The organism is Frigoribacterium sp. UYMn621 (assembly GCF_040549525.1).
GTDB lineage: Bacteria > Actinomycetota > Actinomycetes > Actinomycetales > Microbacteriaceae > Lacisediminihabitans.
In genome coordinates this window covers 56,565-112,752 of sequence record NZ_JBEPTM010000006.1, presented here as the reverse complement: position 1 = coordinate 112,752, position 56,188 = coordinate 56,565, and the positions used below count along the sequence as shown (strand labels likewise).

The 56,188-nt window shown below is 66.6% G+C and carries 56 protein-coding genes, 1 tRNA gene and 1 pseudogene (2 of these 58 only partly in view); 17 read left to right on the top strand and 41 right to left on the bottom strand.

Features of this window, described 5'->3' with window-relative positions; all coding sequences use genetic code 11:
* The 3 genes in view from ABIB54_RS11740 to ABIB54_RS11730 are tightly spaced (at most 46 nt apart) and all read left to right on the top strand, a layout consistent with a single transcriptional unit that may run on beyond the window.
* A protein-coding gene (locus tag ABIB54_RS11740; RefSeq protein ID WP_354575703.1) for a DUF4245 domain-containing protein crosses the window boundary here: on the top strand, positions 1 to 362 show its 3' portion. The gene continues 286 nt to the left of window position 1, outside the view; only the last 362 of its 648 coding nucleotides appear in the window; its start codon lies off the left edge, out of view; it ends in the stop codon at positions 360 to 362.
* Positions 359 to 1,000, top strand: a complete 642-nt coding sequence (locus ABIB54_RS11735) for a carbonic anhydrase (protein WP_354575702.1) — start codon at positions 359 to 361, stop codon at positions 998 to 1,000. The genes ABIB54_RS11740 and ABIB54_RS11735 overlap by 4 nt, the downstream gene beginning before the upstream one ends.
* 46 nt (positions 1,001 to 1,046) lie before the next feature.
* Positions 1,047 to 2,450 carry a class II fumarate hydratase gene (locus ABIB54_RS11730; protein WP_354575701.1) on the top strand — a complete coding sequence of 468 codons (1,404 nt, stop codon included), beginning with the start codon at positions 1,047 to 1,049 and terminating at the stop codon, positions 2,448 to 2,450.
* A gap of 24 nt (positions 2,451 to 2,474) precedes the next feature.
* Here ABIB54_RS11730 and ABIB54_RS11725 read toward each other — a convergent pair whose 3' ends face one another.
* The 4 genes from ABIB54_RS11725 to ABIB54_RS11710 all read right to left on the bottom strand — a co-directional run bounded on the left by ABIB54_RS11725 (position 2,475) and on the right by ABIB54_RS11710 (position 6,804).
* Positions 2,475 to 3,251, bottom strand: coding sequence for a hypothetical protein (locus ABIB54_RS11725; protein ID WP_354575700.1), 777 nt, complete (start codon positions 3,249 to 3,251; stop codon positions 2,475 to 2,477).
* Between the two features lie 63 nt (positions 3,252 to 3,314).
* On the bottom strand, positions 3,315 to 4,679 hold the full coding sequence (gene phoH2, locus ABIB54_RS11720; protein ID WP_354575699.1) for an RNA 5'-3' helicase PhoH2: 1,365 nt from the start codon (positions 4,677 to 4,679) through the stop codon (positions 3,315 to 3,317).
* 208 nt (positions 4,680 to 4,887) lie between these two features.
* Positions 4,888 to 6,009, bottom strand: coding sequence for an aminotransferase class V-fold PLP-dependent enzyme (locus tag ABIB54_RS11715; RefSeq protein WP_354575698.1), 1,122 nt, complete (start codon positions 6,007 to 6,009; stop codon positions 4,888 to 4,890).
* A gap of 9 nt (positions 6,010 to 6,018) precedes the next feature.
* Entirely contained in the window at positions 6,019 to 6,804 is a 786-nt protein-coding gene (locus ABIB54_RS11710) for an isoprenyl transferase (RefSeq protein WP_354575697.1), read from the bottom strand.
* Between the two features lie 73 nt (positions 6,805 to 6,877).
* Here ABIB54_RS11710 and trhA point away from each other — a divergent pair, with 73 nt between their 5' ends.
* Positions 6,878 to 7,636 (top strand): PAQR family membrane homeostasis protein TrhA, encoded by a 759-nt coding sequence (gene trhA / locus ABIB54_RS11705; protein ID WP_354575696.1) that lies wholly within the window; start codon positions 6,878 to 6,880, stop codon positions 7,634 to 7,636.
* Between the two features lie 32 nt (positions 7,637 to 7,668).
* Here trhA and ABIB54_RS11700 read toward each other — a convergent pair whose 3' ends face one another.
* Both ABIB54_RS11700 and mca read right to left on the bottom strand, forming a co-directional pair.
* On the bottom strand, positions 7,669 to 7,920 hold the full coding sequence (locus tag ABIB54_RS11700; protein ID WP_354575695.1) for a hypothetical protein: 252 nt from the start codon (positions 7,918 to 7,920) through the stop codon (positions 7,669 to 7,671).
* The gene (gene mca / locus ABIB54_RS11695; protein ID WP_354575694.1) at positions 7,917 to 8,792 is read right to left on the bottom strand and encodes a mycothiol conjugate amidase Mca; all 876 of its coding nucleotides are present in this window, start codon (positions 8,790 to 8,792) and stop codon (positions 7,917 to 7,919) included. The genes ABIB54_RS11700 and mca overlap by 4 nt, the downstream gene beginning before the upstream one ends.
* A gap of 95 nt (positions 8,793 to 8,887) precedes the next feature.
* On the opposite strand from mca, the gene ABIB54_RS11690 reads away from it, so the two are divergent.
* On the top strand, positions 8,888 to 9,334 hold the full coding sequence (locus tag ABIB54_RS11690) for a DUF4307 domain-containing protein (protein WP_354575693.1): 447 nt from the start codon (positions 8,888 to 8,890) through the stop codon (positions 9,332 to 9,334).
* Between the two features lie 67 nt (positions 9,335 to 9,401).
* The gene (gene greA, locus ABIB54_RS11685; protein WP_354575692.1) at positions 9,402 to 9,884 is read left to right on the top strand and encodes a transcription elongation factor GreA; all 483 of its coding nucleotides are present in this window, start codon (positions 9,402 to 9,404) and stop codon (positions 9,882 to 9,884) included.
* 58 nt (positions 9,885 to 9,942) lie between these two features.
* Here greA and ilvA read toward each other — a convergent pair whose 3' ends face one another.
* The 6 genes from ilvA to ABIB54_RS11655 are packed head-to-tail and all read right to left on the bottom strand — an operon-like array spanning position 9,943 to position 16,343.
* Complete coding sequence (ilvA, locus tag ABIB54_RS11680) at positions 9,943 to 11,181, bottom strand: threonine ammonia-lyase (protein WP_354575691.1); 1,239 nt, start codon at positions 11,179 to 11,181, stop codon at positions 9,943 to 9,945.
* Positions 11,174 to 12,349 (bottom strand): AI-2E family transporter, encoded by a 1,176-nt coding sequence (locus ABIB54_RS11675; RefSeq protein WP_354575690.1) that lies wholly within the window; start codon positions 12,347 to 12,349, stop codon positions 11,174 to 11,176. Before ABIB54_RS11675 ends, ilvA begins: the two co-directional genes overlap by 8 nt.
* Positions 12,350 to 12,393: 44 nt before the next feature.
* A complete protein-coding gene (locus tag ABIB54_RS11670; protein ID WP_354575689.1) occupies positions 12,394 to 13,467 on the bottom strand; it encodes an ABC transporter ATP-binding protein in 1,074 nt (357 codons plus the stop codon).
* The gene (locus ABIB54_RS11665; RefSeq protein ID WP_354575688.1) at positions 13,464 to 14,285 is read right to left on the bottom strand and encodes an ABC transporter permease; all 822 of its coding nucleotides are present in this window, start codon (positions 14,283 to 14,285) and stop codon (positions 13,464 to 13,466) included. The genes ABIB54_RS11670 and ABIB54_RS11665 overlap by 4 nt, the downstream gene beginning before the upstream one ends.
* The gene (locus tag ABIB54_RS11660) at positions 14,282 to 15,280 is read right to left on the bottom strand and encodes an ABC transporter permease (protein WP_502917121.1); all 999 of its coding nucleotides are present in this window, start codon (positions 15,278 to 15,280) and stop codon (positions 14,282 to 14,284) included. Before ABIB54_RS11660 ends, ABIB54_RS11665 begins: the two co-directional genes overlap by 4 nt.
* Positions 15,216 to 16,343, bottom strand: a complete 1,128-nt coding sequence (locus ABIB54_RS11655) for an ABC transporter substrate-binding protein (protein ID WP_354575686.1) — start codon at positions 16,341 to 16,343, stop codon at positions 15,216 to 15,218. Before ABIB54_RS11655 ends, ABIB54_RS11660 begins: the two co-directional genes overlap by 65 nt.
* 207 nt (positions 16,344 to 16,550) lie before the next feature.
* Between ABIB54_RS11655 and ABIB54_RS11650 the strand changes: the two genes are divergently transcribed.
* Entirely contained in the window at positions 16,551 to 17,762 is a 1,212-nt protein-coding gene (locus tag ABIB54_RS11650) for a winged helix-turn-helix domain-containing protein (protein WP_354575685.1), read from the top strand.
* 137 nt (positions 17,763 to 17,899) lie between these two features.
* Here the strand turns inward: ABIB54_RS11650 and ABIB54_RS11645 are convergent, their stop codons facing one another.
* Both ABIB54_RS11645 and ABIB54_RS11640 read right to left on the bottom strand, forming a co-directional pair.
* A complete protein-coding gene (locus tag ABIB54_RS11645) occupies positions 17,900 to 18,796 on the bottom strand; it encodes a M48 family metallopeptidase (protein WP_354575684.1) in 897 nt (298 codons plus the stop codon).
* Positions 18,797 to 18,890: 94 nt separating this feature from the next.
* A complete protein-coding gene (locus ABIB54_RS11640) occupies positions 18,891 to 19,457 on the bottom strand; it encodes a LemA family protein (protein ID WP_354575683.1) in 567 nt (188 codons plus the stop codon).
* A 167-nt stretch (positions 19,458 to 19,624) separates the two neighbouring features.
* On the opposite strand from ABIB54_RS11640, the gene ABIB54_RS11635 reads away from it, so the two are divergent.
* Positions 19,625 to 20,152, top strand: coding sequence for an adenine phosphoribosyltransferase (locus tag ABIB54_RS11635; protein ID WP_354575682.1), 528 nt, complete (start codon positions 19,625 to 19,627; stop codon positions 20,150 to 20,152).
* A gap of 241 nt (positions 20,153 to 20,393) precedes the next feature.
* On the opposite strand, the gene ABIB54_RS11630 is transcribed toward ABIB54_RS11635, so the two are convergent.
* From ABIB54_RS11630 to ABIB54_RS11610, 5 genes are all read right to left on the bottom strand, one after another.
* The gene (locus ABIB54_RS11630; RefSeq protein WP_354575681.1) at positions 20,394 to 21,734 is read right to left on the bottom strand and encodes a D-arabinono-1,4-lactone oxidase; all 1,341 of its coding nucleotides are present in this window, start codon (positions 21,732 to 21,734) and stop codon (positions 20,394 to 20,396) included.
* 43 nt (positions 21,735 to 21,777) lie between these two features.
* Positions 21,778 to 23,025, bottom strand: coding sequence for an amino acid deaminase/aldolase (locus ABIB54_RS11625; protein WP_354575680.1), 1,248 nt, complete (start codon positions 23,023 to 23,025; stop codon positions 21,778 to 21,780).
* Complete coding sequence (locus tag ABIB54_RS11620) at positions 23,025 to 24,308, bottom strand: MFS transporter (protein ID WP_354575679.1); 1,284 nt, start codon at positions 24,306 to 24,308, stop codon at positions 23,025 to 23,027. The genes ABIB54_RS11625 and ABIB54_RS11620 overlap by 1 nt, the downstream gene beginning before the upstream one ends.
* On the bottom strand, positions 24,305 to 24,949 hold the full coding sequence (locus ABIB54_RS11615; protein WP_354575678.1) for a TetR/AcrR family transcriptional regulator: 645 nt from the start codon (positions 24,947 to 24,949) through the stop codon (positions 24,305 to 24,307). Before ABIB54_RS11615 ends, ABIB54_RS11620 begins: the two co-directional genes overlap by 4 nt.
* Positions 24,950 to 25,238: 289 nt before the next feature.
* Complete coding sequence (locus ABIB54_RS11610; RefSeq protein ID WP_354575677.1) at positions 25,239 to 25,562, bottom strand: hypothetical protein; 324 nt, start codon at positions 25,560 to 25,562, stop codon at positions 25,239 to 25,241.
* Here ABIB54_RS11610 and ABIB54_RS11605 point away from each other — a divergent pair.
* A complete protein-coding gene (locus ABIB54_RS11605; RefSeq protein ID WP_354575676.1) occupies positions 25,519 to 27,366 on the top strand; it encodes a hypothetical protein in 1,848 nt (615 codons plus the stop codon). The genes ABIB54_RS11610 and ABIB54_RS11605 overlap by 44 nt on opposite strands.
* On the opposite strand, the gene ABIB54_RS11600 is transcribed toward ABIB54_RS11605, so the two are convergent.
* The 3 genes from ABIB54_RS11600 to ABIB54_RS11590 are packed head-to-tail and all read right to left on the bottom strand — an operon-like array spanning position 27,363 to position 29,742.
* The gene (locus ABIB54_RS11600) at positions 27,363 to 28,322 is read right to left on the bottom strand and encodes a carbohydrate kinase family protein (protein ID WP_354575675.1); all 960 of its coding nucleotides are present in this window, start codon (positions 28,320 to 28,322) and stop codon (positions 27,363 to 27,365) included. The two genes, ABIB54_RS11605 and ABIB54_RS11600, sit on opposite strands and share 4 nt — an antisense overlap.
* A gap of 5 nt (positions 28,323 to 28,327) precedes the next feature.
* Positions 28,328 to 28,648, bottom strand: a complete 321-nt coding sequence (locus ABIB54_RS11595; protein ID WP_354575674.1) for a putative quinol monooxygenase — start codon at positions 28,646 to 28,648, stop codon at positions 28,328 to 28,330.
* A complete protein-coding gene (locus tag ABIB54_RS11590) occupies positions 28,645 to 29,742 on the bottom strand; it encodes a LacI family DNA-binding transcriptional regulator (protein ID WP_354575673.1) in 1,098 nt (365 codons plus the stop codon). The genes ABIB54_RS11595 and ABIB54_RS11590 overlap by 4 nt, the downstream gene beginning before the upstream one ends.
* Positions 29,743 to 29,957: 215 nt before the next feature.
* Between ABIB54_RS11590 and ABIB54_RS11585 the strand changes: the two genes are divergently transcribed.
* The 3 genes from ABIB54_RS11585 (at position 29,958) to ABIB54_RS11575 (ending at position 32,883) form a co-directional block, all read left to right on the top strand.
* A complete protein-coding gene (locus ABIB54_RS11585) occupies positions 29,958 to 30,965 on the top strand; it encodes a substrate-binding domain-containing protein (RefSeq protein ID WP_354575672.1) in 1,008 nt (335 codons plus the stop codon).
* A gap of 140 nt (positions 30,966 to 31,105) precedes the next feature.
* A complete protein-coding gene (locus tag ABIB54_RS11580) occupies positions 31,106 to 32,110 on the top strand; it encodes an ABC transporter permease (protein ID WP_354575671.1) in 1,005 nt (334 codons plus the stop codon).
* Positions 32,107 to 32,883, top strand: a complete 777-nt coding sequence (locus tag ABIB54_RS11575; RefSeq protein WP_354575670.1) for an ATP-binding cassette domain-containing protein — start codon at positions 32,107 to 32,109, stop codon at positions 32,881 to 32,883. The genes ABIB54_RS11580 and ABIB54_RS11575 overlap by 4 nt, the downstream gene beginning before the upstream one ends.
* Before the next feature lie 38 nt (positions 32,884 to 32,921).
* On the opposite strand, the gene ABIB54_RS11570 is transcribed toward ABIB54_RS11575, so the two are convergent.
* The 6 genes and pseudogenes from ABIB54_RS11570 to ABIB54_RS11540 all read right to left on the bottom strand — a co-directional run bounded on the left by ABIB54_RS11570 (position 32,922) and on the right by ABIB54_RS11540 (position 40,235).
* Complete coding sequence (locus ABIB54_RS11570; RefSeq protein WP_354575669.1) at positions 32,922 to 34,181, bottom strand: D-arabinono-1,4-lactone oxidase; 1,260 nt, start codon at positions 34,179 to 34,181, stop codon at positions 32,922 to 32,924.
* Between the two features lie 3 nt (positions 34,182 to 34,184).
* Positions 34,185 to 35,957 carry an aspartate--tRNA ligase gene (aspS, locus tag ABIB54_RS11565; RefSeq protein WP_354575668.1) on the bottom strand — a complete coding sequence of 591 codons (1,773 nt, stop codon included), beginning with the start codon at positions 35,955 to 35,957 and terminating at the stop codon, positions 34,185 to 34,187.
* A 55-nt stretch (positions 35,958 to 36,012) separates the two neighbouring features.
* A complete protein-coding gene (locus ABIB54_RS11560; RefSeq protein ID WP_354575667.1) occupies positions 36,013 to 36,624 on the bottom strand; it encodes a DedA family protein in 612 nt (203 codons plus the stop codon).
* Complete coding sequence (locus ABIB54_RS11555; RefSeq protein ID WP_354575666.1) at positions 36,617 to 37,474, bottom strand: SGNH/GDSL hydrolase family protein; 858 nt, start codon at positions 37,472 to 37,474, stop codon at positions 36,617 to 36,619. Before ABIB54_RS11555 ends, ABIB54_RS11560 begins: the two co-directional genes overlap by 8 nt.
* Positions 37,471 to 38,604, bottom strand: a pseudogene (locus ABIB54_RS17885) (glycosyltransferase family 4 protein). Before ABIB54_RS17885 ends, ABIB54_RS11555 begins: the two are co-directional and overlap by 4 nt.
* Positions 38,605 to 38,708: 104 nt before the next feature.
* Entirely contained in the window at positions 38,709 to 40,235 is a 1,527-nt protein-coding gene (locus tag ABIB54_RS11540; RefSeq protein WP_354575665.1) for a SulP family inorganic anion transporter, read from the bottom strand.
* Between the two features lie 183 nt (positions 40,236 to 40,418).
* On the opposite strand from ABIB54_RS11540, the gene ABIB54_RS11535 reads away from it, so the two are divergent.
* Entirely contained in the window at positions 40,419 to 40,820 is a 402-nt protein-coding gene (locus tag ABIB54_RS11535; RefSeq protein ID WP_354575664.1) for a MerR family transcriptional regulator, read from the top strand.
* Positions 40,821 to 41,048: 228 nt separating this feature from the next.
* Here the strand turns inward: ABIB54_RS11535 and ABIB54_RS11530 are convergent, their stop codons facing one another.
* From ABIB54_RS11530 to mazG, 12 genes are all read right to left on the bottom strand, one after another.
* Positions 41,049 to 41,474 (bottom strand): hypothetical protein, encoded by a 426-nt coding sequence (locus ABIB54_RS11530; protein WP_354575663.1) that lies wholly within the window; start codon positions 41,472 to 41,474, stop codon positions 41,049 to 41,051.
* A gap of 232 nt (positions 41,475 to 41,706) precedes the next feature.
* Positions 41,707 to 42,255 (bottom strand): GNAT family N-acetyltransferase, encoded by a 549-nt coding sequence (locus tag ABIB54_RS11525; RefSeq protein WP_354575662.1) that lies wholly within the window; start codon positions 42,253 to 42,255, stop codon positions 41,707 to 41,709.
* A 156-nt stretch (positions 42,256 to 42,411) separates the two neighbouring features.
* The gene (locus ABIB54_RS11520) at positions 42,412 to 43,272 is read right to left on the bottom strand and encodes a phosphotransferase (protein WP_354575661.1); all 861 of its coding nucleotides are present in this window, start codon (positions 43,270 to 43,272) and stop codon (positions 42,412 to 42,414) included.
* Between the two features lie 341 nt (positions 43,273 to 43,613).
* Positions 43,614 to 43,687 (bottom strand) — tRNA-Leu (locus ABIB54_RS11515).
* A gap of 57 nt (positions 43,688 to 43,744) precedes the next feature.
* The gene (locus ABIB54_RS11510) at positions 43,745 to 45,064 is read right to left on the bottom strand and encodes an NAD(P)/FAD-dependent oxidoreductase (RefSeq protein ID WP_354575660.1); all 1,320 of its coding nucleotides are present in this window, start codon (positions 45,062 to 45,064) and stop codon (positions 43,745 to 43,747) included.
* A 10-nt stretch (positions 45,065 to 45,074) separates the two neighbouring features.
* Positions 45,075 to 46,364, bottom strand: a complete 1,290-nt coding sequence (locus ABIB54_RS11505; protein WP_354575659.1) for a S8 family peptidase — start codon at positions 46,362 to 46,364, stop codon at positions 45,075 to 45,077.
* A gap of 7 nt (positions 46,365 to 46,371) precedes the next feature.
* Positions 46,372 to 46,869 (bottom strand): DUF501 domain-containing protein, encoded by a 498-nt coding sequence (locus ABIB54_RS11500; RefSeq protein ID WP_354575658.1) that lies wholly within the window; start codon positions 46,867 to 46,869, stop codon positions 46,372 to 46,374.
* An 18-nt stretch (positions 46,870 to 46,887) separates the two neighbouring features.
* Complete coding sequence (locus tag ABIB54_RS11495) at positions 46,888 to 47,433, bottom strand: FtsB family cell division protein (RefSeq protein WP_354575657.1); 546 nt, start codon at positions 47,431 to 47,433, stop codon at positions 46,888 to 46,890.
* A 73-nt stretch (positions 47,434 to 47,506) separates the two neighbouring features.
* On the bottom strand, positions 47,507 to 48,787 hold the full coding sequence (eno, locus tag ABIB54_RS11490) for a phosphopyruvate hydratase (protein ID WP_354575656.1): 1,281 nt from the start codon (positions 48,785 to 48,787) through the stop codon (positions 47,507 to 47,509).
* Positions 48,788 to 48,865: 78 nt separating this feature from the next.
* Positions 48,866 to 50,179, bottom strand: coding sequence for a histidine--tRNA ligase (hisS, locus tag ABIB54_RS11485; RefSeq protein WP_354575655.1), 1,314 nt, complete (start codon positions 50,177 to 50,179; stop codon positions 48,866 to 48,868).
* Positions 50,172 to 50,783, bottom strand: a complete 612-nt coding sequence (locus ABIB54_RS11480) for a TetR family transcriptional regulator (protein WP_354575654.1) — start codon at positions 50,781 to 50,783, stop codon at positions 50,172 to 50,174. The genes hisS and ABIB54_RS11480 overlap by 8 nt, the downstream gene beginning before the upstream one ends.
* Positions 50,784 to 51,084: 301 nt before the next feature.
* Complete coding sequence (mazG, locus tag ABIB54_RS11475; RefSeq protein ID WP_354575653.1) at positions 51,085 to 51,789, bottom strand: nucleoside triphosphate pyrophosphohydrolase; 705 nt, start codon at positions 51,787 to 51,789, stop codon at positions 51,085 to 51,087.
* 54 nt (positions 51,790 to 51,843) lie between these two features.
* Here mazG and ABIB54_RS11470 point away from each other — a divergent pair, with 54 nt between their 5' ends.
* The gene (locus ABIB54_RS11470) at positions 51,844 to 52,614 is read left to right on the top strand and encodes a CPBP family intramembrane glutamic endopeptidase (protein WP_354575652.1); all 771 of its coding nucleotides are present in this window, start codon (positions 51,844 to 51,846) and stop codon (positions 52,612 to 52,614) included.
* Here ABIB54_RS11470 and ABIB54_RS11465 read toward each other — a convergent pair.
* A complete protein-coding gene (locus tag ABIB54_RS11465) occupies positions 52,611 to 54,065 on the bottom strand; it encodes an MDR family MFS transporter (protein WP_354575651.1) in 1,455 nt (484 codons plus the stop codon). The two genes, ABIB54_RS11470 and ABIB54_RS11465, sit on opposite strands and share 4 nt — an antisense overlap.
* 56 nt (positions 54,066 to 54,121) lie before the next feature.
* Here ABIB54_RS11465 and ABIB54_RS11460 point away from each other — a divergent pair, with 56 nt between their 5' ends.
* The 3 genes from ABIB54_RS11460 to ABIB54_RS11450 all read left to right on the top strand — a co-directional run.
* Complete coding sequence (locus ABIB54_RS11460; protein WP_354575650.1) at positions 54,122 to 54,955, top strand: DUF1206 domain-containing protein; 834 nt, start codon at positions 54,122 to 54,124, stop codon at positions 54,953 to 54,955.
* A gap of 183 nt (positions 54,956 to 55,138) precedes the next feature.
* Complete coding sequence (locus ABIB54_RS11455) at positions 55,139 to 55,894, top strand: SDR family NAD(P)-dependent oxidoreductase (protein ID WP_354575649.1); 756 nt, start codon at positions 55,139 to 55,141, stop codon at positions 55,892 to 55,894.
* Positions 55,895 to 55,956: 62 nt separating this feature from the next.
* Positions 55,957 to 56,188, top strand: partial view of a hypothetical protein gene (locus ABIB54_RS11450; protein WP_354575648.1) — the 5' portion only. It continues 2 nt past the right edge of the window; the window shows 232 of its 234 coding nt (coding positions 1-232); its start codon is at positions 55,957 to 55,959; its stop codon straddles the right edge of the window (only 1 of its three bases is visible, at position 56,188).

Sequence of the window (56,188 nt, the reverse complement as noted above, 5' to 3'; positions counted from 1 at the left end):
CCGCCGGGTGGAGCGCGAACGACGACGGGCTCACGACCGGCTCCGATTCGGTGCTCGCCTGGAGGGTCGGATTCATCACCCCGTCCAACCAGTACATCGGCCTCGTGCAGGGCATCGACGCCAATCCCACCTGGGTGGCGAACGAACTCGCCAATGTGCGGTCAACGGGCTCGACCTCCCTCGGTGGGCACGACTGGACGGTCTACGACCGGCGCACCGACCAGGACACGGGAAACTACGCGTACTCGCTCAGCACGGTGATCGGGTCGAGCAGCGTCGTGCTGCACGGCACCGCACCCACCACGGAATTCACCACCCTCGCCACGGCGGTCGCCGCCCAACTCGACGAAGGAAGCCGATGAACAGCGCCGATCAGCCCCGCACCCCCACCCAGGCCTGGGCCGAGATGACGCGCGGCAACAAGCGTTTCGTCGAAGGCGAGCCGAGTCATCCGCGTCAGGACGTGGAGCGTCGCGAGCAACTACTCGGCGCGCAGACCCCACATGCCGCCCTCTTCGGCTGCAGTGACTCTCGGCTCGCCGCAGAGATCATCTTCGACAAGGGCCTCGGTGACCTCTTCGTGGTGCGGAACGCCGGCCAGATCATCTCCGATTCGGTGGTGGGCTCCCTCGAATACGCGGTGGCCGTGCTGCATGTCCCCCTGATCGTGGTGCTCGGGCACGACGAGTGCGGCGCAGTGCGGGCCGCAATCGACTCGCAGGTGCCGGATGCCGCGCCCCTGCCCCCGCACATCCACCACCTGGTCGAGAAGATCTTCCCCGCCGTCAAGCGGGTCGCGGCCGGCAGCGAGGATCCTTCCGCCGCCCCCGATCCGACCGAGGTGGGGCGAGAGCACCTGCGCGACACCGTCGCCGAGCTCGTGCAGACCTCGGAGTTGATCAGCGACGCGATCGCCGCCGGTACGCTGGCTATCGTCGGCGCGAACTACCGACTGCTCAAAGGCATGGCCGTACCCGACATCATCGTCGGCGCCGTCTAGGGCCCCACCGACCACCCGCACACCGAAACAAGGGACGCACAACGCCGTGACTGAATCCGAGTACCGCATCGAGCACGACACGATGGGCGAAGTCCGCGTGCCGGTATCTGCCCTCTACGGAGCCCAGACGCAGCGCGCGGTCGAGAACTTCCCCATCTCCGGAAGCGGACTCGAGCCGGCACAGATCGTGGCACTCGCACGAATCAAGCGTGCCGCCGCGATCGTCAACCTGGAGCTCGGCATCCTCGCGGAACCGGTCTCGCAGGCCGTGGTGCTCGCCGCGGACGAGCTGATCGCCGGCCGTCACCACGACCAGTTTCCAGTCGACACCTACCAGACCGGCAGCGGCACCTCGTCGAACATGAACATCAACGAGGTGCTCGCCACTCTCGCCACGAAGTTCGCGGGAGCCCCGGTACACCCCAACGACCACGTGAACGCCTCGCAGTCCTCCAACGATGTCTTCCCCACCTCCGTGCACGTCGCCGTGACTGGCGCTCTCCTCGGCGACCTCGTGCCAGCCCTCGATCACCTCGCCACCGCGCTCGAGGCCAAGGCGGAGCTGTGGAAGACCGTGGTCAAGTCCGGTCGCACCCACCTGATGGATGCCACCCCGGTGACGCTCGGCCAGGAGTTCGCCGGCTACGCCGCGCAGGTGCGCTACGGAATCGAGCGCGTGCAATCGACGATCATTCGCGTGGCCGAGGTGCCCCTCGGCGGTACCGCTGTCGGCACGGGCATCAACACGCCGGCGGGCTTCTCGCAGAAGGTCATCGCCCTGCTCGCTTCCGACTCCGGCCTTCCGCTCACCGAGGCGCGCGACCACTTCGAGGCGCAGGGTGCCCGGGATGGCCTCGTCGAGGCATCCGGAGCTCTTCGGGTGATCGCCGTGAGCCTCACCAAGATCTGCAACGACCTGCGCTGGATGGGCTCCGGCCCGAACACCGGACTCGGCGAGCTCAACATCCCCGACCTCCAGCCCGGATCATCGATCATGCCGGGCAAGGTGAACCCGGTGATTCCGGAGGCCGTGCTGATGGTGGCCGCCCGGGTCATCGGCAACGATGGGACGATCGCCTGGGCCGGCGCATCGGGATCCTTCGAACTCAATGTCGCCATCCCGGTGATGGGCACAGCGCTGCTCGAGTCGATCCGCCTGCTCGCCAACTCCAGTGTCGCCCTCGCCGACAAGACCGTCGCCGGTCTCGTCGCCAACGTGGAACACGCCAGGGCACTCGCAGAGTCCTCTCCGTCCATCGTCACCCCCCTCAACCGGGTTATCGGCTACGAGGCCGCCGCCAAGGTCGCGAAGAACGCGGTAGCCAAGTCGATCACGGTGCGAGAATCGGTGATCGACCTCGGCTTCGTCGAGCGTGGCGAGGTCTCGGTGGAGCTTCTCGACAGCGCCCTCGACGTGCTCTCGATGACGCGCCCACCCGCGCGGTCCTGAGCGTTCTCGCGATCCTTCAGACAGCTACGGGGTGTCGGCCTTCGAGATCGACGTGCCCTCGAGGTTCAGCACCGCGCGCTTTCCGACGGGGGCACCGAGATCGATCGGAATGAGCACCGAAGACGACTTGTCCCTCGCCGCTGTGAGATCGCAGGGTGTGGCCAGAGCCTTGGAGTCGAGCGATTCGCCTACCGGGCGACCGTAGTAGACCGCAAGAACGATGGAGGTGCCCGATTCCACAACGAGCACCTGCTGCGGAGTGCAACGACTGTCGGCCCGCACCTGCACCACGATGTCCGCCGTGTCGAGGGCGGTGAGCCCGACTGCCGGGTAGGCACCGATGTATCCATCGGTGCCACTCGGGTGCGGCCGCGCATACGTGTCGAGCCCGAAGAGATAAGAAGGGCTCCGGTTCTTGGCGTTCACGGCCTGGTAGCGCAGCGCGGGAACCCGGGTCAGCCCGGTCGGAGCGGTGTTCACCGGCACGAACACCCGGTTGACCACGGTCGGGTCCGGAGTGCCCCAGAGCACACGCACGGGATCCGTGATGGTGCGCACGTTCACCTGCGTGCTCGGGTCGAAGAGCCCGACCGCTAGTGACGCTCCCCCGAGGGCGAGAGCCGCGAGAGCGACGCCCGCAGCGAGACGATGGATACCGATGATCACCGGCCCGGGCTCGCCCCCGGTCAGTTCCCGGTGGCTCCAACCGGTGAGGGCACGCCATTGGGAGCGCGGGGCCACGAATCCCCAGAGCGTGAGAATCGTGAGCCCGCCGAGCACGACGACGAGAGGCAGGTTCACCCTTAGAGCCTAAGCTGTCTACCCCGCGTCATCGTGCCCGCCGCTGTGGATCGCGGCCCCTGATCAGGCCAATTCATTCGATTCGAGCATCTCGGTGACGAGGGCTGCGATCGCGGATCGCTCCGACCTCGTCAGGGTGATGTGCCCGAACAGTGAGTGTCCCTTGAGCGTCTCGATCACCGAGGCGACGCCGTCGTGGCGGCCCACCCGGAGGTTGTCCCGCTGGGCGACATCGTGGGTGAGCACGACTCTCGAGTTCTGGCCGATGCGGCTGAGGACGGTGAGGAGCACGTTGCGTTCGAGGGACTGCGCCTCGTCCACGATCACGAACGCATCATGCAGGGAGCGACCCCGGATGTGGGTGAGCGGCAGCACCTCCAGCATGCCCCGCTCCACCACCTCGTCGAGAACATTCTGGGAGACGACGGAGCCCAGCGTGTCGAAGACGGCCTGGGCCCACGGGTTCATCTTCTCCGAGGCATCGCCGGGCAGGAAGCCGAGCTCCTGGCCGCCGACCGCGTACAGCGGCCGGAACACCATGATCTTCTTGTGCTGCTGCTTCTCGAGCACCGCCTCGAGCCCGGCGCAGAGCGCGAGAGCCGATTTGCCGGTACCGGCCCGCCCGCCGAGGGAGACGATCCCGATCTCCGGGTCGAGGAGCATGTCGATGGCAAGGCGCTGTTCGGCCGACCGGCCGTGCAGGCCGAAGATGTCGCGATCCCCCCGCACGAGCCGCATCTCCCCTCGCGCGGTGACGCGACCGAGCGCCGATCCGCGATCGGAGTGGATGACGAGGCCCGTGTTGATCGGAGTGTCCCCGATCTGCCGAGTGGTGAGCTTCTCGGTGTCGTAGAGCTTCGCCATCTGGTCGGATCCCAGGGTGACGTCTTCCATGCCGGTCCAGCCCGAGTCGACGGCCAGTTCCGCGCGGTACTCCTCCGCGGCAAGCCCGATCGACGCTGCCTTGACGCGCAGCGGAAGATCCTTCGAGACGACAGTGACATCGAGTCCGTCGTTCGAGAGGTTGAGCGCGACGGCGAGGATGCGCGAGTCGTTGTCGTTGAGCTGCAGGCCGGACGGGAGCACCGACATGTTCGAGTGATTGAGCTCCACGCGAAGCGAACCGCCGTCGCCGACCGCGATGGGAAAGTCGAGGCGTTCGTGCTGCACGCGCAGCTCATCGAGATTGCGCAGGGCCTGGCGCGCGAAGTACCCGATCTCCGGGTCGTTGCGCTTTCCTTCGAGCTCCGAGATCACGACCACCGGAAGCACCACCGCGTGTTCAGAGAAGCGGAAGATGGCCTTCGGATCAGACAGCAAGACCGAAGTGTCGAGCACATAGGTGCGCTCGGCTTGCTTGGCGCTGGTGCCGGTGGCTCCATCACTCTGAGAACGGCGTGCGGGGCTGGTCTTGTCGAAAGTGGCCACGTGAGCTCCATCCCCGGATGCGTATCAGCATCCGGAACTAGTCCTCGTGACGGCCACCACACGTTTCGAGACGAACTTGCGTGGCCGTCTCGATCAGGCGCCATACCTGATAGCTCGTACGCTACGGGCGCCGCCTTCGGCTTTCCCGAGCGACACGCCCGGCGACGTGTTACGCGAAGATTAACGTTTGACGAACCGCCGGACCCCGTCAGACGGTGATGGCCGAGGCATAGCTGGTGAAGGCCCCGCGCAGCGCGTCGAAGCTGTCTTCATCGGTCGACACGTGGGGGCTCAGGCGCACCGTGCCGCCCCGCACGGTCACCGTGATTCCATGGTTGAAGAGGGATGCCGTGAGCATGGTGAGTTGGTCTGCGGCCGGTTCGAGGACGACGATCCCCGCCCGCTCGTTCTCGGCCCGGGAGGAGGCCACCGGCACCGCGTACTCGTCGGCCAGGTCGATGACGCGGGACACCTTCTCCGCCAACAGTGCACTGATCGCCGATACTCCGACCGACCCGATCTCCTCCAGCGCCGCGGCGAAGCGAGCCTGGTCGATCGGACTCGGGTTGCTGATGCTGTAGGCACCCGCTCCCTCTGCGGGCGGGAGGACACCGTCGAGGGGGAGGTCCGGTGAATCCGTGGCGCTGAAGCCACTGAATACCGGGGTGAGCCGGTCAAGGGCACGATCGCTCAGCGCGAGGAAGCCGGTGCCCCATCCGGCCCGTGCCCATTTCTGACCGCCGCTGGCGATCACATCCGCCACCCCGTAGGGGGCGTCGACCACGCCGAATCCCTGCATCGCGTCCACGATGAGCAGGCGATCACCGATCACCTGGCGAATCCCCTCGATGTCCGCGAGATAGCCGGTGCGAAAGTCGACGAGGCTCACGGCGACAGCGACGATGCTCGGGGTGAGCCGGTCACGGATCACACCGGGCGTCACCGGACCGCCGGCGGTGTCGAGCCAGTGCGGCGCGAGCACCGAGAGCGAGTCCGCCGCGCGCACCGCGGCGAAGGGGAGGGACGGGAATTCCGCCCCCGAAAGCAGCACTCCCCCGGTGATGCCGAACATCGCGTGCATCAGACCTGAGCTGGTGTTGGGCTGGAAGACGACCTGGTCGGAGGCAAAACCGATCAGCTGCCCGACCGCAGCGCGCACGCGTCGGTCCTGCTCCTCGAGGCTCGCCAGGCTGCCGAAACGTGAGCGGCGCAGCAGCTCGACCTGCGCCTGCTCTTCTTCGATTGCGGCGCGACCCAGGGGCCCGACCGAGGCGAAATTGAAGTAGCCGGGCTCTTCGGTGAATCCGGAAATGAAGTCATCGATGGTCATCGGGTATCACTAACTGCCGAAGCGGCGCTGGCGTCGGGCGTAATCGCGGAGGGCTCGCAGGAAGTCGACCTCGCGCAGGTCCGGGCCGAGCGCCTCGACGAAATAGAACTCGCTGTGGGCGCTCTGCCAGAGCATGAAGTCGCTGAGGCGCTGTTCCCCCGAGGTGCGGATGACGAGGTCCGGATCGGGCTGGCCACCGGTATAGAGGTGGTCACCGATGAGCTCCGGCGTGAGGATCTCGGCGAGGGCATCGAGGGTGCCGCCCTCCTCTTCGTGCTGGGTCACGATGCTGCGCATGGCATCGGCGATCTCCCGTCGACCGCCATAGCCGACCGCGAGATTGATATGCATCCCGGTGTTCGAGGCGGTGCGGGCCTCGGCATTCTTCAGTGCCTCGATGAGGTGCTGCGGCAAGCCGTCGACGGATCCCACGTGCTGCACCCTCCAGTCGCGGAAGTGTGAGAGGTCTTCGGCGAGGTCCGCGATGATCTGGAGCAGCTCATCCAGTTCGGCGGTAGTCCGTCCGGTGAGATTGTCGGTCGACAGCAGGTAGAGGGTCGCGGTCGCGATTCCGAGGTCGTCACACCACACCAGGAACTCACGGAACTTCGCGGCTCCGGCACGATGCCCGTGGGCGGCTGTCTCGAGCAATCGTTGGCGCGCCCACCGCCGGTTGCCGTCGAGGATCATGGCGATGTGCTTCGGCCGTTCCTGGGTGGCGAGGAAGCGACGGATCCGGTTCTGGTAGAGACCGTAGAGGATGCCTCGTCCGAGGGGAACTTCCCGCTGTGCCACACCAATACGCTAGTGCACGAGCGTGCGAGTGCTCCCATCTCACCGGCAGAGGGCGTCACTAAACTGGGGCCTCATGGCAAAGGAATCGGATCAGGGACCACTCGACTCGGCGCTGGATGCCGAAGAGGACGGCCCCGACCTTCCGAACATCCCCCTCCTGGATGATGCGCTCGCGTCCCGTGCCGCGCTTCTCGAGCGCAAGCCCACCTGGCGCGGCTGGATCCACACGGCCACCTTCCCGCTCGCGATCGTGCTCGGTGTCGTGTTGATCGTGCTCGCCGATGGAGTGCCGGCCAGGGTGTCGAGCTCCGTCTTCGTGCTGTCGTCGCTGCTGCTCTTCGGAGTTTCCGCGCTCTATCACCGCGTCAATTGGAGCGATCGCACGAAACGACTGCTCAAGCGGATGGATCACGCCAACATCTTCCTGCTGATCGCCGGGTCGTATACCCCCATCACGGTGCTGGCCCTCCCGCACGACAAGTCAGTGCTCCTGCTCTGGCTGGTCTGGATCGGCGCCGGCCTCGGAATCGGATTCCGCATCTTCTGGATCGGCGCGCCGCGCTGGCTCTACGTGCCGCTCTACCTGCTGCTCGGCTATGCCGCGCTCGCCTTCATCGTCGACTTCTTCCAGGCCAACGCCGTGATGATGTCCCTCATCCTGCTCGGGGGTGTGTTCTACACGATCGGCGCCGTGATCTACGGGTTCAAGCGTCCGAACCCGGTGCCGGGAGTCTTCGGTTTCCACGAGATCTTCCACGCGCTCACGCTGCTGGCATACCTCTGCCACTGGACCGGCATCTTCCTGGTGGCCACGAACCCGCCGGTTTTCTAGGGGCTGGTGGGCTTCTAGGGACTGCCGGGCTTCTAGGAACTGGTGGGAGGCTGCTCCGAAGCTGCGGCATCCCGCTCGGCCTCGAGCTGCTCACGGATCTCCCCGCGGTAGCGCACCCGACGCACCCGACGCACCATGTCGATGCAGAGCAGCACCACTGCGGCGGCCACCAGGAAGGTCGCGGCGAAGCCGACCCAGGTCGGGGTGACCGAATTCTCATCGAAATTCGGCTGGGGTGTCGGCGTCGACGCGAGCATCACGATCGCGGTGTACAAGCCGCTCATGCGCTGAGATCCTCTGCGGGTATCCCGGAGAACAGATCGGTCTCGGGCAGGGGGGATTCCACCCGCGACAGTGCCAACTGGAAGTCTTCGAACGGCCACGCCTGTCGCTGCAGGTCGTTGGGCCAGAAGAAGAAGGCGCTGTCGGGCGCGACCTGGCTGGCGTGTGCGCGCAACGCCGTGTCCCGTGCGTCGAAGAAGTCGCCGACGTGCACCTGAGTGGTCGTGAGCACGGGGCGGTCCTTCATCCGCTCCCGGAACTCCTCCATCTGGGCCAGCTGCGGGGTCTCCGGGGCATTCACGAGGAGGAACTGGTACATCGCCTCGATGCGCGGCGCATTGAAGATGCGGTCGAAGTAGACCTTGGAGATCTGCCAGGGTGCTCCGGCATCCGGGTACCGCGATGCATCCGCGGCCGCCTCGTAGGCGTACAGCGAGATGTCGTGCGTGCGGATGTGGTCGGGGTGCGGGTAGCCGCCTGTCTCGTCGTAGGTCACGAGCACCTGCGGCCGGAACTCGCGGATGATCTTGACGAGGGGCTCAGCCGAGATCTCGAGCGGGATGAGCGCGAAGGAGTTCGCGGGCACCGGCTCGTCGTTCTCGGGCAGCCCGGAGTCCTGGTAGCCCAGCCAGCGGTGTTCGAAGCCGATCGCCGCCTGGGCGTTCGCCATCTCGATGCGCCGGAGGCCGGCCATGTCACGGTTCGCCATCGCCGTTGACTCGAGGGCTTCGTTCTGGATGTCGCCGCGTTCGCCGCCCGTGCAGCTGACCACGAGCACCTCGGTCCCGATGCTGCGGTAGTGGGCGTAGGTCGCTGCGCCCTTGCTCGACTCGTCGTCGGGATGGGCGTGAACGGCAAGCAGGCGCTGAGTCACCGAACTCCTTGTGTTTGTGGGGAAGGCACGGGTGGGGAATACGCAGGGTGGGCGGATACCCTTGGACTACAAGAATAGGCGTGCGGGGATGTGACATGACTGCGATAGACGAGGATGCGCTCGAGGTGCGTCCCTCTGCGGTGCCCGAGTCCGCTGGCCTCGCCGCCCGGTACGGGCGCACGCCCGCGAAGAAGCGCCGGGATCGCCTCGTCTATCTCATCGCCGGCGCCCTGGCGGCGATCGTCGTGATCGCCTGGGTCATCTGGGCGGGACTCGACCAGGCCGGCAGCACCCTGGACGCGGAGGACAAGGGTTCGACCATCGTCAACGACCGCACAGTGAGCATCAGCTACCAGGTGTCGATGCCGGTGGGCCAGACGGCGAGTTGCGCCCTTCAGGTGCAGAACGAAGCACACGGGATCGTGGGCTGGCGCATCGTGAAGGTTCCGGCCTCCACGCGGTACACCACGTCGTACACCGACACCGTGTTGAGTTCAGAGCGGGGCGTCACCGGCTTGATCTACCGGTGCTGGCTGACCTAAACTGAGGCTTACTGATCAGAGACCGGCCCCACGGCCGGTCTCATTTGCGTTTTTTAGGGAGCACATCGTGTCTACCGAGACCTGGCTGACCCAGGAAGCATTCGACCGTCGCAGCGCCGAACTCGAACAGTTGTCGACCACCGGTCGTGTCGATATCGCCAAGAAGATCGAGGCCGCTCGGGAAGAGGGCGACCTCAAGGAGAATGGCGGCTACCACGCCGCCAAAGAAGAGCAGGGCAAGATGGAAGCCCGCATCCGGGTTCTCACCGAGCTGATCCGTCACGCCAAGGTCGGCGCGGCCCCCACGAGCAACGGAGTCGTGCAGTCCGGCACCGTCGTGAGTGCACGAATCCTCGGCGACGAGAGCACCTTCCTGCTCGGCAGTCGTGAGATCGTCGGGGAAGACAGCGACCTCGACGTCTACAGCGAGGGAAGCCCACTCGGCGCCGCCATCCTCGGCCATTCGGTCGGCGAGACGGTGTCGTATACGGCGCCGAATGGCAAGGAGATCAGCGTGCAGATCGACAAGGTCGAGACCTACCTGCCCTAGGTCTCGATGCGCGCCGAAGACGGCGCCGCTCGACCACCCTGCACGACGGGCCGCAGCGTCAGAAGTCGACGCGAGGCTCGTAGCCGGCCTCGATGAGGTGACCGAGCACCCGTTGCACGTGTTCCGGACCCCGGGTCTCAATGCTCAGCTCGATCTCCACGTCGCTGATCAGCGCGTTCCGCCCGTGCCGGGTGTGCAGCACCTCCACGACGTTGGCATTCGCCTCCGAGATCAGTTCGGCGATGCGGGCGAGTTGGCCCGGACGGTCGGGCAGCATCAGTCGAAGCTTGAGATACCGATCGGATGCCGCGAGCCCGCGGGAGATCACGCGCTCCATCACGAGCGGGTCGATGTTTCCGCCGCTGAGGATCGCGACGGTGACGCCGGCATCCTTCACCTGGCCGGTCATTATCGCGGCGACGGCGACCGCGCCGGCGGGCTCGACCACGAGCTTCGCCCGTTCGAGAAGAACGAGCATGGCACGCGCGATGTCGTCATCCGTCACGGTGACGATCTCGTCGACGGCATCTTTGATGATCTCGAAGTTGAGGATGCCCGGCTTGTTCACCGCGATACCGTCGGCGATGGTCGGCAGGATCTTGATGGCCGTGGAGACGCCGTTGAGGATCGAGACGGGGTAGGGAGCGGCGTTCTCGGCCTGCACCCCGATGATGCGGACACTTCGACCCTGGAGCGCGAACTTCTGCTTGAGGGCGCTGGCGACTCCGGAGATGAGCCCGCCGCCGCCGATGGGCACGATCACGGTCTGGAGGTCGGGAACCTGGTCGAGCATCTCGAGACCGAGAGTGCCCTGGCCCGCCACGACATCCGGGTGGTCGAACGGAGGGATGAATACCGCTCCGGTAGTGGCCGCGAATTCCGCCGCCGTGCGCAGCGCCTCGTCGACGGCGTGTCCGCGGAGCACAACCTCCGCACCGTAGTTGCGCGTGGCCTGAAGCTTCGGGAGCGCCACTCCGACCGGCATGAAGATGGTGGCGGAGATGCCGAGTTCCCTGGCGGCGAAGGCCACACCCTGGGCATGATTCCCCGCCGAGGCAGCGACGACGCCGTGGGACTTCTCCTCCTCCGTGAGCCGCGAGATGCGGTTGTAGGCGCCACGGATCTTGTATGAACCGGTGCGCTGCAGATTCTCGCACTTGAGGTAGACGGGAGATCCCAGCAGTTCACCGAGGAAGCGTGAGCTCTCCATCGGGGTGATCTCCGCCACGCGGGAGACGACGGACCGCGCCGATTCGAAGTCAGCGAGGCTCGGTCCCGCGAGAGTGAGCTCAGGCATTCTTCACGGCCTGGCCGAGGCTCGGATCCGGGGTCGTACGCCACTGGCCGCTCGCCACGAAATTGACCATCACGTTGAGGGTAGCGACCACCGGTACGGCGAACAGGGCGCCGGGGATGCCGGCGAGGAATCCGCCGGCCGCGACGGCGAAGACCACGGCGAGGGGATGCACCTTGACCGCCGTGCCCATGATGAAGGGCTGCAGCACGTGACCCTCGATCTGCTGCACGGCGATCACCACGGCCAGCATCAGGAGCGCCGCGAAGGGGTTGAGGTAGACCAGCGCGATGAAGATGGCCAGCACCCCGGAGAACAGTGCACCGACCACCGGGATGAAGGATCCGAGGAACACCGCGATCGTGATCGGGATCACGAGGGGGAAGCCTCCGAAGAAGAGTCCGATGATCCAGGCTCCGAGTCCGATGCCGACGGCGTCGACGAAGGCGACCAAAATCTGCACGCGAACGAAATTGGTGAGGGTGACCCATCCGGCCCTGCCGGAGCCGTCAACGGCGAGACGCGACTTGCGCGGGAACAGGCGCACCACCCAGGCCCAGATGCCCTTCCCGTCGATCAGCATGAAGAGTGTCGCGAAGAGGGTGAGGAGCAGTCCCGCCAGAACGTGGCCGGCGGTCGTGCCGAAGCTGACCGCGCCGGAGACCAGCGCCTGGCTGTCCTTCTGGAGCGCGGACCCGGCCTGCCCGAGGTAGCGGTTGATATCGGAGTTGGTGAGATGCAGCGGCGAGGCGAGAAGATATTGCTTGAAGTCGTCATAGGCCTGGATGCTCTGCTTCTGCAACTCGGGGAAGCCGCTGCGCACCTGCAGCACGACGAGCACGACGAGACCGGCGACCACGGCGATCAAGCCGATTTCCGCGAGAGCGATGGCCAGCCACTTGGGCCAGCGGTGCCGGACGAGGAAGTTGACCAGCGGCACGAGTAGTGCGGCGAGCAGGATCGCGATCATGAACGGCACGACTATTTCACGCAGCGTGATCACGAGGTAGATGAACAGACCGATCACCGCCGCGATCGCGAGCATCCGCCACGACCAGGATCCGCCGATCCGGATGCCGGCCGGCAGGGTCGCCTCCGCCTGCTCTCTTGCCGTGGTCGCCTCTGCCGACGCGATCAGCGCCGGGGTGCGTTTGCGGGGACCGAACGTCATCGAGTCAGTCTATGCCGGTGTACATGCGTAATTTAGTATGCGTTTCAGCCGTCGACGCCGCTCACAGAGACGGCGTTGCCGCGCAGCCGCACTCCGACGCTCTGCCCGGGCTCCGGATGCTCGGACACATCGTGCTGCACCGAGACAAGGGTGCCGTCGGAGAGCGCCAACCGGGTGCGGCGGAGGGAGCCGAGGAAGCTCGATGCCACGACCTTCGCCGCAATGCTGCCGGGCGTCGCCTGCGGCACGAGCAGGAGATCCTCCGGCCGCACCAGGGCGAGCACCGGCCCGCTCATCGCTGGTGACCCGAGCACCCCCAGCGTCTCGCCGTACAGGGTGACCCGCCCGTTCGACAGGGTGGCGGGCATCCGGTTGCTGAGGCCGACGAAAGCCGCGACGAAGGGCGTTGAGGGGGTGGTGTAGAGCTCCTCCGGCGTGCCGATCTGCTCGATGTTGCCGTCGCGCATCACCGCGACCCGGTCGGCAACCGCGAGGGCCTCCTCCTGGTCGTGAGTCACGAACAGCGTGGTGATTCCGAGGTCGGTCTGGATGCGGCGGATCTCGTCGCGCAACTGCACCCGCACCTTGGCATCGAGGGCAGAGAGCGGTTCGTCGAGCAGCAGCACACGCGGCCGGGTCACCAGGGCACGGGCCAACGCGATGCGCTGCTGCTGTCCGCCGGAGAGTTGATGTGCGTAGCGGGCCGCGAGGTGGCCGAGGCCGACGAGCTCCAGGCTCTCCGCGGCGCGAGCGCGGCGATCGCCGGCCGCGACCTTACGCATCCGCAGCCCGAACTCCACGTTCTCGACGGCGGTGAGGTGCGGGAAGAGCGAGTACGACTGGAAGACCATGCCGATGTCGCGCTTGTTCACCGGCACGTCCACCACGTCGACCCCGTCGATGAGGATGCTGCCGCCGTTCACCTGCTCCAGGCCGGAGAGGGCGCGAAGCGCGGTGGTCTTGCCGCAACCCGAGGGGCCGAGCAGAGCCACGAACTCCCCCGGTCGCACGGAGAGGTTCACCCCGGTGAGGGCGCGGTGGCCGGCATAGTCCTTCACGACATCGATGAGCTCGACTGTTGCGCCGCCGGTCGAGGCGGAGGGGGAAGGGGAAGTCATGAGGCCTTCTTCACGGAACGGGTGCGGCGGTCGGATGCGAGACGGCCGATGAACAGGAGCAGAACGAATGCGAACCCGAGAGCCAGCAACGAGAAGATCACGGCAACGAAGGGGTCACTCTTCGAGATCTGCACGAGAGCGGTCTGCAGGTTCACGCGGTTGAGCAGCGAGGCGATGGTGAACTCGCCCAGAACGACCGCCACGGTGATGAATGAGGCCGCCAGGATTCCCCGGCGCAGGTTCGGCAGGATCACCCGCCACAACACGCTCCCCCAGCCGGCCCCGAGCGAACGCGCAGCCTCGGAGAGCGTCACGACATCCACGGCACTCAGGTTGGACTGGATCGCCCGGTAGGCGTAGGGCAGCACGGTGACGCCGTAGGCGAAGGCCAAGGTCCAGATCGAAGATCCCGCGAGTCGTGCGACCACCGAGTACACGGGCGCGAGCCCCACGACCATCACGATGGCGGGCACCGTGATCGGGATGATGCACACGAACTCGAGCACGCGCCGGAGTCGCGGAAACTGCAACTGCACCAGGATCATCGTCGGCAGCAGGATCACGAGGATGATCACGACGGTCACCACTGCGAGGAGAAGGGAGTTGCCGAGGCCGGTGAAGATCGCGGCGTAGGTGACGGTCGCCGTCGGGGAGAAGACACCGGCCCAGTGGGAGAGGGTGTAGCCGCCGGCAAGATTGCGCAAACTGAACTCGAACATCGCGAGAATCGGGATGGCGAAGACGACGCCGACGACGGCGAGGATCACGGTGCGCGCGACCGGCCCAGGGGCTGCACCGACCGGGCGGACGCCGCTCACTGCTGCCACCTGGTGGTGCGTGACTGCAGGGCGGAGTAGCCCCACATGAGCACCACCATGATTACGATCATCCCGAGGGCGAGCGCACCGGCCATGTTGCTGCGTCCGAGCACGGTCTCGCTGATGAGCGCCGCGCGGATCTGCAGCGGCACGATCTGCGCCCCCTGGCTGATGAGCGCCGCCGCCGTGGCGTACGACGAGAAGGCGTTGGCGAAGAGCAGCAGCAGGCTTCCGAGGAAGGATGGTGCGAGCACGGGTCCGGCGATACGCACCCAGTAGGTGAGGCGAGTTCCGCCGAGTGTGGCGTTCGCCTCGGCCCACTGCGGCTTCAGCCCCTCGAGCGCCGGCATGAAGGTGATGATCATGAGAGGCACCTGAAAGTAGATGTACGGCAGCAGCAGCCCAGGCACCTGGTACAGCCAGACCCCGTTCGAGAAGATGTCGATCCCGAGGCCCCGCAGAAACACGGTCACGAAGCCCTGGATCCCGATCGTCGCGATGAAGGCGAAGGCCAGCATCACGCCGCCGAACTGCGCGAGCACACTCGCCGCGGAGTCGACCATCGACCGAAGCGCGCCCTGCGGATTCATGCCGAGGAGGGCGTAACAGACGAGCGCGCCCACGACGGCGCCGACGACAGCGGTCACGGCGGAGACCCAGAAGGAACTGGCGAAGGTCTTGAGGATGTCCGGGGCGAACAGCGCCGCGACATTGGCAAGGGTGAAGTGCCCCTGAGCGTCGAACAGCCCGGAGAGCACCGCGAGCACCGTGGGGATCGCGAGGAAAAGAAGCACATAGAGCGCAAACGGCGTGAGGCCGAGCACCGAGGGCGACACGGAGACGAGCCGCCGCGCGCGGCGCGGCGGACTCGTCTCGACGGTCACAGCGATGGGGTGGTCATCGAGGTGGGACTTTCCGGTTGAGACGGCGCTACTGGGCGATCGCCGCGGCCCACTTCGCGGTGAGCAGTGCGCCCGCGCTGGTGGTCTGGGCATCGGTCGGCGAGACGAACTGTGACGGCATCTTGCCGGCGACGGCCTGGGCGCTCTTGTCCGTCGTTCCGGCCTTGTCCATCGCGGCGATCTGCACCGGGAACGCGCCGGCGGCCAGGTAGAGGTTCTGCACGGTGGGGCTGTACACGAACTCCTCCCAGAGGCGGGCCGCCGCGGGGTGCGGGGCATCCTTGTTGATCGCCTGGTTGTAGTAGCTGCCGTACGCGCTGCCCGGGAAGACGACGGTCTTCCAATTCGGGGTGGTCGCGGCCTGGGCCAGGTTGTTGTAGCTCCAGTCGAAGACGACCGGGGTCTCGCCGGAGGCGATCGTCGCCGGGGTCGGGTCGAGCGAGAGGAAGTTGCCCGCCTTGCTGAGCTTCTGGAAGAAGTCGACGCCCGGCTGGAAGTCGTCGGCGGAGCCGCCGTTCTGGATGGCCGCGAGTCCGACCGCCGCGAAGGCCGCTCCGGCCTGGGTCGGGTCGCCGTTGATGGCGACCTTGCCCTTGTAGGCGCTTCCCAGCAGGTCGGAGAGCTTCTTGGGCGCCGTCTTGATCACCTTGGAGTCGTAGCCGACCGACATCAGTCCGGTGTAGTCATTGACCCACAGTCCGGTCTTCTCCTTGTTGGCCTCGGGCACGTCCGCCCAGGTAGAGACCTTGTACGGCGCGAACTTCGCGGTGCTGGCGAGGGCGACGGCGGGGCCGAGGTCGAAGACATCCGGGGCCGTGTCCTGGCCGGCGAGGTCGTCGGCGGCCTTGATCTCCTCGGCGCTCGAGCCGTCGGGGTTCGCGGAGTTGACGGTGATCTTGGGGTACTTCTTCTTGAATGCGGCGATGATCTTGCCGTAGTTGGCCCAGTTGTCTGGCAGGGCGATCACGTTGAGGGCGCCCTCCTTGTTGGCTGCCTTCACGAGCCCAGCCATGTCGCCGAATGCCGACACACTCGTGGCGGTCTTCGCGTCCACGGCACCGGATGCTGCGGGGGTCGGCGTGCTCGAGCACGCGCTGAGAGAGATGGTGATCGCGGCGACTGCTGCGATGCCGACGATGGTGCGCCTGTTGAACACTTTTCCTCCATTGGGCCGTTCGGCCGCCTGCGCTGTGAGCAGACAGTGGGTGCCGCCACGACCTCTGTGGAGGCTAGGCAACGACACTGTCCGCCTTGGGTCCCGTCGGTAAACGAGAGACTAACGACGACCATACGGCACCCAAACAGAACGGCGAAAGGTCGCCGGGTCTCGATAGTGTCAAGGCGTGCGAGAGTGTGTGAGAAAGTGAGCGACCGCGAGGTTTCCGCTGCCCAGGCCCGCCGCATCGCACTCGGCGCGCAGGGATTCGGGCGGCCGCGGCCGGCCGATCCGGGCGTCCGCCAGCTCAATTCCACGATCGACAGGCTGGGGCTTCTGCAGCTCGACTCGGTGAACGTGCTCGAGCGCAGCCACTACCTGCCACTGTTCGCCCGGCTCGGCTCCTACGACAAGGCCGACCTCGACCGCCTCACCTTCGGGCGAAAGGGCAAGTTCGTCGAATACTGGGCACACGAGGCCGCGATCATCCCCGTCGAGACCTGGCCGCTCTACCGCTGGCGCATGGATGCGAACCGGGAGCGGTATTCGACGCCCGGCAGCTGGGTGGCCGAGAACGGCCCGATGCTCGACTGGTTGCGCGCGGAGCTCGGTGCTCGCGGCACGGTGGCCGCGAGCGAGATCGAGCACGATACCGGCAAGGGGGCCGGCGGCTGGTGGGGCTGGTCAGAGGTCAAGACCGGACTCGAATGGCTGTTCCGTTTCGGCGAGGCGGTCTCTGCGGGGCGCTCCCGGTTCGAGCGCCGCTATGCACTCGCATCACAGGCCCTTCCGCCCGCCGTCTTCGAGCGGGAGGTGCCTCGGGCCGAGGCCATCCGCGAACTGCTTCGACTGTCGGCACGCGCCCACGGAATCGGCACACTCTCCGATCTCGCCGACTACTACCGCATCAAGACCGAACCGGCACGGGCGGCTGTGCACGACCTCGTGGATGCCGGGGAGCTCGAGCCCGTGACGGTGCCGGGCTGGAACCGGCCGGCCTTCCTGCATCGCGAGGCCCGGATCCCGCGACGCATCGAGGCGGCGGCGCTGCTCTCCCCCTTCGATCCCGTGGTCTGGGAGCGCGCTCGGGCGGAACGGATGTTCGGGTTCCGCTATCGCATCGAGATCTACACGCCCGCCCCCCAGCGCGTGTTCGGCTACTACACGCTGCCGCTGCTGATCGATGACCGGCTGGTGGGCAGGGTCGACCTCAAGAACGATCGGCAGAACCGCGTTCTGCGCGTGCAATCCGCCTGGTCCGAGCCGGATGCCCCGCCCGCGACGGTCGACAGACTCGCGATCCTGCTGCGCGAGACCGCCGCCTGGCAGGGGCTCGAGCGCATCGAGGTCATGGCGAGGGGCGACCTCGCGCCCGCGCTCGCTGCAGTGCTGGGAGTGCAACCGATGACCGCGGCCTGACCGTCCCGACGGATTCCGTTCCTCGGGCACGTGGTTCGCCCCTGTTCCTCCGCGTCAGGTGTGGTCCCCCTCGAGCGGCAACACCCCTGACGAAGGGGAACATCGGCCTCAGCCGACCGACCGGCCTTGAGCCGTGCCTAGAATTCGCCACCGATCTTGTGGAGGCGGGCGACCCGGTCCTCGATCGGCGGATGCGTGCTGAACAGGCGGCTCATGAAGCCCGGCTTGGTCGGGTCGGAGATCCACAGGTGCGCCATGGAGGAGTTCTGCTTGCGCATCGGACGGCCGTATTCACCGAGCTTCTGGAGCGCACTGGCCAGGGCATCCGGATTCCTGGTCGTCATCGCGCTTGTCGCGTCGGCGAGGTACTCGCGTTGACGCGAGATCGCGGCCTGCACCCCGGCGGCGACGAGGGGCGCGACGATCATCGCGGCGAGGCCGAACACGATGACGATGGGGTTGCCACCGCCCCCGCCGCCATTGCGGTCGTTGCCGCGCCCGCCGCCGAAGAAGGCGAAGCGCAGGAACAGGTCGGCGATGAAACCGATCGCCACGACCAGGCCGAAGACGATCATCGACACCCGGGTGTCGTAGTTCTGAACGTGGCCCATCTCGTGGGCCATCACACCCTCGAGCTCCGAATCGTCCATCAGATCGAGCAGTCCGGTGGTCGCGGCCACATACGCGTGCTCGGGGTCGCGCCCGGTCGCGAACGCGTTCGGCGCCGGATCGTTGATGATGTAGACCTTCGGCATCGGAAGGCCGTCGGTGATCGACAGGTTCTCCACGATGCGGTAGAGACGCGGATTGTCGGACTTCTGGATCTCCTGGCCACCCGAGATCGAGATCGCCAACCGGGAGGCGGCGAAGTACTGGATCGTGGCATATCCCACCGCGATCACGATCACGGTGATCGCTATCGATGGGCTGTTGTACACAGAGGCGGCAAGCGCCCCAAGCCCGCCGATGATCAGCAGGAACAGCAGGATGATGAACACCGTGTTGCGTTTGTTCTTCGCTATTGCGCGATACATGAGTGGCTCAGTTCAAGGAGTCGGCAGGGGAAAGGTCTCGGCACGCTCGCTGGCGCTCGCTACTCGACCTGATCACGGGCGCTTCGCGCCGCGATCAGAACTGGACGCGAGGCGGCTCCGCGATGGCCGCGGAGTCCGCGACCTCGAAGAAGTCGCGCTCGGTGAAGCCGAGCCCGCGCACGAAGAGCGTGTTCGGGAAGGTCTTGATCTTGGTGTTGAGCTCGCGCACGCCCCCGTTGTAAAAGCGGCGAGAGGCCTGGATCTTGTCTTCGGTGTCGACGAGTTCGCCCTGCAGCTGCAGGTAGTTCTGGCTGGCCTGGAGCTGTGGATACGCCTCCGCGACGGCGAAGATGCTCTTCAGGGCGCTCTGCACGTGATTCTCTGCCACGGCCGCATCCGCGGGGGTCGACGCGCTGATCGACTCTGCGCGGGCTTTGGTCACGGCCTCGAAGACGCCGGACTCGTGGGCCGCGTAGCCCTTGACCGTCTCGATGAGGTTCGGCAGCAGGTCGGCACGGCGCTTGAGCTGCACCGTGATGTCGCTCCACGCCTCGTCGACGCGCACGTTGAGACGCACGAGACCGTTGTAGGTCGACCACAGGTAGATGCCGATGATGACGACGAGTACGACGATTATGCCGACAACGATAAGGGTATCCATGACCATTCTCTCGAGAACTGGATGCTGCGAAGCGGCGAACCGCAGGACGAGATAACTATATCCGCGAGCGATTCAGCCCCCGTCTTTTTGGAGCACACTCGGAGCGAACATCGGGTCATGACAGGCTCTACTGTCAGCACAGTCACCGGAAACCATGAGGAGCACGGATGTCGCAGGATGCCCGCGAAGCGATCGAACGGCTCAGCAGGACGGTCGTCGACTTCCCGTCGCCCGGAATCGTCTTTCGTGACCTCAGTCCGGTCTTCGCGGACGGCCCGGCCTACACCTCCGTGATCGACGCCCTTCTCGCGCCGTTTGCGGGACGGTTCGACGCCCTGGCCGGCATGGAGGCACGCGGCTTCGTGCTCGCCGCCGGGGCCGCCTATGCGACGGGGCTCGGCTGCGTGATGATCCGCAAGCCGGGCAAGCTGCCCCGTCCGGTGATCACCGAGGAATACGAGCTCGAATACGGAACGGCGACCCTCGAAGTGCATCCCGACGAGCTCGCCCCCGGCACACGGGTGCTGCTCCTCGACGATGTGCTCGCCACCGGGGGCACGCTCGCTGCCAGTTGCCGCCTGGTCGAGCGCGCCGGCTGGCGCGTCGCCGGCATCAGCGTCGTGCTCGAGCTCGGTGATCTGCACGGAACCGACAAGCTTCCTGATCGTCGAGTGAATTCGCTGCTCACCATCTGAGCGATATTCTGGGCGAGCGAGGTTCGACCTCCGAGAGATTGGCACTCATGGCCTCGACACCCACACCGCAACGCGCCCCCGAATCACCGCGCACCACGGGGGCTTTCCGCCGCTGGATGCTGCAGGGGCTGACCGAGCGCTCCGGGTCGCACCAGGGTCCTCACGCGCAGGTCGCCGAGAAGACGCGTGGACCCGAAGCGCCGACCCGGAGTGCACGCGAGCTGAGCCGGCGGCCGAACTCTCAGACGCCGAGCACGCGATCCAGGTAGGGGTTCGTGAACACGCGGTCCGGGTCGAGTCGGTCACGCGCTGCCACGAAGTCGGCGTGATGCGGATAGACCGCGGCGAGTGATTCCGCGTTCTGGTAGTGGATCTTGCCCCAGTGTGGTCGCCCCTGGTAGCCCCGCATGATCTGCTCGACGCCCCGGAAGTACTCTTCCGGGTCGTCGCGGAAGTAGCGATGCACCGCAATATAGCCGCTGTCGCGCTGCGAGGCCGTCGAGAGCCAGTTCTCGTCGGCGGCGGCGACGCGCACCTCAACCGGGAACGATATGCGCCAGCCGCGGGAATCGATGAGCGAGCGGATGTCTCGCAGCGCATCCGGAATCGCCGCCCGCGGGATCGCGTACTCCATCTCGCGAAACCGGGTGGTGCGCGGGCTGACGAAGACCTCGTAGGAGTGGTCGGTGTAGGTGCGGTTTCCGTAGACGCGGGTGGCGAGGCGGTTGATTCCCGGGGTGAGTGCCGGCGCCACCCTCCCGACGTTGCAGAGCAGGGCGAGCACGGCATTCGAGAGCACGCGGTCTTCCACGAAGGCGGCCACCGGGCCGACGGGGTGCCGTTCGGCATCCGCGGGCAGCCGGGTGTTGGACTTCGTCATCACACCGTCGGTGTGGGGCCACCAGTAGAACTCGAAGTGGTCGACGGCGGCCACCCGCTGTTCGAGTCCGTCGAGCACCTCGTCGAAGCCGCCGGGGCGTTCGACGGCATGCAGCAGGAAGGCCGGAACGCATTGCAGCGTGAGATCGACGAGGATGCCGAGTGCGCCGAGCCCGAGGCGGGCGGCGGGCAGGAGCTCGGGGTTCTCGGTCTCGCTGACGCGCAGGATCGAGCCATCCGCCGTCACCATGGTCACCGCCACGATCTGGGCCGCGAGACCGGGGTAGTGCGCACCGGTGCCGTGGGTGCCGGTCGAGGTGGCTCCGGCGATGGTCTGCCGGTCGATGTCTCCCATGTTCGGCAGGGCGAGCCCATAGGGACCGAGCAGTGCGGGCAGTCGGTGCAGCTTGGTTCCGGCCGCGAGGGTGACCCGGTTGCGCGACAGCTCGACGCCGAGGAGTCCGTCGAGGCGTGACACGTCGACCTGAAGGTCCTGCGCGCGGGCGATGGCGGTGAAGCTGTGGCCGGAGCCGACGGTCTTCACGGTGAACTCGCGCTCTCGGGCGAAACGCACGATCGCCGCGACTTCGTCAACGCTCGACGGGCTGGCCATCATGAGCGGACGCACCGACTCCGAGCGACCCCAGTTGCGCCACATCGTGCCCGGGGTGATGCCCGCGATCACTGTTTCGACTGTCACCATTCACCCCTCAGCGTGACTCTACTGCGAGCGCGTTTCGAATCCCTCACAGGAAGGCCTTGCCCTCGCCGCGGTAGGTTGGCGCCGACTCGACGATGCGATCCCCGTCCACCAGCACGAAAGCATCGAGATGCTCACTGAGTTCTCCCGCCTTCGTGTGCCGCAGCCACACCCGGTCTCCGATCTGCAGCCGGGCGGCGGCCTCTCCGGTGAGCGGGGTCTGCACCTCTCCGGCCATCTCATTGGAAACCATGTTCGTGCCCTCTGGCCAGGCCACGACGGGAAGCCGATCGACCCCCGGCGGACCGGATGCGACCCACCCGCCCCCGAGCAGCGTGGCCATCTGCGCCGAGGGCTTGCGCACCACCGACAGCACGAAAGATGCGGCGGGCGCGGGAAGGAACTGTCGGTAGTGGTCGAAGAGATGGGGGCCGAACAGACCGCTGCCCGCGGCGATCTCGGTCACCGCCGGCTCCGCACTCGTCGTCTCGAGCGAACCGGTGCCGCCTCCGTTGACGAACTCGAGGTCGGCAAGTGATCGCACCGCCGCGACGGCTTCCGCCCGGCGACCGGCGAGCTCGCTCGCCGAATTCTTCTGGATCCAGCGCACGGCCACCCCCCGCGCCGCGCTCGCCGGCTCGTTGACGAGCCCGGCGATCTGGCCCTCGTACGCCATCAGTCCGACCAACGCGAATCCGGGGCGGGCGACGATCCGCTCTGCCAGAGCACGGGCATCGTCAGCGGTGAACACCGGGGAGCGGTAGGTGCCGAGATGGCCGAGCACCTTCGGATTCCAGGACGCGTCGAGCTCGAGGCAGACTCGGATGCGCTCGCGGTGTGCGGGAGGGACCACGGCGTCGATGCAGTCGAGCTGGTCGACGCTGTCGACCATGAGGGTCACCCGCGCGGCAAGCAGCGGATCGAGCGCGAGTCGCCGGATCGACGCACGGTCGACGCTCGGATAGCCCACCACGACGTCGGTGATGCCCTCGTGCCGGGCATCCCCCTCCGCGAGCCAGAGCGCCTCGGGAAGGGTGTACGCGAGCACTCCCGAATAGCCGGGAAGAGCGAGAACCGCGTCGATCACCGTGCGCACCCGCACCGATTTCGACGCGACCCGGATGCTCGTGCCCTTCGCTCGGCGCAGCATGTCGACGGCGTTGTGGGCGAGGGCGGGCACCGAGATCACGCCGAACGGGGGGTCGAGTTCGGCTGTGGCGCCCTGGAGCGAGGTCCAGTATTCGGACGGACGGAGCCACGGGGAGTCCGTGGGCGGCACGAGAGACAGCGGCATCAGCGCACCGATCGGATGGGCAGGACGGCGAGTGCGCCGAGCAGGGCAGCCAGCGCGGAGAGCACGAACAGCCCCTGGAAGCCGGCGAGGGCGGCGACCACGAAGGCTCCGATCAGCGGCGCGATCGCCTGCGGCACGGCGGTGGCGATGTTCATGATGCCGAGATCCTTGCCGCGGGTGTGGGCGTCGGGCAGCACCTGCGTCGCCAGCGCCTGGTCGACGGACAGGAAGCATCCGTAGCCGAGACCGAGGATGCCGGCCGCGACCATCGCGACGCCGAGCAGGGGCACGAAGGCGAGCATCAGCGCCGCAACGCCCTGGAGTGCGGCGGCAGCGAAGACGAATGCCTTGCGCCGGCCGAGCCGGTCGGAGAGCCGTCCGAGCACCAGCGAGGCCAGCACCACGAAGATCATGTAGATGAGGATCAGGACGAGCAGCACATCGTCCGCGTGCTCGACTCTCAGGCCGTCCTGCAGAAAGTAGAGCAGCAGGGAGGTGCCGAAGGCGTTGCCGAAGTTGACGAGGATGCGGCTGGCGAGGGTCCATCCGAAATCCGGATACTGTCGCGGGCTGATCCAGAAGCCCGCGATGAGGCCCTTCAGGGTGAGCGGCGACCTCGCGGACCGCGGGAGCACCGCATCCGGGATCCGCAGCACGAAGGGAAGCACCAGCAGCACGAGCAACACCGCGACGAGGGTGTAGCCCGCCACCTGGCTGAGCACGAGCACCACCACGAGCAACACGCCGAGGATGGTGCCGATCGCCTGCGGGGCGGAGATCCATCCCGAGACGAATCCGCGCTGCCCCACCGGCACCTGGTCGGAGATCACCGCGGTGAGGGCGGCGGTGAGCACGCAGAATCCGATGAGGGCAAGGGACCAGAAGATGCCGATGCCCACGAGCGACTGCTGGAGGCCGAGCAAGACGAGCGCGGCAGCGAACACCAGCGCGCCCCCGAGAATCCAGGGTCGGCGGCGGCCGAACCTCGACGTCGTGCGGTCGGAAAGGGCACCGGTGAGCGGAAAGGTGACGAGTGCGAACACCCCGGCGATTCCCGAGACGATGCCGAAGGCGACCACCTTGTCGACCCAGTAGGTCGCGCTCAGTTGCGCTTCGACCTGGGCGGGCAGCAGCAGCTGGATCGGCGTGAGCTGCGCCATCCAGACCCCGAGCCAGGCGATGGCGAAGAGCGCGATCCATCCGCCGGAGACCTGCCGTTTCGGCTCGCCGAAGAGCTGCACCGTCGAGTCGGTGGTCGAACGGTCGAGGGCCGGGGTCGTCATCGGGCGTCCGCATTCCTGACGGCGAGCGGCATCCCGACGGCGAGCGGCATCTCGACGGCGAGGGCGCCGATCGTGTCCGCGGCGAAGTCCATCAGGCGTCCGGCGGCGACATCGTCGCGATCGGCGAGCCAGGCTATCGTCAGCCCGTCGGTGATCGCGATGAGAATGCGCGCGAGCTGTTCGATCGGCATCGTCCACTCCATCCCGGTGAGCTCGGCACCGCGCTCGAGCAGCACGCGGGCGGTGTGGAAGTAGCTCGCGTACTGCGCCAGAGGCAGCGCCTCAAGGCCCGGTGTCCGCAGCGAGTACTGCACGAGCTCCTGCATCGCCTGCTCCCGCGAGGGATGTGCCTTCAACAGGTCGAAGTAAGCCTGCAGCCCGGCTCTGACTGCCGAGCGGATGTCCGCATCCCGGTCCAGCGCCTCGAGCGACACGCGCTGCTCGTCCTGCACCACGAAGGCGATGAGTTCGCGGATCATCTCGTCACGGGACCGGAACGCGTAGTGGAAGCTCGCGAGCGACATCTCGGCCTCGGCGACGATCGCCCGGGTCGTCGCGCCGTGCACGCCGTCGCGGTCGATCACCCGCAGGGCGGCCCTCACGAGGGCGGCTCGTCGTTCTGCGGAACTTACCCGGGCCATGTACGGTCCTCTCTCTGGGTCACTCGTCCCAGTCGCGTGATTTGAATCATGGCGGGGATCCCCGGCCGCGTCAATATCCGATCGGCTCCGGGGCAGCGACGACTGGATCGGTCGAGCGGATGATTGCTCACTTCCATTACCGCGCACAGATAATTGACATCGGAGAAGATGCCATGCTGAATGGACTCACAGTGCAGCCCTCACACTCGAGCGTCTCCCCCCGTCCGTTTCGCGATCGCGGACCGTACGCACACCGTCGAGGTCTCCTGACGGTGCTTGCCGTCACCGGCTACGCGCTCCAGTCCGTCCTGGTTCTGGGAGCTGCTGCGGTGCCGCCCGATGCCCCGGGTGCGGCGGATTCGGCAGATGTGGCGATTGCCGCGACCACCGCCCCGACTCCGAGCCCCTCCCCCTCACCGCCTGCGCCCCCCTCACCGCCTGCGGCACCCCCACCGTCTGCGGCTCCCTCCCCGTCTGCGGCTCCCTCGACGTTCAGCTTCAGCGCCCCCGGGTTCTCGCCCACGAATGCCGTGCGGCTGAGCGGCACAAAGGACGAGGGAAGCAGCGTCGTGATCTCCCCCCGCTCGGCCCAGGGCAGTCCCTTCTGCACCATCCCGGCCTCCGACGACACCGAGTTCGAGTGCACCGCAGCCGTCGCGAGCGGCGCGTCGATCACCCTCATCGCGGTGCAGACTCTCGCCGGCGTGGCATCCGCACCCCTGTCCGCCACCGTCGACGTGCTCGGAGCGCCCACCATCGACGGCGCACCAGACTCTCTGACGACCGGTCTCGTCTCCGGCTATGGGTTCGCGGGAAGCACGGTCACAACGGTCGTGGACGGCGGAGCGGACGGATGCTCGTCCGTCGCGACCGACTCCGGCTACTGGTCCTGCGCGCTCACCGTGCCCTCCGGGTCCTACGTGATCCGGGCGAGGCAGTCTCGCGCCGACCTCGGTGGCGGTGCATCGTCGTCACTGTCCGGCTCTCTCTCGCTCGTCGTGGACAGGGATGCCCCCGCACGAGCGGTGATCATGTCACCGGTGGCCGGCAGCCAGGTGACCGGCACCCAGGTCGTCGTCTCGGGAACCGGCGAGACCGCGGCACCCGGACTCGCCGGCACGGCGGACGTCTACCTCGACAACCTCCCCGCCTGCCAGTCCGCGATCGTCGGCGGCACCTTCAGCTGCACTGTCGGCAGAGTGCCGAAAGGGGCACACAGCCTCCTGGTGATCCAGCGCGATGCCGCGGGCAATTACAGCGCGCCGAGCGCGCCGATCACCGTCACTTTCGGTTCACGCGGCGGAGCCGCGGTTCCCGCTCCACCGGCAGCGCCACGGCCGCCGGGCGCCCCCGCCGTGCCGAGTGTGCCGCCGAGCACTGCGCCGCCGAGCGGGAGCCCCAACCCGCCCCCTTCGGCTCCGCCGGTGCCTCCGGCGGGCTCCATCGACAACTGGGGCACGCCGACGAACTTCGGTGCCATGCTCCCGACCCTGTCGAGCAGCGTCAGCTCTGGCAAGCTCGCATTCGCCCCGCTCCTTGCACTCGCTTTCGTGCTGCTCATCGCACTACCGCTGAGGCTGCTGGCCGGAGCGCTTCGCGGACGCATCCGGATGCCGTCGATGCAGTTCACCGGTCGCAATCGCACGCGGCCCTCGGCATCCACCCCCGTCGCCGAGCCCACACCGCTGAACCCCTGGATCATCGGGGCGGTTCCGCTGGCGGCAGCGGCGGCTCTCATCGTGATCGCCGGCGGGGTGGACGACCAGGTGCGCTATCTGAGACTCAGCGTCGCGGTGGTGATCGGCCTGGCCGTGCTCAACCTGGTCGGGGTCGCCGTTGCCACCCGATGGGGCTCGTTCGCGCAGCACGTGAGTGGCCGGCTGCGGTTCGTGCCGCTGCTCCTCTTCGCGGCGGTTCTGGCCGCGGTGCTGTCCCGGGTCTCCGGCATCCATCCACCCGTGATTGCGGGCGTGCTCATCGGGGTGGGCTTTTCGAGCACCGTCGCTTCCCGAGCGCGCGCGATCGTGAGCCTGGTGGAGATCGGATCGGTCACCACGCTCGCCGCCGGCGCCTGGCTGCTTCACGGCCTGTTCGGAGCCGCAACAGGCTTTTGGGCGCTGTTGGCCGCCGAGTCCCTCGCCACCATCGCACTCGCCGGACTCGGATCGGTCGTGGTACTCATTCTCCCGATCGCCTCCCTCCCTGGACGAGCGGTGTTCGAGTGGTCGCGACCGGCCTGGCTGGCGACCATCACCGTGGCGGCGCTGTTCGCCTCCGTCGTGATGCTCGGCGGCGGCGACGCCTCCTTCCCCATGATCGGGGCGATCCTCTGCGCCGGTGCCTTCGCCGCCCTCAGTGTGGCCGTGTGGGGCTGGTTGCGCTTCGTCGAACCCGGAGCGAGCGAGCTGTACGACTAAGCGAGCGCCTCCGCCAGCGAGGGAGGGTTCGAACCGGGGCGCGACACCGTGATTGCGGCACAGGAGACGGCGAACTCGCCGATGTCGGCCAGGACGGACCGGTCGAGGGCGTTGCCGTCGGCGAGCGCGGCAGCATCCACTCCCGAGAGCAGAAGAGCCTGCAGCTTCTGCACGACCGCACTCATGAAGGAATCCCCCGCACCGATGGTGTCGGCGACGGTGACCCGCCGGCCCGGCACGCTCACGCGATCGGTCGCGGTCGCCAGCAGCGCCCCGGATGCCCCGAGCGTGACGATCGCGAGCGTCGCGCCCATCGCAAGGAGACGGTCGACCACCGCGTCGGGAGTCAGCTCGCCGAACAGCCAGAGGGCGTCTTCGTCGCTCACCTTGACCACGGTGGACAGCGCGGATAGACGCTGCACGACGGCCAAGGAGTCGGTCCTCGAACCGATGATCGAGGGGCGGATGTTGGGATCGAAGGTGATGAGCGCCCGGCGCTCCGCGGCAGCCCGGAGCAGGGCCTCGAGTTGGGATGCGCCGGGCTCGAGAAAGGCGGCGATCGAACCGGTGTGCACTATCGCGCCCTGATTCACGATCGAGCTGTCGGGCAGGTCGGCAACGAAGCCCAGTGACCAGTCGATCAGGAACTCGTAGCTCGCCGATCCGCTGTCGTCGAGCGTGGCTGTGGCGGTGGAGGTGCGCCCCTGAACGATCGACCCCGGCACGAGCGGAACCCCCGCGGAGGCGAGGTAGTCGGCGATGACGACACCACGGGCGTCTGTGCCGAGGTTCGTCAGCAGCTGCACCGGGCAGCCGAGCCTGGCGAGGCCGACGGACACGTTCATCGGCGATCCGCCCGCATGCTCGTCGAGGCCGCCCGGGGAGGCGACCACGTCCATGAGCGATTCACCGATCACGAGCACGCCAGCCAAGGGAGAGGGAGAGTCACGGGTCATGCGGTTCATCCTTTCGTGGGAGTGCGAGTGCCGACGGCGATCGGTGACAGCATCGTGAGCCGGGATCCGCCTCCCACGACCAGTTTTCCCAGCCTCGCGTTGAAGTCGTAGCCGTGGCTGCTCGCGAGGTGTTCGTCGAAGGCGGCCTGGTCACGATAGGCCTCGTAGACGAATACCGTACTGGGTGAATCGACGCGATGGTGCGGGTCGAACACCAGATTGCCCGGCTCGGCTCGCACTCGTTGCGCGAACTCCGCAATGAGGTCCGCGACGAGAGCGTGGTTGCCTGCTGTGGCAGTGAATTCGGCATACAGCGCGATGGTCATGTGGCCGCGTCGCCGGAGGCTGGGCCGACCGAGCCACGAACGACGAGCCGCATCGGCAACACGACGGATCGCGGAGCCGTCGCCCGGGCGGTGTCCGCAGCGTCGGAGGCGATCTGCGCCACGAGGTTCTCGACGGCGGCCTCTGCCATCGCCTCGATGGGAAGGTCGACGACCGTGAGCCCGGGGGTGAGCACCGGGGCCCAGGGCGCATCATCGAACCCGATGTACGAGATGTCGACCCCGACGGTGAGTCCGCGCTCCTTGGCGACGCTCAGCATCGCGAGCGAGACGTTCGCATTCGAGCCGAGGATGGCTGTGGGCGGGTCGGCAGAATCGAGGATGCTGCGAACGGCCTGCCGGGCGGTCTCTCCGCCGTCCGCGGCGAACCAGACCCAATCCTCACCCACCGGCAAGCCTGCGGCAGCCATGCCCTCGAGATACCCCTCGGTTCGGTCGTGCAGTGTGGAGACGAGACCGTCCGGCCTAACGGAGGTCTGGCCATGGATGTTCGCGGTCACCACCACAAGGCCGATCCGCGTGTGGCCATTGGCACGGAAGTGATCGAGCGCATCCCGCGCCCCGGTGCGGTTGTCGGCGGAGATGCTCGGCAAGTCGAGGGAATCCAGTGTGCGGTCGAGCAGCGTCACCGGCTTGCCCTTGAGCGCCTCGGGGCTGATGAATCTCAGGTCGTGAACCGCGCTGGGAACCAGGATGACGCCATCGACCTGTTTCTCCAGCATGACGCGCATCGAATCGCGCTCTGCCGAGAGGTCTTCGTTCGTGTTGGAGACGAGCACCTGGTAGCCCTTGCGGTGCGCGGCGTCGATCACCGCACGCATGGCGAGGTCGAAGACACTCAGCCCCACCTCCGTGATGATGAGGCCGATCGTCTGGGTCTTGCCGGCCCGCATCGAGCGGGCGAGGACGTTCGGCACGTACCCCAGGGTCTCCGCGGACCGGCGCACCTTGTCCCGGGTTTCGGAATTGACCACACCGTAGTCCGAGAGGGCGCGGGAGGCGGTCGCACGAGAGACACCCGCGTGCAGGGCGACATCCCTGATCGTGAGGGGGGCTTCGTTACCCGATTGTTTCATGAAGGATTTCCTGTGCGTTTGACAGCGGCGTTGAACGGTGTGATGATCATACCCACATCAGCGAGATCGATCTCATAAAACTTCTGAGATCGATCTCATGTCCTCGTCGAACTTCACAGCCCGGCCCGTGCCGGTCCCCCCGCAGTCAGACGAATCGATGCCGTGGATTGGCACAAGCGGTCCGCGACCATGCACTCAAAGGAGAGTTACCAATAATGAACCGAATCGTCAAAACTGCGGGTGTCTTCGGGGTCGCGACGACCCTCTTGCTCGGCGCAGCCGCGTGCAGCTCCACTTCCGGAACCACCGGCACCAGCGGGGCATCCAAGACCCTGACCATCGCGTTCGTCATGGGCGCGGAGGCGGATCCCTTCTTCAAGGCGATGAAGGTCGGCGCCGAAGCCGAGACCGCCGTCAAGAAGGCGAAACTGGTCTGGCAGGGCGATCCCTCGGTCTACTCTCCCGCGACCCAGATCCCCATCGTCGACCAGGTGCTGGCTCAGAAGCCCAGCTGCCTGGTGCTCATCCCCACCGACCCGAAGGCGCTGCAGGCGTCGGTCACCAAGGCGAAGGCCGCCGGTATCCCGGTCGTGAACGTCGACACCCACGTCGAGAACCTGAGTGACGTCGTCTCCTTCATCACCGGTGACAACAAGCAGGGTGGCGAGGCCGCTGCGGATGCGATGGCCAAGGCGATCAACTACACCGACGGCACCAAGTACCAGGTCGTCGCCGGACTCACCTCCGCCACCGCCACCACCAACGTCGACCGCCTCGAGGGCTTCAAGTCGCAGCTCGCCTCCAAGTACCCGGGAATCGACCTCGTCGACACCGCCTACTCGCAGTCGCAGGCCGCCACGGCCAACAGCAACGTGAGCAACTGGCTCACCAAGTACCCGAACCTGAGCGGCATCTTCGCGATCGATGGCACCAACGCCACCGGCGCGGCATCCGCCCTTCAGGCCAAGGGGCTGACCGGCAAGGTCGCCCTCATCGGCTACGACGCGTACCAGACCAACGTCGACCTGATCGGCAAGGGCGTCTTCACCGCGCTCATCGCCCAAGACCCGGCCGAGGAAGCCCGCCAGGCCGTCGACACCTGCGTCAGGTACATCGAGACCAAGTCGAAGTCCGGCATCACCGCCGCTGTGACGCTGCCGAACATCCTGCTCGACAAGTCCACTTCCGCTGCGGACCTCAAGAAGTACACCTACGTGCAGTAGGTAGCCACCACCCCTCGCCCGGTGCCGCGAGACTCTTTCGTCCGCGGCACCGGACGATTCCCCCACTCTGTACAGTGCAGTGCACGCAACGAAGCGAAGGGCAGATCGTGCCAACCAGTCAAAGAACGGCAGAGTCTCCAGTGGCAGCGACCGGCGGTCCAGCCGGCCCGCTGACCGGGCGGATCGCTCGCATCTTCTCGAACCAGCAGACCATCCTGCTGCTGGTGCTCGTGGGCATGATCATCCTGTTCTCGGTGTTGAACCCGGTGTTCTTCACGACGGATGTCTTCGGCAACATCCTGCTCGACTGGGGACCGATCGCCCTCATCGCCGTCGCAGAGACCTTCGTCGTCATCTCGGGGGGAATCGACCTCTCCGTTGGCGCCACCCTGGGATTCGCCGGAGTCATCGCTGCTTACGCGATGCAGGCAATGACCGGCGCGGGTCTCCCTGACGGCCTCGCGATCTTCCTCGGCACCCTTGTGGCCGCGGCGGTCGGCATCGGTGTCGGGCTGATCAACGCGCTCCTCATCAACCGCGCCCACCTCGTGCCGTTCATCGCCACTCTCGCCACCCTGGGTGCCGCGGGCGGGATGTCCATCGTGCTCACCGGCGGAGCGCCGATCGGCAATGGCCCGCCGTCGGCCATCTCCCTCAGCGTGCCGTGGCTCGGTCCGCTCTCCTGGCCGGGGATCGTCGTGATCATCATCGTCGTGATCACCGGCCTCTACCTCCACAAGTCGCGCTTCGGGCGCTACACCTTCGCCATCGGCTCCAACCCCTTCGCTGCCCTTGCCGCCGGAATCAACGTGAAGCGCCAGATCACCAAGATCTACGCACTCTCCGGCTTCCTCTCTGGACTCGCCGGCATGTTCCTCTACCTCCGGCTCGGGTCGGGCGCCCCGACCTCCGGAGCCGGCAACGAGCTCGATGCGATCGCCGCCGTGGTCATCGGTGGTGTCGCCCTCTCCGGCGGAATCGGTCGCATGACCGGCACGGTGCTCGGCTCCCTGATCCTCGCAACCGTCACCAGCGGTCTCATCATCATCGGCGTCGAGCCGAACTGGAAGCAGGTTGTGGTGGCCATCCTCATCGCCGCCGCCGTCTCGCTCCAGGCACTTCGTTCGAAGGGAAGAACCTCATGACAGACAGCCCGCTTTACGAAGTCCGCAACATCTCGAAGAGTTACGGCAGCGTCGTCGCCCTCGAGAATGTGAGCCTGCAGGTGCGCGCCGGCGAGGTGCTCGGCCTCGTCGGCGACAACGGCGCCGGCAAGTCGACCCTGGTGAAGGCTCTTTCCGGGGCTCATCTCCCGGACACCGGAGAGATCCTGCTCGACGGCATCCCCCGTCGCTGGAAGAGTCCGCACGACGCGCTCGAATCGGGGATCGAGACCCTGTACCAGGACTCGAGCCTCGCCTCGCATCTCTCCGTGTCGTCCAACGTGTTCCTCGGCCGGGAGCTCACGGCTCCCGGCATCCTCGGAAAGCTCGGTTTCCTGGCCCAGAAGAAGATGGACTCCCTCGCTCACGCCGACCTCGAGCGCGTCGGCATCGCGGTGCCGGCCTCCAACCGCCCGGTGGCGCAGCTCTCCGGTGGACAGCGCCAGGCCGTGGCCATCGGACGCGCAGTGTCCTGGGCTCGCAAGGTGATCATCCTCGATGAGCCGACAAACCACCTGGGGGCGCGACAGGCCAAAGAGGTGCTCGAGGTCATCCGCGCGGCCAAGGCCAAGGGGCTCGGAGTGATCTTCATCTCGCACACGCTTCCGCACATCCTCGAGGTCACGGACCGCGTCGTGGTGCTGCGCCTCGGAAGGGTCGTGCACGATGCGCCGACGTCGAGCTTCACCGTCGACTCCCTGCTCGGCACGATCACCGGCCTCATCACCGAGGCGATCCCGACGCTCGACTCGTAGCTCGACCCGTAGCTCGACTCGTAGCTCGACGGCGGTGTTCAGTCGCTGAGGCCGAGTACCCGCTCGAGATAGGCGTTGCGAAAGCGATGCTGCGGGTCCAGCCGCTCGGCGAGCGCCGCGAATTCGGGCAGCCTCGGATAGAGGGGCACGACATCCGCCGCCGTCATGGTGTTCACCTTGCCCCAGTGCGGGCGGGCCTCGAACGGCGCGAGCGCGGCCTGGATCTGCGGGGCCAGCCGGGCGACAGCCTCCGGTTGGTTCTTCCAGGTGAAGTGGATGGCGAGGCTCGGGCGCCCGTTCGCGGTGCTCAGCCACAGCTCGTCCGCTGCAATGGTGCGCAACTCGGTGATGAGCAGGTGCGGCGCGATGGACTCACCGAGCACGCGGACGGCCGCCAGGGCCTCCGGTGCCGTGCGGCGATCCACGAAGTACTCGGTCTGCAGTTCGTCGCCATTGCTCGGCGTCGAATCGAGCCGGAAGTGCGGCAATCGCTCCGACCACGGGCCGGGGATGCCTCCCTGCACTGTCGTGTTGCTCTCACCCTCGACCAGCGAGACCTCCGCCGCGGACGCCGTGGCCCCGAACAGCGTCGGTGGCATCGATCCGGAATCCCCGGGCGCCAGTCGCGTCTTGAACCACGCGCTCTGCAGGTTGTCACCCCGCCAGTCGGTGAAGAGACTCACGCTGTAGGCCGCCGCCGTGATCTGCTCGAACTCGGCAAGCACCCGATCCCAGGGCAGATCGGTGTAGACGTCCTGGCGCACCTCGAAAGTCGGCTGGATGTCGAGGCTCACGCGGGTGACGATGCCGAGCGCACCGAGAGAGACGACCATCCCCTCGAACTGTGGATCGCTACGGTCGACCTCGAGCAGCTCTCCCTCCCCGGTCACCAACTGCAGGCCCGCGACCGCGGTCGAGAGGTTTCCGAGGGCGTTGCCGGAACCATGGGTGCCGGTCGCGACCGCGCCGGCCACCGAGATGTGGGGCAGCGAGCCCATGTTGTGCAGGGCGAAACCCTGGTCGGCGAGCCAGCTCGCGAGCACCCCGTAGCGGGTGCCGGCGGCCACCGACACGGTCATCCGTCCGGTGTCGAGTCGCGGCTCCGGCTCGCGGTCAACCAGCGACACGAGAGTGCCGGCGGTGTCGGCCAGGTCGTTGAAGGAATGACGGGTGCCGAGGGCCCGGATGCGCGGACTCGCCACCACCAGCTCCTGCACCTCTTCGACACTCCTGGGACCGCGCAGTTGCGGCGCGCCGAAGCGGTAGTTGCCCGCCCAGTTAGCGCCGGTGTCTCCCACGGCTCAGCCCCGGGGCACCGCACGCACGCCCAGCGTGCGGTACAGCTCGGTCAGCTGCGCCGGCTCCAGCTGCGCCGGCGCGCCGGTGAGCGGGTCGTTACCGCCGCCTGACTTGGGGAAGGCGATGACGTCGCGGATCGAGTCCGTGCCGGCGAGGAGCGAGACGATGCGGTCGAAGCCCATGGCGAATCCGCCGTGCGGGGGTGCCCCGAAGGCGAACGCCTGCAGCAGGAATCCGAACTTCTCCTGCGCCTCCTCGTGGGAGATGCCCATCACCTGGAATACGCGCTCCTGCAGTTCACGAGTGTTGATGCGGATGCTTCCGCCGCCGATCTCGTTGCCGTTGCAGACGATGTCGTAGGCCCAGGACAGTGCGGACTCCGGGTCGGTGTCGAAGCTGTCGAGGTACTCGTCCTTCGGAGAGGTGAAGGCGTGGTGCACCGCGGTCCAGGCGCCCGCGCCCACAGCGACGTCGCCACTGGCGACTGCATCGCCCGCCGGTTCGAAGAGGGGAGCATCGACGATCCAGGTGAAGGCCCAGGCCGTCGGATCGATCAGCTCGAGGCGCGCCGCGATCTCGCCGCGAAGGGCTCCGAGCAGTCCGCGGGAGGCCTTCACCGCGCCGGCGGCGAAGAAGATGCAGTCTCCCGGCTTCGCGCCGGTGTGGGCCGCGAGGCCCTCGCGCTCCGCCTCGGAGAGGTTCTTGCCGACGGGACCGCGCAGCTCGCCGTCCTCGCCGACCAGCACATAGGCGAGCCCCTTTGCACCGCGCTGCTTGGCCCATTCCTGCCAGGCATCGAGGGTGCGGCGGGGCTGGTCGGCGCCACCGGGCATGACGACGGCCCCCACATACGGCGCACGGAATACACCGAACTCGGTGTCGGCGAAGTAGTCGGTGCACTCGACGAGCTCGAGCTCGAACCGCAGGTCCGGCTTGTCGGATCCGTAGCGGCGCATCGCCTCGGCGTAGGTCATCCGGGCGATCGGGGTGGTCAGTGTGACGCCGATGGTGCCCCACATCGCCGAGAGCACTTCCTCGGCAAGCGCGATAACGTCGTCCTGCTCCACGAAGCTCATCTCCACGTCCAGCTGGGTGAATTCCGGCTGGCGATCGGCGCGGAAGTCCTCATCGCGGTAGCAGCGGGCGATCTGGAAGTACCGCTCGAAGCCGCCGACCATGAGCAGCTGCTTGAACAGTTGCGGACTCTGCGGAAGCGCATAGAACGAGCCCGGCTTGAGGCGGGCGGGCACCAGGAAGTCGCGGGCGCCCTCTGGCGTGGAGTGCGTGAGGGTGGGGGTTTCCACTTCGATGAAGTCACGGTCGACGAGCACGTTACGCACCGCTGCCGAGACCTTCGACCGCAGCTTGAGCGGGTAGGCGGCGGACTCCCGACGCAGGTCGAGGTAGCGGTAGGCCAGCCGGGTCTCCTCGCCCGGTTCGTCATCCAGCTGGAAGGGAAGCACGTCGCTCGCCGCGAGCACGGTGAGGCTGGTCGCCTCGACCTCGACCTCACCGGAGGCGATCGCCGAGTTCACGTTGCCCTCGGGGCGCTCGCGCACGATGCCGGTGATCTTCACGCAGGATTCGACCCGCAGGCTGTCCGCCGTGGCGACCTGAGCGTCACGGAAGGTCACCTGGGCGATGCCAGAGGAATCCCGGAGATCGATGAATGCCACGCCACCGTGGTTGCGGATTCGCGCCACCCAGCCGGAGAGTGTGACTTCGTTGCCGGCATCCGATCGCTGGAGGGCGGAGGCGTAGGTGGTTCTGTACATGGGTATCCCTGGGCTGTCGGTGGTCGCGAGACCGACTACCAGCCTAGGACACTGGTCACCGCGCGGCTCGCTCCCTCCTCAGCGTGACCAGCCGGCGGATGCCACCGATCGCCGCAGCGGACACCACACCGAAGCTGATCGAAGCCGCAAGACCGAGGAAGGGGCTGGAGAGGAAGAGCTCGCCCGCGGTCACCGCGACGCCTACATGGTAGGCCGTGTAGATCGTTGCGGAGAGCAGTGAGAAGACGAGATATCGCCGCACCGGCAGGCCGGTCGCGCCAGCGGTCATGGTGACCGCGACGCGCACGAAGGGCAGGAATTTCGCCCCGACGAGGATCACTCCGGGACTGTGCTCGATGCGGGCGGATGCCCACTCGAGGCCCCGCTGCGCTCTCGCCCCCCGCATCCAGACCCACCTCCTCGGGTGGATGGAGCGGCCGATCAGGAAGGCGATCCCATCTCCCACCATGGTCGCCGCGGTCGCCACCAGCAACACCACGAGCGGGTCTGGTCCGTGCCCGGAGGCTCCGAGAGCCGCGAGGGTGACCACCATCGTCTCCCCCGGCACCAACGGAAAGAAACCGTCGATGACGAGCAGCGCGACGAGGGCCACGAGCGCCCAGGGCGACCGGGCTACGGCGAAGACCACATCGGTGAGGTCACTCACGGGTGCCCTCCGCCCGCTCTCTCATCAACCGGCGAAGTCCCCCCTTCGGCGGCACCTCCACGGGATGCGGCCAGCGCGGCTCCGTCCAGTCGCCGAGGGTGACCCGCCGGATTTTGCGATGGAGCAGCGGCACAACCCAGTCGTGCACCCACTGGCCCTGGTCGGCCAGCCAGCGGGAGGTCGATCGTGATTCGAGCGCATCGAACTGCTTCGGCGTGATCGAGTGCCGAACGGCGAGTACGTCGAGCACCCGGGCGGCGAGGAGCTTGTGTCCGAACTTCGAGAGGTGCAGGCGGTCGGCAGACCACATCCGCCGGTCTTGGTAGCCGTCGAAGGTCCAGTAATCCACGAGAGTCGCCCCGTATTTCTGCGCGATCCGGCGCACGCCCTCGTTGTAGGCATGATTGCGACGGCGGAACAACCAGACGACCGGATACAGCGGGACGTCGTATCCCGTGAACAACAGCAGGGTCGCTCCGGTCTCGGACAGCGCCTTCACGAGCCTCTCGTAGTCCTCGAGGATGGATCGGATCTCCGTGCCCGGGTCGAGCACGTCGTTCCCGCCAGCGTAGAGGGTGATGAGGGTCGGATGCAGCCGCAGGGCTGCGTCGAGCTGATCGGTGACGACTTCGCGGATTCTCTTGCTTCGCACCGCCAGGTTCGCGTACCGCCAGCCGGGTTCTGCTTTCGCCAGTTTCTCGGCGACACGGTCGGCCCAGCCGCGCACGCCGTTCGGCAGTCGCGCATCCGGATCCCCGACACCCTCGGTGAACGAGTCCCCCAGCGCGACGAAGAGACGCGCCGAGGTGACATCCTCCCCCACTCGCGGTGTAGCGGGCGTTCTGGTCACCGTCGCAGAAGGAGCGCGTGCTGCGCGATCGCGAGTTCGAAGTGATGGATCAGCAGTTCACAGACCACGGGCCAGGTGCGGCCCTGCACGCTCTCGAAAGCCGCCTCGCCGAAGGCCGCGCGCTTGGCGCCGTCGCCGACGAGGTCCACGACCCGGCGGCGCAGTTGGCCAAGGTCGCCGGGCGTGTACAACCAGCCGGTGCGCGAAGAATCCACCAGGTCGACCGGGCCGCCGCGACCCGTCGCCACTACCGGCACTCCGGATGCCATCGCCTCCTGGATGGTCTGGCAGAAGGTCTCGAATTCTCCTGGATGCACGAACAGGTCGACGCTCGCCAGTGCGGTCGCCAGCTCCTCGCCGCCCAGGAATCCGGTGAAAAAGGCCGTCGGCAGCAGTGCCTCGAGCGTTTCCCTCTCTGGGCCGTCACCGACGATGACCAGTCGGGTGCCCTCGATACCGGCGAGTGCGGCGAGATCTTCCACCTGCTTCTCGACCGCGAGTCGTCCAACGAAGCCGATGAGGGTCTCACCGTTCGGCGCCGCCTTCGCGCGGAACGCGGCGCTGCGCTTGCCGGGGTGGAACCGTGTCGTGTCGACTCCGCGACCCCACAGCTCCACCCTCGGAATGCCGTGCAATTCCAATTGCCGTGCCGCGGAGAGGGAGGGGGCGAGAGTGCGCGTCGCCAACTGGTGGATCGAGATCACCCGCTGCCAGGCCCATGCTTCGAGAAAGGGGAGACCGTACTTGCCGAGATATCCCGGCACGTCGGTCTGATAGACGGCGACCGTCGGTATGCCCAGTTGATCGGCCGCCCGCATGGCTCGTCGCCCGAGTTCGAACGGCGAGGCGAGGTGGACGACGTCGGGGGCGAAGTTCGCGAGGATGCGGCGAACCTTCGAGACGCCACCGACGGCGAGGCGCACATCGGAATATCCGGCGACCGAAACGGATGGCAGCCGCACGACCCGCACGCCGTCTCCGCGATCGACGTCGTTCGCGTCGACTGCCGAAGGGGCTATCACCAACACCTCGTCGCCCCGACGGACGAGATGCTCGAGAACACGCTGCAGCGAGTGCGTGACTCCGTTGACGAGGGGAAGGTAGGTCTAGGCGACGATCGCGATCCTCATGCTTCGACGGTGTCATCCGCCTGTGGTCAGCGATCTGCTTGTGGGTGTCTGTCAGCCAAGGGCCAGGTGAACTCTTGGGTTCAGTCGGCCCCCATCGGCCGTGGTCAGTGATCTCCGCCGAGGTTGCCTGCAAGGCGCGTGTGCATCGCCGTGCTGGCGAGGTTCATCCCCGTGATGCTCACGGTCTTGCCGTGCCGTTCGTACTTGTCGGTGATCCCGTCGAGAGCCGCGACGGTGGAGGCGTCCCAGACGTGTGATTCGGACATGTCGATCACCACTCGCGCGGGATCGTCCGCGTAGTCGAACTGGGTGGTGAGGTCGTTACTCGAGGCGAAGAAGAGCTCTCCGATCACGGCGTAGTGTGCGATGGCGACGCCGTCTTCTGTCGTGAGGGTCCGTTCGACGGTGACGAGATGGGCGACCCGACGGGCGAAGGCGACCATCGCGACGACCACTCCGACCACCACGCCGATCGCGAGATTGTTGGTGAGCACCACGACGATGACGGTCGCGACCATCACCATCGTCTCGCTTTTCGGCATCCGCTTCAGCGTGGACCAGCGCACACTGTGCCAGTCGAACGTGCCGACGGACACCATGATCATCACGGCCACCAGAGCCGCCATCGGTATGGTCGCGACGACGTCGCCGAGGCCGACGACGAGGATCAGCAGGAATACTCCGGCGAGGAAGGTGGAGATGCGGGTTCGGGCGCCGGAGGCCTTCACGTTGATCATGGTCTGGCCGATCATCGCGCAGCCGCCCATTCCACCGAAGAGTCCGGACAGGATGTTCGCCGCTCCCTGGCCCAGGGTCTCGCGGGTCTTGTTGGATCGGGTGTCGGTGATGTCATCGACGAGCTTGGCCGTCATGAGGGACTCCATCAGGCCGACCAGAGCCATGGCGAGCGAGAAGGGGGCGATGATCGCGAGGGTCTCCCACGCGATCGGAACGTGCACGATGAACAGCTGCGGGAGGCTCCTCGGCAGTGCTCCCTCGTCTCCGACCGTCGGGACTCTGATGGCGGTGACCACTACGGCGAGAGTGATCAGGATGATGGCCACGAGGGGCGCCGGCACGACCCTGGTGAATCGCGGCATCACAACCATGATGGCGATACCGGCCGCGACCAGCGGATACACCAGCCAGGGCACCCCGATCAGGTTCGGCAGTTGGGCCGAGAAGATCAGGATCGCCAGCGCGTTGACGAAGCCGACCATGACGCTCCGGGGGATGAATCGCATCAGCTTGGCGACGCCGAGCAGTCCGAGAACGATCTGGAACAGGCCCGCCAGAATCACGGCCACGATGAGGTAGTCGAGACCGTGTTCCCGCACGAGAGGCGCGACAACGAGCGCGATCGCGCCCGTCGCGGCCGTGATCATCGCGGGGCGTCCTCCCAAGAAAGCGATGGATACCGCCATCACGAAAGAGGAGAACAGCCCGACCCGCGGGTCCACCCCGGCGATGACCGAGAACGAGATGGCCTCCGGGATCAGTGCCATGGCGACAACGAGGCCTGCCAGCACCTCACGGGTGAGGATGCGAGGCGACCGAAGCGCGGTCAATACCGTCGGCTCCGCCCGATATCGCGGAATTGTGGGACGTGTCGATTTTCTGGTGATTGGCATGGTGGCCTCCGGACAGGGGGCTCTCTCGTGAGAGCCGGTGAGTAAGAGTGGTGAGCGCATCGGTGCGCAGTCCCAGCACAGTCGTGTTCGACTGTGGGGTGAGTTCGAGCTGGCGATCAGGAAAATATCGGGCAGCGCTGCAACACTACCCTAACGTAAGGGTTATCTGTAAGGAGGCACGACATGGAACGAGCTGACGCGACGATGCACATCGGCGAACTCGCGGAACGAACCGGCCTATCCCTCCGCACGATCCGGCACTACGACGAAGTGGGACTCCTCGAACCCACCGGCCGTACCGTGGGGGGATTCCGGCTCTACACGCACGACGACTTCAGCCGCCTGATGCTGATCCGCCGCATGAAGCCGCTCGGATTCAGCCTCGAGGAGATGACCGAGCTTTTGCGGATAATCGATTCGTTCGGCAGCGACCCCGCCAGATCTGACGATCCCGGGCAGTCTGACGAGCCCGGGGAGCGCGCGAAACTCGACAGCTTCATCGCCCAGGCCGTCGACCGGCGGGCGAAGCTCGAGCAGCAGCTGGCGATGGCCGATGAGTTTCTGGAGCTTCTGCGCGCGAAGTGAGACTCCCCCGGCGCGCGGTCGACGAGCAGGCCGGGTGCCCCCACAGGGATTAGAACTCACATTCAGGCCTACGCGTGCCGCAGACTACGGGCAAGAACCCCGGAGATTCGGGGATTCCTGACCACTGTCATCACCCGAGAATGGCGTCGTTTTCGCTCCGATGAAAGTCTCCATCCCTCGCGCCGCCGCCCGCGAACCGAACGTTCAACGGTGATGCGCGGAAGGACGCTAAGCCGCTGAAACGGTTGGGACGGGGGTGCGGCCTTCTATGATCCAAGCTCCGCTGGCGATGGACACAAGCACAACGCCGGCCAAGATCCAGGGCAGCCACGGAGCATCTCCTTGACGCACGACAACCCACTCCAGAGTGAGCGAAGTTGCCATGACGACGAAAAGCGCGACTACGTAAACGACGCCCCAACCTCGCGGTCGCACGGGAGATCGTGGGAGCAGTCCCATCCGACGCCTCACGATGTTGAAGATCATGAACAGAACTAACGCAGCTGTGAAAGGGAGGCCACCAAACTGGCGCGGGAGAACGGCAAACGCGATCATCGCGGCGGCGGTGACTACTGCCGGAGCGAGGTATTGCAAGATCTGCAGCGCGAATCGTCCCGTCCCGCTCGAATCTTCGGCATTGCTCACGGCATCCATGAGGCAATGTTACTTTCATCGCCGATTTCGAGATAGCCCCCGGCGCCTCTTTCGGGCTGAACACACTGCTGTCTGGCGAAGAGCTCTGTCTCGAAAAAGGCCGGTCCATCGAGTCGCAAGTCGCTCCCTACGCAGGTAGCTCGAAGAAATCCACCACTGACCCGCCATGAAGCCGAACCGCTTCAGAGTCGCCGTGGGCTCTGCCGCATTGCAGAGAAGGTGGGACCGGCCTCTACGGCGCGCCAGCCCCCAGGGAATCAGTGAAGATCCAATAACGCAACTTGCGCTGCATCAACGATTCCTCCGAGCGGTCACGCACACCTCCACATCGCTCGATCGTTGCAATCGATGCGAGGTTGGACTCGTCGCAGGTCAGAAGCGCCCGCTCAATCCCGATCTCGCCCGCCACCACCAACGACTGACGAAGAATCGCCGTAGCGAAACCACGCCGTCGGAACTGGGGGCGCACGGCATATCCGATGTGACCTCCGACTCGCAAGAGTTGTTCCGAAAGTGCATGCCGGATCGACACCCGACCGACGAGGTCGTTGCCCACGAACGCCGCCAGAAACGTTTCCGGAACCTGCGTTGGCGACAGTTGCTGCCCTAATCGCATCCGCACCAGTGTTTCGAGGTAGTCGGCAAACGCGGCCCCATCCAGGTGCACAAGGAAATCGACGTCTTCATCATTCAGTTCTGCGTGAGCGGCCAACGCAGCGGCTTCATCATCGGCCCGCAAAGGCCGAAGCGTCACGCAATCCAATTCCCCCGTTGTCGCCATGGCTAAACGATAACTCTGCTCTACACATGACCCACCGACGACCATGTCGCTCGCACGACGCTTAGGGTCAGCTCTAGATTCCGAACCCGACTGCTGCTCCGCAACCGGAAAAGCTTGGGGCCTCAGCCCAAGGGGGCCCGGTAGCTGTACCAGCGTTCAGAATCGGGCGAGTGCTTCGCCGAGAAGCCTGTGTCCGTGCGCCTCGAATTCGATATCACTCACCTGGTACGCCCATACAGCCGTGCCGATCGCCTCTCGGAGCAACTCGATCGACCATGGGCATCCGTCACGGGGATCACCCCCGTAGCCGTCGAGGAACGCAGACTCAAGGGACGAATCGCCCTTCCATTGCTGGGTAGCCAGGCGCGCCAGGTCGGTAGCTGGTGGCCGGAATTCGAATCGGCCGAAATCGATGGCTCGAACATGGTTACCGTCAATCAGCCAGTTCCGGGGCTGCCAATCGCCGTGAGTTGGGACGGTTTCGACCGGGCGCGGACGATACGCGTTCAGGACGAGTCGTGCATCAGCCTCCGCATGCACCTCCACTCGATGCTCTCGGTCGAGCCACGCGATCGCCTTCGCCGTAGCCAGATGCTCGTAGTCTTCGTCCAACCGCCGAGCCTGACCGTGCAAGGCGCGCAGCATCGATCCGGCCTGAGCGTGCACGTCTGGATTGAATTCGTACGGAGTCCCCTCGACCAGCTCACCGGTTTGGTACTCGGTGATCAGCACGTTAGCGGCGCGGTCCGCCGCAATGAGCCGCCCCGTGCGATCACGCTCGACAAGGGGGCCGGTATAGGACTCATGCGCGGTGATCTCTCGCGCAATGTGGTGGCCGGCCGGACCGGCCGCCTTCACCACCACGTCTCGGCCGCCATCGCGGACATGCAGCACTTTCGTGTCGACCAACCCCCACGACATGTCATCGACGATCCTCGGGTCCGTGAGGTGCTGCAGGGCGAAGTGCGCCTGCGTTTCATCGAGTAGACCCTCGTCCCACCTGGCAGACTCGTCCATCACACCAGCCTATGCCGCGCACTTCCGGTGGTCCCAGACTCCAGAATGCGTCCACCGACGTATCTGCCCGGACCATTCGTACTTACCGACTGTGCCGCCCGCGAGTCCTACTTCGTGCGGAGAGAAGTTTCACGGTGGTTGTGGTGCGTCACGGAAGACCGACGTTCAGATGCCGGTATCAATTGGGATCTACGGTGTGCTGTGAGAAGTCCCAGATGACTCAAAAGCGGCGGTCAAAGTATGTTCACCACATGTGGGCAAAACGAGGGCACGGGCCCCGGCAGCGACGCCAGATACCGATTTAGCCCCGGATTTCCGGCGCTTTCGACGGTCCGGCGCGGTGCCCCCACAGGGATTCGAACCCTGACTGGGACGATTTTAAGTCGTCTGCCTCTGCCGATTGGGCTATGGGGGCGAGCAGCACCAGTCTGCCAGTCCGTGCACCCGGTCGACCCGCGCGACGAGAGGGAGGCTAGGCCTTGGGGCGCGACGCGAAGGTCTCGAAAGCCTCGCGAGGGGTCTCGCGGGCTTCGATCGACACGACGTCGCGACGGAGAAGGAAGTTGTCCACCCAGCCGCTGAAGACCCGAATCTTGCGCTCCCAGGTGGGGATCGCGAGCACGTGGTATCCGCGGTGCATGAACCAGGCGGGGATGCCCGTGATGCCGATCTTGCCGGACTGGAACGCACCCTCACCGAGTCCGAGACCGGCGACGGCCCCGAGGTTCTTGTGGAAGTAGTCCTTCGGCAGGTCCCCGCGGAGGGTCGCGATGATGTTCTTCGACATCAGCTTGCCCTGGCGCACGGCGTGCTGGGCGTTGGGAACACAGTAGCCACCGACACCGCCACCCGTGAGATCCGGAACGGCCGAGACATCGCCGGCGCCCCAGGCATCCGCCACCACACCGTCGTCGTTGATGACCCGGAGGTCGGGCTGCACGCGAAGGCGACCGCGCTCCTCGATGGGAAGGTCGGTGTTGCGCAGCATGGGGCTGGCCATGACGCCAGCCGTCCAGACGATGAGGTCGGTCTCGAAGGTCTCGCCGGTGGAGAGTTCGATGACGCCGTCGACCGCGGAGGTCAGCTGAGTCTCGAGGTGGATCTGGGCGCCGCGCTGGGCGTAATTCTTGATGACCCAGAGGCTCGTCTTGAGCGACACCTCCGGCATGATGCGCCCCATCGCCTCGATGAGGTGGAAGTGGGTGTCATCGAAGGTGATGGTCGGGTAGTAGCGCAGCAGTGAACTGGCGAGGCTGCGCAGTTCGCCGAAGATCTCGATGCCGGCGAATCCGCCACCGACCACCGTGAAGGTGAGAAGGCGGTCACGCTCGGGGCCGGCCGGGAGAAGGGCGGCTTTGTCGAAGTTGGTGAGCACGCGGTCGCGGATCGCGGCGGCCTCTTCGATGGTCTTGAGGCCGATGGCCTGGTCGGCGACTCCCGGAATCGGGAAGGTGCGCGACACGGATCCCGCGGTGACCACGATGATGTCGTATTCGAACTCCCACGGGTCGCCGATCTCCGGCGTGATCGTTGCGGTCTTGTTCGCATGGCTGATGCCGGTGACCTTCGCGGTGATGATCGTGGTCTTCTCGAGATGACGACGGTGGGAGACCACCGCGTGACGCGGCTCGATCGACCCGGCCGCAACCTCCGGAAGGAAGGGCTGGTAGGTCATGTAGGGAAGCGGGTCAACGATGGAGACCTCGGCCTCACCGGGACGCAGTGAGCCCTCCAGCTTGAGAGCAGTGTAGAAACCGGCGTAGCCGCCGCCGACGATCAGGATTTTAGGCACGTCGGTAAGTCTATGGCCTGCGCCGCGGACCCTTGGACTCACGTAGTCGAATCGCCTCGCGGAAAATGCTCCGCAGCACAAGTATCAGCAACGTCGCAAACACAGCGTAGACCAGAACCGGTATACCGATGTCCCTCAGATCTCCGACCGCGGGCAAGACCCGGCCGAATGGGCTCACCGGCGCCGCGACTGCCGGGGGAATTGGGCGGGGGGACGGGGGCGCAGAACTCGTCGGAGACGGCTCGGTGGTCGCGACGGCCCGGCGATTCAGGCGGATCCAGTTCTTCAAATCGTCGGCCGGATCGGTTGCAACACTCGCCACGGTGGCGCTCACCGCGGCGGATGCATCGAACAGCCCGCTGCCGTAGACGATGGGGTTGCCCCGGGATCGGGCGGTGGCCGTAAGCCGGTTGATCACATTGCCGGCGCTGATCGAGGGGTGGGAGGCCTTGATCAGGGCGAGCACGCCGGCGACGAGCGGAGTGGCGCCGCTCGTGCCCGCCCAGCTGTAATACCCCCCGCCAGGAGCCGCTCCGACGAGCCCTTCGCTGGGGGCGGATACCGAGAGGGTGATGCCCTGCGACGAGGCGTCGAAGCTCGCGGTGCCGTTCTGGTCGACACCGGCGACGACGACGACCCCCGGCATGGTCGCCGGTGCGCCGACCTCCGTTGTGCCGCTACCCCGGTTGCCGGCGGCGGCGACAATGATCACCCCCTTCTCCATCGCGTAGAGGAAGGCATCGTCCCAGCTCGTCGGCCAGTCGAGCGTGTTGCGAGTGAGAGACATGTTGATGATGTCTGCCCCATGATCCACCGACCAGCGCACCGCTTGCGCGATCTGGTCGTCGGAGCCGACGCTGCCAACACCGAAGCCCACTGACACCGAGAGGATCTTGGCCTCCGGGGCCACCCCGAGGATGCCGAGACCGGTTCCGTGACCGTGCCCGGCGAGCAGGGAGGCCACCATCGTGCCGTGCTGGCTGTCGGACCCGATGGGGGTCTGCCCGTTCGCGGAGCCCACCCCCGAGACATCCGTTCCGCCGATCACCGTGCCGGTGAGGTCGGGATGCGATCCGTCGACACCGGTGTCGATCACCGCAATCGTGACGCCCGCGCCCTTGGTCGTGGCCCAGGCCTTCTGCACGCCATAGTCGGCCAGCCAATACTCCCGGTCGCGGATGTTGTCGGCGGATGCCGGAGAGGCGACGAACACGGTCGCCGCGATTGCCAGCACGAGGGTGGCAGCCACCCCGGCGCGGGCCCGTCTCACAGTGCCGCTGGTCACAGTGCCGCTGGTCACGGTGCTTCTAGTCACACTGGCAGATCAGCGGCGACCACTCCGCCTGCTCGAGGGCGAGATCGCCGATGGGGTTCACCCCGGGTCCCGCGGCAAGTGCATGCCCGGCGAGGGCGTGGAGGCATTTGACCCGGAGGGGCATGCCCCCGGCCGAGATTCCCGCGATCTCTTCGACGAATTCGAGACCCTCCCGGTCGGCGAGGTACGCGTGGTGAGCGGCGAGGTAGTGCGCGCCAACGGTCTCGTCGGCGAGCAGTTGCTGCAACTGCGCCATCACACCGTTGGCTTCGAGGGTGGAGATCGCGGCGGTCGCGGCGGGGTGCGAGAGGTAGTACAGCGTGGGGAATGGCGTGCCGTCATCGAGGCGCGGACGGGTCGCCACCACGGTGGGATTGCCGCAGACGCAGCGTGCGGCGATGCCGATCACGTTGCGGGCTGGTCGTCCGAGCTGGCGGGACACCGCGTCGATGTCGGCCGCGATCGGAGCCGCGAAGGGTGGAGTGGTCATGACTGTATCGACTGCCTGTTACTTCGACTGCCCGGAGATGACCGGCGCGACGATCTTGTTGGCCGGGGCATCGGTGAGTCCGGCCGTGAAAACCGAGGAGAGCATGGACTTGACCCAGTCCACCTGGGTGGTCTGCAGCTTGTCGCTGATCGGCTGGCCGTTCGCCGTCGTCGGGGTCGCGGCCGCGGCATCCGTGATCAGGTAGCTGTACTCACCGGGGAAGACGTAGTCGAGGCGTTCGCGAGCGAGCGCTTCGATGTACTTGGGATCGCTCCAGCGCGCCTTCTGCCCCGTGAGGTCTTCCACCGCGCTCTTCGATGCGGCGACCTGGGCCCGCAGGGTGGCGATCTGCTGGCGCTGTTCCACCAGGATGCGCAACGACGGCGCGAGCACGACGATGAACATCACGATGAGCACGAGTGCCGTGATCGCGAACCCGGACAGACGGATGCTGCGCAGCCACTGTCCGGACGGCGCCTCCGCAGGCATCTGCACGGGAACACGCTGCACCGGCACACGCCGCGAAGAGCTGCGGGTGTGCCTGGTGCGGCTGTCCTTGGTCATGTCTCGAGCCTAACCGCGCGAATCCGCCCGGCCCCTCGACACGTCGCTGGTGCTCCCACTCGGTGAGGGAGCGTCAGCCCTTGAAGCGCGGGAACGCGCTGCGACCGGCATAGACGGCTGCCTCGGCGAGCTCCTCTTCGATGCGCAGCAACTGGTTGTACTTGGCGACGCGCTCGCTTCGTGCCGGCGCGCCCGTCTTGATCTGCCCGGAGTCTGTCGCGACCGCGAGGTCGGCGATCGTGGTGTCCTCGGTCTCACCGGAGCGGTGCGAGAGCATGGCCGTGTAGCCGGCGCGCTGGGCGAGGGAGACCGCATCCAGGGTCTCGGTGAGGGTACCGATCTGGTTCACCTTGATGAGGATGGAGTTGGCGGCCCCGAGGTCGAGGCCCTTCTGCAGCCGCGTCGGGTTGGTGACGAACAGATCGTCGCCCACGATCTGCACTTTGCCGCCGAGCTCGGCGGTGAAGTGCTGGTAGCCCTCCCAGTCGTCTTCCTGCAGCGGGTCCTCGATCGACACGAGCGGGTAGTTGGCGGCGAGGTCGGCGAAGTAGGCGGTGAGCTCGAGTGCGGAGAGCTGCTTGTTCTCGAAGTGGTACGAGCCGTCCTTGTAGAACTCGGTGGCGGCGACATCCGTCGCAAGAGCGATGTCGTGGCCCAGCGTGAAGCCGGCCTGCTCGATCGCCGTGGCGATGAGGTCGAGTGCCTCGCGGTTGCTCGACAGGTTCGGGGCGAAACCGCCTTCGTCGCCGAGTCCGGTGGAGAGTCCCTTCGACTGCAGCAGTGACTTGAGGGAGTGGTAGGTCTCCACACCCCAGCGCAGTGCCTCGCTGAACGTCGATGCGCCGAGCGGCACGATCATGAACTCCTGCACGTCGATGTCGTTGTCCGCGTGCGAGCCCCCGTTGATGATGTTGAGCAGCGGCACCGGAAGGGTGTGAGCGTTCGGTCCGCCGACATAGCGGAACAGGGGAAGGTCGGCCGAGTCTGCTGCGGCCTTCGCGACGGCGAGCGAGACACCGAGGATGGCGTTGGCGCCGAGTTTCTTCTTGTTGTCGGTGCCGTCGAGCTGGATCATGGCCTGGTCGATGAGGCGCTGGTCGGTGGCGTCGAATCCCTCGAGCGCCGGTCCGATCGTGTCGATGACGGCCGATACGGCCTTCTGCACGCCCTTGCCGCCGTAGCGCTTCTTGTCGCCGTCGCGCAGCTCGTAAGCCTCGAACGCGCCGGTCGATGCCCCGGAGGGAACTGATGCGCGGGCGACGATGCCGTCTTCGAGAAGCACCTCGACCTCGACTGTCGGGTTTCCTCGGGAATCGAGGATTTCGCGGGCGCCTACTGCTTCGATCAAAGCCACGACGGGACTCCTTAACGTTGGGGGATTTGCGTTCGCCATCCTACTCGGCGGCCCGTTCCCCGATTCGGCAGCCGAGCCCTACTCGGTAGTGAGTGCACGCATCCGGAGGTCGGCAACGGTCGCCGTCGTGGCCGAGACCGTCGCCATCTCGGTGAACCCGGATGCCGCAAGCTGCGCGAGCAGCGGCTTCAGGTTGCGCGGTGCGCGCTCCAATCGCACGCGCCGCCCGCTCTCGATGAGCTCGCTCTTCAACTGCATCAGGACATCGGATGTCACCTCGTTGTCATACACGAGGGCGACGCCTCCCCCGCCCTCCCCCTCCCGCAGCCGCGCGAGATCCACGATGCGTTCGAAGCCGATCGAGAAGCCCGCCGCCGGGACATCCACGCCGAGGAAGCGCCCGATCATGCCGTCATAGCGTCCGCCGCCGCCGAGCGAATAGGGCAGCTCGGGGTGCACGACCTCGAAGATGGCGCCGGTGTAGTAGCCCATGCCCCGCACGAGGAAGGGGTCGAACTCGATGGCGGGCCTCGACGCTGTCTCCGCGAGGCCCCCTCGACCGCCGGCACCGCCGACCGCCTGCCCGATCGCGACGAGCTCCGCCACCACCGCGTCATCCGCGTGCTCGGGGAGTGCCTTGCGGATGGCACGCTCCCCGAACGTGAGGAACTCCGTGGTCTGCGGGCGGCGAAAGAAGGTCTCGAGCGCATCGACCGCCGCGGCATCCACCCCGCGCTCGCGCAGCTCCGCGATTACGCCGTCGTGGCCCACCTTGTCGAGCTTGTCGATGGTGATGAGCACCTGGTCGTGCGAGTCGGGGGCAAAACCGAGAGTCGTCAGCATGCCGATGAGCAGGCGGCGGTCATTGATGCGGATGGTGCAGCCCTCGAGGCCGAGTGCCGCGAGAGTATCGGCGGTGGCGGTGAGCAGCTCGATCTCGGCGAGCGGTCCGGCCTCGCCGATGATGTCGATGTCGCACTGCACGAACTGGCGGTAACGCCCCTTCTGCGGTCGCTCCGCACGCCAGACTGGAGCGGCCTGGATGGCGCGGAACACCGTTGGCAGCTCCGCCCGGTGGCTCGCATAGAACCGGGCTAGCGGCACAGTGAGGTCGAAGCGCAGCCCGAGGTCGGCGAGGTCGAGGGCATCCGTCGCCGCGGCGATGTCTGCCGCGGTGAGGCCTCGCTTGAGCACCCCGTAGGCCAGCTTCTCGTTGTCACCGCCGAGACCGGCGTGCAGGCGGGCGGAGTCCTCCATCACCGGCGTCTCGATCTCGTCGAAACCGTGGGCTGCGAAGACCGAGCGGATGACCGCGAGGACGCGTTCACGCCGCGCCTTGTCGGCGGGCAGGAAGTCACGCATTCCGCGCGAGGGATTTACCGGGCTAGCCATTCCTCGATTGTTCCATGACGGCCAGGTCCCGGATGCGCCGGCCGTATTGGTCGAGAGCCCGCTCGAAGGCGGCGGTGCTGCGCTCGACATCCCTCGTGACGATGAGGTCGTAGTTCAGGCCGTACATCGTGACCACGATGATGCGCACCTCTAGCTCGGCGTCGGCGAGCGGAACACCGAGCTTCACGAGCGCCTCGACACCCGCGCGGTGCCAGCGTTCGAAGGATGCAAGGGTGATGCGGTCGGGAAGCAGATCGCGTGACTCGAGCATGGCCGCCTCGAACTCGAGACGCTGAAGTTGCAGGCTGCGCTCATCGAGCGACAGTCGCCACGAGTTGTGGAGGTTCTCGAGGTGCTGCTCGAGCAGTCCGGTCTCGTCGTCGACGGTGCCGACCACGTGGTTCTGACGCTCAGCTACCGCAAGGATGACCTCGCGAACGAGTTGGGCGCGCGAGCCGAAGTGGTAGACGAGCGTGTAGGTGCTCACGGCAAGGGCCTCGGCGAGAGTGCGGAAGGTCAGGCCGGAGAGCGGCTTGTCGAGGAGATAGTCGACGATGTCCGCGAGCAGCGCGGGCTTGCGATCGAGGTCCTTGGGGCGCGCCACGCGATAAACATAACGCACGTTTGAAGAATTGCGCCAGAGCAGCTACAATGTGGGGATGCATGCGCATATTCGCGCTGTCGATGCACGTCCGGCGCATGCATCAATCGCCTAACACCACCGCAGACCTGTCCGGAATCCAGCAGGTGCGGTGCTCATAAGCAGGGCCGTCGGATCGGGTAATTCGTCGGCCCGTGCCCGAAGCGGCTTTTCACTGCGGAATTCCCAGTAAAACCAGCGGCTTCGGACTGAGGTGCCCCTCTCATTCGGGTTGAGGGGGGCACCATTTCATTTCTCGGCCGGTTCAGCTCTCGGCGAGACGGATGCTGTCTTGGAGTTCCCGTAACGTCCCACGGAGTGCGCGCTCGGCGTCCAGTCCCCTGGCCTTCGCAGTGGAGACGATGGACAGCAACAGGGCACCGAGTTGTTGCTCGTCGATGGGTTGCTCGTCGAGCTGCTGCGTGTCGAATTGTCGGCGATCGGGCACAGCAGCCGCGGCATCCACCTCCAGCCCCACCCTGTGGGCGCGACCAAGGAGCTTGTCAGCGAGCGCAAGGGAGGGCATGCCCTGCGGGATGCCATCGAGCACGCTCGTGCGATGCGGTTTCTCCTCGGCCTTGCGCACGTCCCAGAGGGCGACGACCTCGGCCGAAGTGTCGGCACTCGCGTCGCTGAAGACATGCGGATGCCGCCCGATCATCTTCGCCGTCATGTGCGCGGCGACATCCTCGATGGTGAATTCGCCGGCCTCCGCTGCGAGGTCGGAGTGGAAGATCACCTGATAGAGCACATCACCGAGTTCCTCGATGAGATCCTCCCGCCGTGTCGGCGAGCCCTGGTCGCTCTCGATGGCGTCGACGAGCTCGTAGGTCTCCTCGATCAGGTACTGCACGAGAGACTCGTGAGTCTGCTCGCGGTCCCACGCGCACCCCCCGGGCGCCCGCAGGCGGGCGAGCACGGCGATCAGCTCGTCGAGCTTCGGGTGGGGCGGGGCGAGGGGTTCACTCATGGGTCCATCCTGCCGCGCCCAGCTTCGGCAGGAGGTCACCGGCCACAATGAACTGTGCTCTCCCCCGAAGATCCGGCGACCCGGGCCATCCTGCTGGCGGTGCTCGCCGGGCTGGTGGCGCTGCTGGTCTATCGCGCCGTGCGCAAGGATCGCAACGAGTTCCAGCGCTTCAAGCGTTTCGAACGCACGCGCAACCGTCAGCGGATGATGCGCAAGTGGTTTCTCGATTCCCTGACCATGTTCGGGGGTTCGGCCGTGATCATCCTGCTGCTCGCCGGGCAGTTCGTTCTGCTCTTCCAGCGGCAGGTGGACGGCTGGCCGATCGGCCTCTGGTGGCGTTCCCTGCTCGCCGGCACCGGCGGGCTCGTTCCCGGCTTCGCAACGGGGCTGGCGATCGCTGTCGTGGGCGGCACCATCGCCGCGGTGGCACTCGCACGCCGATCCGAATCCGTGCCGACGATCGGCGACATCGGTGCGCTACTCCCCCGCAACCGCCCGGAGCTGGTGCTCGGAGCGGTTCTCTCGGTGAATGCGGGAGTCGTGGAGGAGCTGCTGTTCCGTCTCGCCGTGCCGGCCCTCGTCTTCGGCGCGACCGGCAGTGCCTCGGCGGCCGTCGTCGGCAGCGTCCTGCTCTTCGGATCGCTGCACTTCTACCAGGGCTGGCCCGGCATCGTGGGAGCCACCGTGATCGGAGCGATGCTGATGGTGCTGTACCTGGCCACGGGAAGCATCCTCGCGGCCATCGTGGCGCACGCCCTCATCGATCTTCGGTCGCTCGTACTGATTCCGATGCTGGTGTTCGGGGTGCAGCGGGTGCGCGCTTAGCGCTGGGTCTGCTCAGCGCCGCCCGCCCGGCTCTCTTCGTGCGCGACCGGGGTGCGCGGCATGGCGAAGGCCGCAGCGACCGTCGCAACCGCGGAGACCGCCACGGCGATGAAGACGGCACCGGATGCCGCCTCGACGCTCGACGGCACCTTCTCGCTTCCGCCGATCGACTGGAAGATCCCATTGGCGATCGCCCCGAAGATGGCGACACCGAGGGCGCTGCCGATCGACCGGGAGAACAGGTTGGTGCCGGTGACGACCCCGCGCTCGTTCCACTGGACGCTCGCCTGGGCGGCGATCAGGCTCGGGGTTGCCACCAGCCCCATGCCGAGACCCACCACGAAACAACTCGAGGCGACGAGGGCGATGCTCGGGGTCTGGCTGGTGAGCGCCAGGACCAGCGTGCCGGTCACAGCCACGGCCATGCCGATGAGCACGGTGTTGCGGAAGCCGATGCGCAGGTACAGCCTGCCGGACTGCGAGGCCGCGATGGGCCATCCGATGGTGAGGGCCGCGAGGGCGAGGCCGGCGACGAGCGGCGGTGCGCCGACCGAACGCTCGAGGTAGGTGGGCACATACGAGGTGAGTCCGATGAGCACCGCACCGACCCCCAGCGAGATGAAGGCGGTGGTGAGCAGCAGCCGGCGAGAGAATACCCAGAGCGGCAACACCGGTTCGGCGGCGTACTTCTCCGCAATCACGAATCCGGCGAGAAGGAGGGCACCCAAGGCGAAGGCTCCGATGCTCTGCGGCGCGTTCCATGCCCAGGCCTGGCCGCCCTCGAGCACGGCGAGGATGATCAGGCTGAGGGATGCCGTGAGCAGGGTGGCTCCCAGGTAGTCGACCCTGTGTCGCGTGCGCTCGATCTTCTCGTGGAACACCCGCACCAGAAGCACCATCGCGAGGATGCAGAGTGGCACGTTCACGAAGAAGATCCAGCGCCAGGAGAGGAACTGCGAGAACACGCCCCCGAGTGTCGGGCCGACGACGGATGACACGGCCCAGACGCTCGCGAGGTATCCCTGCGTCTTCGCGCGTTCGGCGACCGTGTAGATGTCTCCCGCGATCGTGATGGCCATGGGCTGCACGGCTCCGGCGCCGAGACCCTGGATGGCGCGGAAGGCGATGAGAGCCGGCATGCTCCAGGCGAATCCGCACAGGATCGACCCGACGAGGAACAGAGCGACGCCGATGAGGATGATCGGCTTGCGGCCGAGCGTGTCGGAGAGTTTCGCGTACACCGGCACCGAGACCGCTTGCGCGAGCAGATAGATGGAGAACAGCCACGGGAACGCGGAGAAACCGCCGATGTCCCCGACGATCGACGGGACTGCGGTCGCGAGGATCGTGGAGTCGATCGCCACGAGGCCGGTCGTCACCATCAGAGCAATGAGGATCGGGCCGCGCTCGGAACGGAATCCCACGTCGAGGGTCTGGGGCGGAGAGGTCATTAAGTCTGTAAGCGACCGATCGTGCGCTTCATTCCCGGCGGCGTACACTCAGCGGCATGTCCCCCTCCTCAACTTCTCGTTCCTCCGCCTCGAACATCGCCCGCCAGGCGAAGAACAGCCCGATTCTCTCGATGCTCGCGCGCACCGGCTATGCGGTCAATGGCATCCTGCACATCCTGATCGGCGGTATCGCCATCGGTGTCGCGTCGGGAGTCGGTGCCGGCTCCGGTGGTGAGGCTGACCAGTCGGGCGCTCTCGGCGCGCTCGCCTCCGCGCCCGGTGGGGTATTCGTACTCTGGGTCGTCTTCGTCGGACTCGCCGCCCTCGGCATCTGGCAGCTGCTCTCGGCCGCGCTGGTGCGAGAACCGGACGCCACCAAGCGCGCCGCCCACGTGGCCGGCGAACTGGGCAAAGCGGTGGCCTACCTCGCGATCGCCGTCACCGCCTTCACCTTCGCCCGTGGCGGAAGCAGCAACTCCGCGTCGAGCACCTCGAGCTTCAGCGCCACGCTTCTGGCCACCCCGGGTGGGGTGTTCCTGCTCGTGGTGCTCGGTCTCGGCGTTCTCGCGATCGGGGTTGTGTTCGTGGTGCGGGGCGTGCGGCAGTCCTTCGCGAAACGCATCCGGGTGCCGGGCGGCACAGCCGGAAAGGCCGTGATCGCGCTCGGGGTCGTGGGCTACGTTGCGAAGGGGATCGCGGTCGGGGTGGTGGGCATCCTCTTCATCGTCGCCGCAGCGACCACGAACGCCTCGCAGGCCACCGGACTGGATGGTGCGTTGAAGGCCCTGCTCGGGTTGCCGTTCGGCGGGGTGATCCTCGTCGTCGTCGGCCTCGGTGTGATCGCCTACGGGCTCTACTGCTTCGCCCGGGCACGGCTGGCGCGGCTGTAGCCCGAGTTCTGCGAGGAGCCGCGCCTTCGGGACGCCGCGCCTTCGGGACGCCGCGCCTTCGGGACGCCGCGCCCTCGGGACGCCGCGCCTTCGGGACGCCGCGCCTTCGGGACGAAAGGCCCGTGCGCTCCCCCTCTCGCGGGATCAGGATGAAGTGTCATCCCTCAACGATTGGAGATTCTCATGGCAACCTACGACGTCGCACACCGCTCGGCCATTGTGACCGGTGCCGCATCGGGCATCGGTCGAGCGATCGCCCTCGAACTCGCCGCGAACGGCGCCTCGGTCATCGTCGCCGACCTCACAGATGCGCCGCTGGTCACTCTCCTCGAGCAGATCCGAGCAGCCGGCGGCACCGCCGAGAAGATCGTCGGTGATGTCTCCGATCCCGATTTCGCGATCGCCTGCGTTGCGGACGCGAACGCGCTCGCCCCGCTGCGGGTCGCCGTGAACAACGCGGGAATCGGAGGCGAGCAGAACCTGATCGGTGACTACTCCCTCGACGGCTGGCGCCGGGTGATCGAGATCAACCTCAACGCGGTCTTTTACGGCCTCAGGGCCCAGTTGCCGTCGATGGCCGAGAACGGCGGCGGATCGATCATCAATATGGCCTCCATCCTCGGAAGCGTCGGCTTCCCGACATCCAGCGCCTACGTCACCGCCAAGCACGGCCTGCTCGGACTCACCCAGAACGCCGCGCTCGAATACGGCGCGAAGAAGGTGCGCACCAATGCGGTAGGGCCGGGATTCATCCACACACCGCTCGTCGATAGCGCCCTGGATGATGCCACCCAGGACTTCCTCGCTGCCAAGCACGCACTCGGCCGCCTGGGAACGCCGGAGGAGGTCTCGGCTCTGGTCTGCTTCCTCGCCTCGGATGCCGCCTCGTTCATCTCTGGCAGCTACCACTTGGTCGATGGCGGATACGTGGCGCAGTAGCGGTCGCGCAGGAGCTCTCCCGTCTGGAATCCGGCCAGCGCAAGGCGACGCTAGAGCCGCTGTTGCCGATCTCTCGAGCCCACCACCTCACCCTCGAGGACCCCGTGACGCCGCATCCGGTCGCCGATCCCCGGGTGCGAACCCGCGGATCCCACCGGTGCGGTGTCACCACCTTTCCCCTCAGCCGCCAGCCGTCGGCGATCGCCGCCTTCAAGCAGGTGATCGCGGCGTCGAAAGAGGTACGTGTCATCCCACTCCGGGCGTGCACGAGGGCTACGAGTGGCTCCACGCGCT

Coding starts and splice junctions, on each gene's coding strand:
- ABIB54_RS11735 (WP_354575702.1), top strand. CDS start 359: ATGAACAGCGCCGATCAGCCCCGCACCCCCACCCAGGCCTGGGCCGAG.
- ABIB54_RS11715 (WP_354575698.1), bottom strand. CDS start 6,009: ATGACCATCGATGACTTCATTTCCGGATTCACCGAAGAGCCCGGCTAC.
- trhA (WP_354575696.1), top strand. CDS start 6,878: ATGGCAAAGGAATCGGATCAGGGACCACTCGACTCGGCGCTGGATGCC.
- ABIB54_RS11700 (WP_354575695.1), bottom strand. CDS start 7,920: ATGAGCGGCTTGTACACCGCGATCGTGATGCTCGCGTCGACGCCGACA.
- ABIB54_RS11690 (WP_354575693.1), top strand. CDS start 8,888: ATGACTGCGATAGACGAGGATGCGCTCGAGGTGCGTCCCTCTGCGGTG.
- ilvA (WP_354575691.1), bottom strand. CDS start 11,181: ATGCCTGAGCTCACTCTCGCGGGACCGAGCCTCGCTGACTTCGAATCG.
- ABIB54_RS11675 (WP_354575690.1), bottom strand. CDS start 12,349: ATGACGTTCGGTCCCCGCAAACGCACCCCGGCGCTGATCGCGTCGGCA.
- ABIB54_RS11670 (WP_354575689.1), bottom strand. CDS start 13,467: ATGACTTCCCCTTCCCCCTCCGCCTCGACCGGCGGCGCAACAGTCGAG.
- ABIB54_RS11660 (WP_502917121.1), bottom strand. CDS start 15,280: ATGCCCAGACCACCAGCGCGGGCGCACTGCTCACCGCGAAGTGGGCCG.
- ABIB54_RS11645 (WP_354575684.1), bottom strand. CDS start 18,796: ATGTATCGCGCAATAGCGAAGAACAAACGCAACACGGTGTTCATCATC.
- ABIB54_RS11640 (WP_354575683.1), bottom strand. CDS start 19,457: ATGGATACCCTTATCGTTGTCGGCATAATCGTCGTACTCGTCGTCATC.
- ABIB54_RS11635 (WP_354575682.1), top strand. CDS start 19,625: ATGTCGCAGGATGCCCGCGAAGCGATCGAACGGCTCAGCAGGACGGTC.
- ABIB54_RS11630 (WP_354575681.1), bottom strand. CDS start 21,734: ATGGTGACAGTCGAAACAGTGATCGCGGGCATCACCCCGGGCACGATG.
- ABIB54_RS11625 (WP_354575680.1), bottom strand. CDS start 23,025: ATGCCGCTGTCTCTCGTGCCGCCCACGGACTCCCCGTGGCTCCGTCCG.
- ABIB54_RS11620 (WP_354575679.1), bottom strand. CDS start 24,308: ATGACGACCCCGGCCCTCGACCGTTCGACCACCGACTCGACGGTGCAG.
- ABIB54_RS11615 (WP_354575678.1), bottom strand. CDS start 24,949: ATGGCCCGGGTAAGTTCCGCAGAACGACGAGCCGCCCTCGTGAGGGCC.
- ABIB54_RS11610 (WP_354575677.1), bottom strand. CDS start 25,562: ATGGTGCAGAAGGGACTGCCCTGGGCCGAGCGGGGGGAGATCACGACG.
- ABIB54_RS11600 (WP_354575675.1), bottom strand. CDS start 28,322: ATGACCCGTGACTCTCCCTCTCCCTTGGCTGGCGTGCTCGTGATCGGT.
- ABIB54_RS11595 (WP_354575674.1), bottom strand. CDS start 28,648: ATGACCATCGCGCTGTATGCCGAATTCACTGCCACAGCAGGCAACCAC.
- ABIB54_RS11590 (WP_354575673.1), bottom strand. CDS start 29,742: ATGAAACAATCGGGTAACGAAGCCCCCCTCACGATCAGGGATGTCGCC.
- ABIB54_RS11585 (WP_354575672.1), top strand. CDS start 29,958: ATGAACCGAATCGTCAAAACTGCGGGTGTCTTCGGGGTCGCGACGACC.
- ABIB54_RS11575 (WP_354575670.1), top strand. CDS start 32,107: ATGACAGACAGCCCGCTTTACGAAGTCCGCAACATCTCGAAGAGTTAC.
- aspS (WP_354575668.1), bottom strand. CDS start 35,957: ATGTACAGAACCACCTACGCCTCCGCCCTCCAGCGATCGGATGCCGGC.
- ABIB54_RS11540 (WP_354575665.1), bottom strand. CDS start 40,235: ATGCCAATCACCAGAAAATCGACACGTCCCACAATTCCGCGATATCGG.
- ABIB54_RS11535 (WP_354575664.1), top strand. CDS start 40,419: ATGGAACGAGCTGACGCGACGATGCACATCGGCGAACTCGCGGAACGA.
- ABIB54_RS11530 (WP_354575663.1), bottom strand. CDS start 41,474: ATGGATGCCGTGAGCAATGCCGAAGATTCGAGCGGGACGGGACGATTC.
- ABIB54_RS11525 (WP_354575662.1), bottom strand. CDS start 42,255: ATGGCGACAACGGGGGAATTGGATTGCGTGACGCTTCGGCCTTTGCGG.
- ABIB54_RS11520 (WP_354575661.1), bottom strand. CDS start 43,272: ATGGACGAGTCTGCCAGGTGGGACGAGGGTCTACTCGATGAAACGCAG.
- ABIB54_RS11500 (WP_354575658.1), bottom strand. CDS start 46,869: ATGACCACTCCACCCTTCGCGGCTCCGATCGCGGCCGACATCGACGCG.
- ABIB54_RS11495 (WP_354575657.1), bottom strand. CDS start 47,433: ATGACCAAGGACAGCCGCACCAGGCACACCCGCAGCTCTTCGCGGCGT.
- hisS (WP_354575655.1), bottom strand. CDS start 50,179: ATGGCTAGCCCGGTAAATCCCTCGCGCGGAATGCGTGACTTCCTGCCC.
- mazG (WP_354575653.1), bottom strand. CDS start 51,789: ATGAGTGAACCCCTCGCCCCGCCCCACCCGAAGCTCGACGAGCTGATC.
- ABIB54_RS11465 (WP_354575651.1), bottom strand. CDS start 54,065: ATGACCTCTCCGCCCCAGACCCTCGACGTGGGATTCCGTTCCGAGCGC.
- ABIB54_RS11460 (WP_354575650.1), top strand. CDS start 54,122: ATGTCCCCCTCCTCAACTTCTCGTTCCTCCGCCTCGAACATCGCCCGC.
- ABIB54_RS11455 (WP_354575649.1), top strand. CDS start 55,139: ATGGCAACCTACGACGTCGCACACCGCTCGGCCATTGTGACCGGTGCC.